This is a genomic window from Pseudomonas marginalis (assembly GCF_900105325.1).
Classification (GTDB): Bacteria; Pseudomonadota; Gammaproteobacteria; order Pseudomonadales; family Pseudomonadaceae; genus Aquipseudomonas; species Aquipseudomonas marginalis.
The window spans coordinates 2,507,776-2,564,164 of the sequence record NZ_FNSU01000003.1 but is presented as its reverse complement, the minus strand read 5'-3'; the positions used below and the strand labels follow the sequence as shown (position 1 = coordinate 2,564,164).

58 protein-coding genes (2 of these 58 running past the window's edge) are annotated in these 56,389 nt (G+C 61.6%); 50 read left to right on the top strand and 8 right to left on the bottom strand.

Annotated elements, in window-relative coordinates; genetic code table 11:
* From flgJ to yegS, 48 genes are all read left to right on the top strand, one after another.
* On the top strand, positions 1-1,095 hold the 3' portion of the coding sequence (gene flgJ, locus BLW22_RS21010; protein WP_065924948.1) for a flagellar assembly peptidoglycan hydrolase FlgJ. Its footprint begins 174 nt before the window's first position; the window shows 1,095 of its 1,269 coding nt (coding positions 175-1,269); its start codon lies off the left edge, out of view; the stop codon is at positions 1,093-1,095.
* 10 nt (positions 1,096-1,105) lie between these two features.
* A complete protein-coding gene (gene flgK, locus BLW22_RS21005) occupies positions 1,106-3,154 on the top strand; it encodes a flagellar hook-associated protein FlgK (RefSeq protein WP_074847411.1) in 2,049 nt (682 codons plus the stop codon).
* Positions 3,155-3,168: 14 nt separating this feature from the next.
* Entirely contained in the window at positions 3,169-4,770 is a 1,602-nt protein-coding gene (locus BLW22_RS21000; protein ID WP_065924950.1) for a flagellar hook-associated protein 3, read from the top strand.
* A 274-nt stretch (positions 4,771-5,044) separates the two neighbouring features.
* Positions 5,045-5,974 (top strand): ketoacyl-ACP synthase III, encoded by a 930-nt coding sequence (locus tag BLW22_RS20995; protein ID WP_074847410.1) that lies wholly within the window; start codon positions 5,045-5,047, stop codon positions 5,972-5,974.
* 274 nt (positions 5,975-6,248) lie between these two features.
* Entirely contained in the window at positions 6,249-7,673 is a 1,425-nt protein-coding gene (locus BLW22_RS20990; protein ID WP_074848224.1) for a flagellin N-terminal helical domain-containing protein, read from the top strand.
* Positions 7,674-7,747: 74 nt separating this feature from the next.
* Positions 7,748-8,098: a flagellar protein FlaG gene (locus tag BLW22_RS20985; RefSeq protein WP_065924952.1), complete on the top strand. Its 351-nt coding sequence runs from the start codon at positions 7,748-7,750 to the stop codon at positions 8,096-8,098.
* Positions 8,099-8,178: 80 nt separating this feature from the next.
* Complete coding sequence (gene fliD, locus BLW22_RS20980) at positions 8,179-9,570, top strand: flagellar filament capping protein FliD (protein ID WP_065924953.1); 1,392 nt, start codon at positions 8,179-8,181, stop codon at positions 9,568-9,570.
* Between the two features lie 141 nt (positions 9,571-9,711).
* Positions 9,712-10,116 carry a flagellar export chaperone FliS gene (gene fliS, locus BLW22_RS20975; protein WP_065924954.1) on the top strand — a complete coding sequence of 135 codons (405 nt, stop codon included), beginning with the start codon at positions 9,712-9,714 and terminating at the stop codon, positions 10,114-10,116.
* 41 nt (positions 10,117-10,157) lie between these two features.
* Positions 10,158-10,454, top strand: coding sequence for a flagellar protein FliT (gene fliT / locus BLW22_RS20970; protein ID WP_027603846.1), 297 nt, complete (start codon positions 10,158-10,160; stop codon positions 10,452-10,454).
* Between the two features lie 168 nt (positions 10,455-10,622).
* Positions 10,623-12,098 carry a sigma-54 dependent transcriptional regulator gene (locus BLW22_RS20965; RefSeq protein ID WP_074847409.1) on the top strand — a complete coding sequence of 492 codons (1,476 nt, stop codon included), beginning with the start codon at positions 10,623-10,625 and terminating at the stop codon, positions 12,096-12,098.
* A gap of 110 nt (positions 12,099-12,208) precedes the next feature.
* Complete coding sequence (locus BLW22_RS20960; protein WP_065924955.1) at positions 12,209-13,420, top strand: sensor histidine kinase; 1,212 nt, start codon at positions 12,209-12,211, stop codon at positions 13,418-13,420.
* A 4-nt stretch (positions 13,421-13,424) separates the two neighbouring features.
* Positions 13,425-14,801 (top strand): sigma-54-dependent transcriptional regulator, encoded by a 1,377-nt coding sequence (locus BLW22_RS20955; protein ID WP_065946828.1) that lies wholly within the window; start codon positions 13,425-13,427, stop codon positions 14,799-14,801.
* A 128-nt stretch (positions 14,802-14,929) separates the two neighbouring features.
* Positions 14,930-15,259, top strand: a complete 330-nt coding sequence (gene fliE, locus BLW22_RS20950; protein WP_005790083.1) for a flagellar hook-basal body complex protein FliE — start codon at positions 14,930-14,932, stop codon at positions 15,257-15,259.
* Positions 15,260-15,275: 16 nt separating this feature from the next.
* Positions 15,276-17,054, top strand: coding sequence for a flagellar basal-body MS-ring/collar protein FliF (fliF, locus tag BLW22_RS20945; protein WP_065924957.1), 1,779 nt, complete (start codon positions 15,276-15,278; stop codon positions 17,052-17,054).
* Positions 17,047-18,063, top strand: a complete 1,017-nt coding sequence (fliG, locus tag BLW22_RS20940; protein ID WP_017527617.1) for a flagellar motor switch protein FliG — start codon at positions 17,047-17,049, stop codon at positions 18,061-18,063. Before fliF ends, fliG begins: the two co-directional genes overlap by 8 nt.
* 10 nt (positions 18,064-18,073) lie before the next feature.
* Positions 18,074-18,838, top strand: coding sequence for a flagellar assembly protein FliH (gene fliH, locus BLW22_RS20935; protein WP_074847408.1), 765 nt, complete (start codon positions 18,074-18,076; stop codon positions 18,836-18,838).
* The gene (gene fliI / locus BLW22_RS20930) at positions 18,828-20,186 is read left to right on the top strand and encodes a flagellar protein export ATPase FliI (RefSeq protein WP_027603852.1); all 1,359 of its coding nucleotides are present in this window, start codon (positions 18,828-18,830) and stop codon (positions 20,184-20,186) included. The genes fliH and fliI overlap by 11 nt, the downstream gene beginning before the upstream one ends.
* Before the next feature lie 3 nt (positions 20,187-20,189).
* Positions 20,190-20,639 (top strand): flagellar export protein FliJ, encoded by a 450-nt coding sequence (fliJ, locus tag BLW22_RS20925; protein ID WP_027603853.1) that lies wholly within the window; start codon positions 20,190-20,192, stop codon positions 20,637-20,639.
* Between the two features lie 95 nt (positions 20,640-20,734).
* On the top strand, positions 20,735-21,040 hold the full coding sequence (locus BLW22_RS20920) for an STAS domain-containing protein (protein WP_027603854.1): 306 nt from the start codon (positions 20,735-20,737) through the stop codon (positions 21,038-21,040).
* Complete coding sequence (locus BLW22_RS20915; RefSeq protein WP_065946826.1) at positions 21,037-22,755, top strand: ATP-binding SpoIIE family protein phosphatase; 1,719 nt, start codon at positions 21,037-21,039, stop codon at positions 22,753-22,755. The genes BLW22_RS20920 and BLW22_RS20915 overlap by 4 nt, the downstream gene beginning before the upstream one ends.
* Positions 22,756-22,785: 30 nt before the next feature.
* On the top strand, positions 22,786-23,130 hold the full coding sequence (locus tag BLW22_RS20910; RefSeq protein ID WP_065924960.1) for an Hpt domain-containing protein: 345 nt from the start codon (positions 22,786-22,788) through the stop codon (positions 23,128-23,130).
* An 86-nt stretch (positions 23,131-23,216) separates the two neighbouring features.
* Entirely contained in the window at positions 23,217-24,557 is a 1,341-nt protein-coding gene (locus BLW22_RS20905; protein WP_074847407.1) for a flagellar hook-length control protein FliK, read from the top strand.
* Between the two features lie 274 nt (positions 24,558-24,831).
* Positions 24,832-25,338: a flagellar basal body-associated protein FliL gene (fliL, locus tag BLW22_RS20900; RefSeq protein WP_065924962.1), complete on the top strand. Its 507-nt coding sequence runs from the start codon at positions 24,832-24,834 to the stop codon at positions 25,336-25,338.
* A gap of 9 nt (positions 25,339-25,347) precedes the next feature.
* Positions 25,348-26,316, top strand: coding sequence for a flagellar motor switch protein FliM (fliM, locus tag BLW22_RS20895; protein WP_065924963.1), 969 nt, complete (start codon positions 25,348-25,350; stop codon positions 26,314-26,316).
* 38 nt (positions 26,317-26,354) lie between these two features.
* On the top strand, positions 26,355-26,822 hold the full coding sequence (fliN, locus tag BLW22_RS20890) for a flagellar motor switch protein FliN (RefSeq protein ID WP_027603860.1): 468 nt from the start codon (positions 26,355-26,357) through the stop codon (positions 26,820-26,822).
* Between the two features lies 1 nt (position 26,823).
* The gene (fliO, locus tag BLW22_RS20885) at positions 26,824-27,258 is read left to right on the top strand and encodes a flagellar biosynthetic protein FliO (protein ID WP_065924964.1); all 435 of its coding nucleotides are present in this window, start codon (positions 26,824-26,826) and stop codon (positions 27,256-27,258) included.
* Positions 27,258-28,001, top strand: coding sequence for a flagellar type III secretion system pore protein FliP (gene fliP, locus BLW22_RS20880; protein ID WP_074847406.1), 744 nt, complete (start codon positions 27,258-27,260; stop codon positions 27,999-28,001). Before fliO ends, fliP begins: the two co-directional genes overlap by 1 nt.
* An 18-nt stretch (positions 28,002-28,019) precedes the next feature.
* The gene (gene fliQ / locus BLW22_RS20875) at positions 28,020-28,289 is read left to right on the top strand and encodes a flagellar biosynthesis protein FliQ (protein ID WP_027603863.1); all 270 of its coding nucleotides are present in this window, start codon (positions 28,020-28,022) and stop codon (positions 28,287-28,289) included.
* Positions 28,290-28,293: 4 nt separating this feature from the next.
* Positions 28,294-29,079, top strand: a complete 786-nt coding sequence (gene fliR, locus BLW22_RS20870) for a flagellar biosynthetic protein FliR (protein WP_027603864.1) — start codon at positions 28,294-28,296, stop codon at positions 29,077-29,079.
* A 3-nt stretch (positions 29,080-29,082) separates the two neighbouring features.
* A complete protein-coding gene (gene flhB, locus BLW22_RS20865; RefSeq protein WP_065946824.1) occupies positions 29,083-30,219 on the top strand; it encodes a flagellar biosynthesis protein FlhB in 1,137 nt (378 codons plus the stop codon).
* 116 nt (positions 30,220-30,335) lie between these two features.
* Positions 30,336-30,542: a cold-shock protein gene (locus tag BLW22_RS20860; protein ID WP_027603866.1), complete on the top strand. Its 207-nt coding sequence runs from the start codon at positions 30,336-30,338 to the stop codon at positions 30,540-30,542.
* A 236-nt stretch (positions 30,543-30,778) separates the two neighbouring features.
* Positions 30,779-32,893 (top strand): flagellar biosynthesis protein FlhA, encoded by a 2,115-nt coding sequence (gene flhA / locus BLW22_RS20855; RefSeq protein ID WP_370737638.1) that lies wholly within the window; start codon positions 30,779-30,781, stop codon positions 32,891-32,893.
* A gap of 12 nt (positions 32,894-32,905) precedes the next feature.
* A complete protein-coding gene (gene flhF, locus BLW22_RS20850; RefSeq protein ID WP_065924971.1) occupies positions 32,906-34,222 on the top strand; it encodes a flagellar biosynthesis GTPase FlhF in 1,317 nt (438 codons plus the stop codon).
* 105 nt (positions 34,223-34,327) lie between these two features.
* Complete coding sequence (fleN, locus tag BLW22_RS20845) at positions 34,328-35,161, top strand: flagellar synthesis regulator FleN (RefSeq protein WP_003192912.1); 834 nt, start codon at positions 34,328-34,330, stop codon at positions 35,159-35,161.
* Positions 35,158-35,898, top strand: coding sequence for an RNA polymerase sigma factor FliA (gene fliA, locus BLW22_RS20840; RefSeq protein WP_065924972.1), 741 nt, complete (start codon positions 35,158-35,160; stop codon positions 35,896-35,898). Before fleN ends, fliA begins: the two co-directional genes overlap by 4 nt.
* Before the next feature lie 169 nt (positions 35,899-36,067).
* Positions 36,068-36,442 carry a chemotaxis response regulator CheY gene (locus BLW22_RS20835; protein WP_160385018.1) on the top strand — a complete coding sequence of 125 codons (375 nt, stop codon included), beginning with the start codon at positions 36,068-36,070 and terminating at the stop codon, positions 36,440-36,442.
* Positions 36,443-36,460: 18 nt separating this feature from the next.
* Entirely contained in the window at positions 36,461-37,249 is a 789-nt protein-coding gene (locus tag BLW22_RS20830; protein WP_065924973.1) for a protein phosphatase CheZ, read from the top strand.
* 11 nt (positions 37,250-37,260) lie between these two features.
* Positions 37,261-39,486, top strand: coding sequence for a chemotaxis protein CheA (locus tag BLW22_RS20825; protein WP_074847405.1), 2,226 nt, complete (start codon positions 37,261-37,263; stop codon positions 39,484-39,486).
* A gap of 49 nt (positions 39,487-39,535) precedes the next feature.
* Positions 39,536-40,669, top strand: a complete 1,134-nt coding sequence (locus BLW22_RS20820) for a protein-glutamate methylesterase/protein-glutamine glutaminase (protein ID WP_074847404.1) — start codon at positions 39,536-39,538, stop codon at positions 40,667-40,669.
* A complete protein-coding gene (locus tag BLW22_RS20815; protein ID WP_027603872.1) occupies positions 40,669-41,409 on the top strand; it encodes a flagellar motor protein in 741 nt (246 codons plus the stop codon). Before BLW22_RS20820 ends, BLW22_RS20815 begins: the two co-directional genes overlap by 1 nt.
* A 142-nt stretch (positions 41,410-41,551) precedes the next feature.
* Entirely contained in the window at positions 41,552-42,439 is an 888-nt protein-coding gene (motD, locus tag BLW22_RS20810; protein WP_065924143.1) for a flagellar motor protein MotD, read from the top strand.
* Between the two features lie 51 nt (positions 42,440-42,490).
* Positions 42,491-43,279: a ParA family protein gene (locus BLW22_RS20805; protein ID WP_065924144.1), complete on the top strand. Its 789-nt coding sequence runs from the start codon at positions 42,491-42,493 to the stop codon at positions 43,277-43,279.
* Positions 43,280-43,281: 2 nt separating this feature from the next.
* Positions 43,282-44,076 carry a CheW domain-containing protein gene (locus BLW22_RS20800; RefSeq protein WP_065924145.1) on the top strand — a complete coding sequence of 265 codons (795 nt, stop codon included), beginning with the start codon at positions 43,282-43,284 and terminating at the stop codon, positions 44,074-44,076.
* Between the two features lie 81 nt (positions 44,077-44,157).
* Positions 44,158-44,640 (top strand): chemotaxis protein CheW, encoded by a 483-nt coding sequence (locus BLW22_RS20795; protein WP_005790025.1) that lies wholly within the window; start codon positions 44,158-44,160, stop codon positions 44,638-44,640.
* Entirely contained in the window at positions 44,641-45,033 is a 393-nt protein-coding gene (locus BLW22_RS20790) for a DUF2802 domain-containing protein (RefSeq protein ID WP_065924146.1), read from the top strand. It begins immediately after the preceding gene.
* A 451-nt stretch (positions 45,034-45,484) separates the two neighbouring features.
* Entirely contained in the window at positions 45,485-45,811 is a 327-nt protein-coding gene (locus BLW22_RS20785; protein ID WP_074847403.1) for a hypothetical protein, read from the top strand.
* A gap of 47 nt (positions 45,812-45,858) precedes the next feature.
* The gene (locus BLW22_RS34880) at positions 45,859-46,008 is read left to right on the top strand and encodes a hypothetical protein (RefSeq protein ID WP_159440255.1); all 150 of its coding nucleotides are present in this window, start codon (positions 45,859-45,861) and stop codon (positions 46,006-46,008) included.
* Positions 46,009-46,089: 81 nt separating this feature from the next.
* Positions 46,090-47,010: a lipid kinase YegS gene (gene yegS / locus BLW22_RS20780; protein ID WP_065924148.1), complete on the top strand. Its 921-nt coding sequence runs from the start codon at positions 46,090-46,092 to the stop codon at positions 47,008-47,010.
* Here the strand turns inward: yegS and BLW22_RS20775 are convergent.
* From BLW22_RS20775 to BLW22_RS20765, 3 genes are all read right to left on the bottom strand, one after another.
* The gene (locus BLW22_RS20775) at positions 46,969-47,628 is read right to left on the bottom strand and encodes a response regulator transcription factor (protein WP_065924149.1); all 660 of its coding nucleotides are present in this window, start codon (positions 47,626-47,628) and stop codon (positions 46,969-46,971) included. The genes yegS and BLW22_RS20775 overlap by 42 nt on opposite strands.
* Positions 47,625-48,518: a sensor histidine kinase gene (locus BLW22_RS20770; protein ID WP_065924150.1), complete on the bottom strand. Its 894-nt coding sequence runs from the start codon at positions 48,516-48,518 to the stop codon at positions 47,625-47,627. The genes BLW22_RS20775 and BLW22_RS20770 overlap by 4 nt, the downstream gene beginning before the upstream one ends.
* A gap of 355 nt (positions 48,519-48,873) precedes the next feature.
* A complete protein-coding gene (locus tag BLW22_RS20765; protein ID WP_174562740.1) occupies positions 48,874-49,323 on the bottom strand; it encodes a hypothetical protein in 450 nt (149 codons plus the stop codon).
* Positions 49,324-49,873: 550 nt separating this feature from the next.
* Between BLW22_RS20765 and BLW22_RS20760 the strand changes: the two genes are divergently transcribed.
* Positions 49,874-50,809, top strand: a complete 936-nt coding sequence (locus BLW22_RS20760; protein WP_027603884.1) for a chemotaxis protein CheV — start codon at positions 49,874-49,876, stop codon at positions 50,807-50,809.
* Positions 50,810-50,848: 39 nt separating this feature from the next.
* Entirely contained in the window at positions 50,849-51,655 is an 807-nt protein-coding gene (locus BLW22_RS20755; protein ID WP_065924151.1) for an MOSC domain-containing protein, read from the top strand.
* Positions 51,656-51,717: 62 nt separating this feature from the next.
* On the opposite strand, the gene ppnP is transcribed toward BLW22_RS20755, so the two are convergent.
* The 5 genes from ppnP to atuD all read right to left on the bottom strand — a co-directional run.
* Positions 51,718-52,002 carry a pyrimidine/purine nucleoside phosphorylase gene (gene ppnP / locus BLW22_RS20750; protein WP_027603886.1) on the bottom strand — a complete coding sequence of 95 codons (285 nt, stop codon included), beginning with the start codon at positions 52,000-52,002 and terminating at the stop codon, positions 51,718-51,720.
* A 193-nt stretch (positions 52,003-52,195) separates the two neighbouring features.
* On the bottom strand, positions 52,196-52,738 hold the full coding sequence (locus BLW22_RS20745) for a 3'-5' exonuclease (RefSeq protein WP_065924152.1): 543 nt from the start codon (positions 52,736-52,738) through the stop codon (positions 52,196-52,198).
* Between the two features lie 74 nt (positions 52,739-52,812).
* Positions 52,813-54,696, bottom strand: coding sequence for an acetyl-CoA carboxylase biotin carboxylase subunit (locus tag BLW22_RS20740; RefSeq protein WP_074847402.1), 1,884 nt, complete (start codon positions 54,694-54,696; stop codon positions 52,813-52,815).
* An 824-nt stretch (positions 54,697-55,520) separates the two neighbouring features.
* On the bottom strand, positions 55,521-56,282 hold the full coding sequence (locus BLW22_RS20725; protein ID WP_074847401.1) for an enoyl-CoA hydratase/isomerase family protein: 762 nt from the start codon (positions 56,280-56,282) through the stop codon (positions 55,521-55,523).
* On the bottom strand, positions 56,279-56,389 hold the 3' portion of the coding sequence (gene atuD / locus BLW22_RS20720) for a citronellyl-CoA dehydrogenase (RefSeq protein WP_074847400.1). The gene runs 1,047 nt beyond the window's last position; only the last 111 of its 1,158 coding nucleotides appear in the window; the start codon falls outside the window, past its right edge; it ends in the stop codon at positions 56,279-56,281. Before atuD ends, BLW22_RS20725 begins: the two co-directional genes overlap by 4 nt.

Below are 56,389 nucleotides of genomic sequence, written 5' to 3'. Positions count from 1 at the left end.
CGCTCGGCCACCGAGGCCCTGGGCAAGGACAACCCGATGAACACCCCGGCCGCCAAGCAGTACCAGGAAATGTACGACCAGCAACTGGCGGTGTCGATGTCCCGCGAAGGCGGCGGTATCGGCCTGGCCGATGTGCTGATGCGCCAGATGCAGAAGAACAAGCCGGTGGACGCCCAGGCGGCCACCTTGCAGGGCCCGGCGGCGGCCGAGGCGGTCAAGAAAGTCGATGTGCCGACGCAAATTGCCGCCGGTACCCAGGCCGAGGGCCCGCTGGGGCGTTCCAATGGCCAGCGTCCACTGTGGGCCTATCGCGTGGCGGAGCCCCAGGCGGGCGCTGCAGCGGCCCATAGCAATGACATCGCACTGATGAACCAGCGCCGTATCGCCTTGCCGAGCAAGCTCACCGATCGCCTGCTCGCCGGTATCGTGCCGAGCACCGACACCACCACCGTTGCCCAGGCGGCGCCGTTGCGTAACAGCGCGGCCGCCGACAATGTGGTCAACAGCACGGCGCGCACGTTTGCCGTGCCGAGCGGGCGCATGCAGGTCTACGGCCGCGCCGTGGCCCAGCCGCCATTGGCACCGGTGAAGAAGGCGTTCAGCTCCCAGGATGAGTTTGTCGCGACCATGTTGCCGATGGCCAAGGCGGCGGCCGCGCGTATCGGTGTCGATCCGAAGTACCTGGTGGCCCAGGCCGCCCTGGAAACCGGTTGGGGCAAGTCGGTGATGCGCGCCGAAGATGGCAGCAGCAGCCACAACCTGTTCGGCATCAAGGCCGGCCAGAGCTGGCAGGGCGGCCAGGCCCGTGCAATCACCAGCGAGTTTCGTGATGGGGCGATGGTCAAGGAAACGGCGCAGTTCCGGTCCTACGATTCTTACCAGGACAGCTTCCATGACCTCGTGACATTGCTGCAAAGCAATGATCGCTATAAAGATGTTGTGAAATCGGCCGACAACCCGGAACAGTTTGTACGCGAGTTGCAAAAAGCCGGGTACGCCACGGACCCGGCCTACGCCAGCAAGATTTCGCAGATCGCAAAAACCATGAACAGTTACCAGAATTACGCTGCCGCGGGCGCGACCACTCATTTATAAGGTCTGAACCATGAGTTTGCTCAATATCGGGATGTCGGGGCTTAACGCCGCTCAAGGATCGTTGTCGGTCTTGAGTAACAACATCGCCAACGCCAATACCGCGGGTTATTCGCGTCAGCAGACCACCCAGAGCGCAAATGCGTCGAACCAGTATGGCGGCGTGTTCATCGGCAGCGGCACCACCCTGGCCGACGTGCGCCGGGTGTACAACGAATACCTGGACACCGCCTACCAGAACAGCACCTCGCTCAACAGCGATGCCAAGGCTTACCTTGATCAGGTCAGTGCCGTCGACAAGACCCTGTCGGACAAGACCACCGGCATGTCCGCCGTACTCAGTTCATTCTTCGCTGCTGTGCAGACCGCCTCGGCGAACCCCAACGATACCTCGGCCCGCCAGATCCTGCTCACGAACGCCCAGACGCTGAGCAACCGGTTCAACTCCATTTCCAGCCAGTTGAGCCAGCAGAAAGAGACCATTAACAGCCAGTTGTCCTCGATGAGCGATCAGGTCAACCAACTGACTTCGTCGATTGCCTCTCTCAACAAGCAGATCGCCCAGGTGCAGGGTTCGTCGAACACCACCCCGGCCAACCTGCTGGACGCCCGCGCCGAAGCCGTGCGTTCGCTCAATGAGCTGATCGGCGTGACCGCCACTGAGAAGAACGGCGTGTTCAGTGTCAGCACCGGTAGCGGCCAGTCCCTGGTGCTGGGTGATAAGTCCAATACCATTTCCGCCGTACCGAGCAAGAGCGACACCAGCCAGTACACGATCCAGCTCAATGCGGCCGGCGGTACGACGATGGACCTGGGCAACGTAATCAGCGGCGGTAGCATCGGCGGCCTGTTGCGCTATCGCAGCGACGCGTTGATTCCTGCGATCAATGATCTGGGGCGCATCGCGATTGCCACCGCCGATACGGTCAACAGCCAGTTGGGCCAGGGCCTGGACCTCAATGGCGAGTTCGGCGCCTCGATGTTCACCGACATCAACAACGCAGCCTCGGTTGCCCTGCGTAGCCTGGCTGCCCAAGGCAACCTGGGCGACGGTGCCCTGGGCGTGACGATCAAGGACAGCACTCAGCTGACCAACTTCGATTACAAGGTCAGCTTCAACGACGGCACCGACCTCAACAAGGTCACGGTACTGCGTTCCGACGGCAAGGCCATGGGCACCTATGACCTCAGTGCCACGCCGCCTCCGGTCATCGATGGCTTCACCCTGGCGGTCAAGAGCGGTACGGTGCAGGCCGGTGACAGCTTCAAGGTCAGCCCCACCGCCAACGGCGCCAAGGAAATCGGCACGGTCCTCAGCGACCCCAGCAAGATTGCCTTTGCCGCGCCGTTGCAGGGCGAGGCCAGCAAGACCAACCAGGGCACCGGCACCTTCACGCCGCCGACGCTCACCGTGCCCCTGGACATACAGGGTGGTGCCGATACGGCACAACTGCGTACCGGCATCGAATACTCGATGCCGGTGAAGATGGTTTTCGGTAAACCGGCGGCCGATGGCACCCAGCCTTATACGCTGAGTAACGCCCAGGGTGATCCCATCGGTTCCGGCACCATCATTCCGGGACAGGCCAATAAGATCAGCATCAGCGTGCCGATGCGTGATGCCAGCGGTGCCTTGGTGTCGCCAGCCAAGAACTTCAGTTTCGACACCACGGTGGGCGGTTCGCCGGCCAACGGCGACGGCACCTCGTTCTCGTTCAATGCCACCGGCAAGTCCGACAATCGCAACGCCCAGGCACTGCTCGACCTGCAGACCAAGGCAACCGTGGGCCTGGCGGCCGATGGCAGCGGCGGTACCAGCCTGGTGGGCGCCAACAGCAAGCTGGTCTCCACCGTGGGCGCCAAGGCCGCTTCGGCCGGCACTGACAACACCGCTACCGGTGCGCTGCTGGCCGCCAACAAGAACGCGCGCAACTCCGTATCCCAGGTGAACCTGGATGAAGAGGCGGGCGACATGATCAAGTTCCAGCAGTACTACACGGCGTCGTCGCAGATCATCAAGGCTGCGCAAGAAACCTTCAGCACGCTGATCAATAGTCTTTAAGGGAGTCTGGGACGATGCGCATTTCTACACAGCAGTATTACGACACCAGTGCCGTCAAGTATCAGAACAACTATTCCAGCGTTGTGAAGGCCCAGGAACAGGCGAGCTCCGGCGTGCGTGTACAGACCGCTTCGGATGATCCGGTTGCCGCCCAGCGCTTGCTGATGCTGCAACAGCAAAAAGACATGCTGGCCCAGTACAGCGGCAACATCACCAGCATTCAAAATACGCTGACGAACGAAGAAAGCGTGCTGGAGGCGATCAATACCACGATCCAGGCCGGCAGCCAGTTGGCGCTGCGTGCGGGTGGCGTGACCAGCGATGCTGACCGCAAGTCCATTGCGGTCGAGGTGGGCGCGCTTGAAAATCAGCTGTTGGGTTTGCTTAACAGCAAGGATGCGGCGGGCAACTATCTGTTCTCCGGTTCCAAGACCGACACGCCGCCGTATTCGCGCAACAATGATGGTACTTATAGCTATCAAGGCGACGAAAACGAGCTGAGCCTGCAGGTTTCCGAGACGCTTAAGGTGCGCACCAGCGATACGGGCAAGACCATCCTGGAAGGCGCGGTCAACACCAGCCGCACCCAAGCCACCTACACGACGCCTGCAACGGTGGATGACCACAAGGTCGCGATCTCGGCAGGCCTGGTAACGTCGGGCATCGATTACACCAAGCAGTTTGCCGACGGCCAGCCCTATAAGGTGACCTTTACCAGTAGCACGCAGTACGTTGTGACCGACAAGGACAACAACGACATTACTTCGCAGCTTCCAGGTAATGGTACGTTCGACTCCACCAAGGAAGGCAGCGCCAGTATCAATGTACGCGGGGTCAAATTCGATATCACCGCAGACCTCACCGGCGTGGCCACCGGGCCGGATGCCGATGCGTTGGTTGCAGGGCGTGAGTTCACCCTGGCCGCCAAGCCGGACGCGTTCAATGTCTCTCGCACCGCAAGCAACACTTCGGCGGCGCAACTGACCAATGCCCGCGTCAGCAGTGCAGCCGACTACTCCAGTACGTTTCCCAACAGCGGCGTACTGATCAAGTTCGACGATGTCGACCCGACTGCTTATAAGGTGTATGCCCAGCCGTATACCCCCGACAGCAAGCCGATTGTCGATAATGGCGTGATCGTCAGCGGTACGCCGCCAGCCAAGGACACGATCACCGCCGCGGGTGTCACCTTCGAGTTGAGCGGTACGCCGAACACCGGCGATCAGTTTTCGGTCGGCAACACCACCCAGAAAACCCAGAATGCCCTCGACACCCTGAGCGAGCTGCGCCAGGCCCTGGAACAGCCGGCGGATGGTATTCCCGGTGCGCGGGTCAAGCTTCAGGACGCCCTGAACGCCGCGGTCAGTAACCTGACCAACTCGGCCGACCAGGTGGACAACGTGCGTGGCTCCATCGGTGCGCGACAGAATGCACTCACGGTGCAGTCCAGTGAAAACACCAGTGTCGGCCTGGCCAACAAGACCACGATGAGTGACCTGGCCAACATTGACATGGGCGAGGCAGCGATCAACCTGACCCTGCAGCAAACCATGCTGGAGGCCTCGCAGCTGGCTTTCGTGAAAGTCTCGCAGTTGAGCTTGTTCAACAAGATGTAAGTGGCGTCAAGTCAAGCGGCCCGCTCTGGAAACAGGGCGGGCCGTTGCCGTTTCTGGGACTTAATTGTTTGAAGGTTTTGCACAAAGCACACACAATTGAGTGACCTTTGAGTCATAAAGCGCATCTTCACTGTATCGTGTGAAAAGGATAAGTCGTCACAGGGTCCTTGCGGGGCGGCTTTCAGCGAGATTTTTATGGGGTTATCCCCTTTATTGTCAGCACTCCAGGCCACGTCTGGGGTGTTCTCCAGCTATTTAGTATTGGGAAGCCACAATGATTGGCATAAAAAGCATCGCCAGTTACGTGCCGGCAGACGGGATCGATAACTACGCCCAGGGTGCCAAGTTCGCCAAGGATGAAGAATTCATCATCGGCAAGATCGGTTCGGCGTTCCTGCCGCGCAAGGAAGCCGCGCAGGAAACCTCCGATCTGTGTGTCGAGGCGGTCAACGCTTTGTTTGCCAACAATCCGGATTTGAAGCGCGAGTCCATCGATGCGCTGATCGTCGTCACCCAGAACGGCGATGAAGAGGGTTTGCCCCATACGGCCGCGATCGTCCAGGACAAACTCGGCCTGCCCACCCACGTGGCGGCGTTTGATATTTCCCTGGGCTGCTCCGGCTACGTCTACGGCATCTACGCGATGAAGGGCTTCATGGAAGCCACCGGCCTGAAAAACGGCCTGTTGGTCACCGCCGACCCGTATTCGAAGATCGTCGACCCGGAAGACCGCAACACCACCATGCTGTTCGGCGATGCCGCCACCGCCACCTGGATGGGCGAAGACGCGCCGTGGTTGCTGGGCAAGTCCAAGTTCGGCACGGACGGTTCCGGCGCACCGCATCTCAAGGTCAGCGATGGCGTGTTCTTCATGAACGGTCGCCAGGTGTTCAACTTCGCCTTGCTCAAGGTGCCCGCGCATTTGCACGAGCTGCTCGACGAGTCGGACCTTGTGGCCGATGACATCGATGCGTTCTGCATTCACCAGGGCAGTGCGGCGATTGTCGACGCCGTGGCCCGGCGTTTCGAAGACGCGCCGGTGGAGAAGTTCATCAAGGACATGGTCGAGACCGGCAACACCGTGTCGTCGAGCATTCCGTTGCTGCTGGAAAAGCATGTGATGGACGCCACCTGGAAGCGCGTGGCAATCAGCGGTTTTGGCGTGGGCCTGTCGTGGGGATCGGCGATTCTCTATCGTCCGTGACGCTTCGATAGACTGCTTTCTGCGTAAAAGCAAACGCCGATGCTCGAAAGAGCATCGGCGTTTTTTATTTGGCGCCAGAAAACCCAATGAAATATGGGTTTTTAGCCGGCGTAAGCCCTTGAATTACAAGGGGTGGCACGGCGCCATTAAAAAAATCAAAAAAAATCCTCAAGCAACCGGCTACCACGACGATAACTATTACGTAGGTTCTCAGGCCACACCCGGCGGTTGCCAGGGCCGGAAGCCGCAGTATCCATCCAACGAGGATTTCGTCATGGCTTTAACAGTAAACACCAACATTGCTTCGATCACTACTCAGGGCAACCTGAACAAAGCCGGCGGCGCCCTGGCCACCTCCATGCAGCGCCTGTCTTCCGGCCTGCGTATCAACAGCGCTAAAGACGACGCAGCCGGCCTGCAGATCGCTAACCGCCTGACCAGCCAAATCAACGGCCTGGGCCAAGCTGTAAAAAACGTGAACGACGGTATCTCCATCGCTCAGACCGCTGAAGGCGCGATGCAGGCTTCGACCGACATCCTGCAAAAAATGCGTACCCTGGCTCTGTCTTCCGCGACTGGTTCCCTCAGCCCTGACGACCGTAAGTCGAACAACGACGAATACCAGGCTCTGACTTCGGAACTGACCCGTATCTCCAACACCACCACTTTCGGTGGCCAGAAGCTGCTGGACGGTTCGTACGGTACCAAGGCCATTCAGGTTGGCGCCAACGCTAACGAAACCATCAACCTGAGCCTGGAAAACGTTGCAGCCAACAACATTGGTTCGCAGCAGATCAAAACCAAGGCCATCGCGCCTAGCGCAACTGGCCTGGCTGGCGGCAGCATCACAGTAACCGGCAACGGCCAAAGCAAAGCCGTTACTTATGCAGCAGGCGCGTCGGCTAAAGACATTGCTTCCGGCCTGAACGGTTCGATCGGTGGCCTGACCGCTACCGCCAGCACCGAAGTCAAGCTGGAAGTGGGTGCCGCAACCCCGTCGAACTTCACTCTGGCTGTTGGTAACAGCGGCGCTGTGAGCTTCGTAGGCGTTACCGATCTGGCTGGCCTGGCTGACCAACTGAAGTCCAACGCTGCCAAGCTGGGTATCAGTGTCAACTACGACGAAGTTAACAAGAGCCTGTCGGTTAAGTCGGATTCCGGTGAAAACCTGTCGTTCGCTGGCGCTGATGCCAACGCTCAGACGAACATCCTGGTTGGCGCGAAAGATGGCGCTGGCGCATTCGCTACCCCGGCTGCTCTGGGTGCTGCTGCAATCGTTGTTACCGGTCAAGTCTCCCTCGACTCGGCTAAAGGCTACTCCTTGAGCGACGCCGGTACCGGTGTTTCGGACTTGTTCTCGGCTGCTACCGTTTCGTCGACCAAAACCTCCATCGCCCAAACCGACGTGACCGACGCTACCAACGCTCAAAACGCCCTGGCTGTTATCGACAAGGCCATCGGCACCATCGACGGCGTTCGTTCGGGCCTGGGTGCTACCCAGAACCGTCTGACTACCACTGCAGACAACCTGCAGAACATTCAGAAGAACTCCACCGCTGCACGTTCCACCGTTCAGGACGTCGACTTCGCTTCCGAAACCGCCGAACTGACCAAGCAACAAACCCTGCAGTCGGCTTCTACCGCGATCCTGTCGCAGGCTAACCAGCTGCCATCCGCTGTACTGAAGCTGCTTCAGTAATCCCAGCGCTTGGTAACTAACGGAAGGGCGCGTCTACGTGCCCTTCCGTTTTTTCGGTTTAGAGGAGATTGGACATGGACATGAGTGTAAAGCTGAACCAGTCTTATCCGCCGGTTGCACCTCAAAGCGCACCTGCCAAGGTAGTGACTGACAACGGTGTCAAGAATGTCCAGGCAACGCCCGCGACCAGCCAAGAGCCCGCACGCGCCGACCTGGAAAAAGCAGTAACCGATATTCGTGATTTCGTTCAGGCTACCCAGCGTAGCCTGGACTTTTCCATTGATGACTCCACCCACCGCGTGGTGGTCAAGGTCATCAATACCGACAATGGTGAAGTGATTCGCCAGATTCCGTCGGAAACAGCCTTGAAGCTGGCACAGAACCTCAGCAGCGCAAGCAACTTGTTGTTTGACGACAAGGCCTGAGCTGGCATGAAACTTGTTGCTGTCTGGTCTTGAGGCGTAATAAGTCAAGATAACGGCAGCCACCGAACAGGAGATAGATGATGGCGGGTTCAACGGTAAGTGGTATCGGTTCGAACATCGATACGCAAGCGATCGTGACATCCTTGGTCAACGCCGAAAAGGTGCCCAAGCAAACGCAGATCAATACCGCGTCTGCGAAGGCGACCACCACGCTGTCTTCGATCGGCAAGGTTCAGGCCGCGCTGGATGCGTTTCGCAGTGCCTTGGACACCATGGCCAAGGACAGCAGTTTCACCGGCTTGACCGGTTCGTCCTCGGATGAAAAGACCGCGACCATGACGGCCAGCAACACGGCCTCGAACGGCAGCTTCCGGCTGGTCGTCGATCAGTTGGCCCAAGCGTCCAAGCTGTCGAGCAAGAACTTCAGCGGTGGCACCTCGACGGTAGTCAACGCGACGGACAAGCCGACGACGCTGACCATCAGTCAATCGGGCAAGTCATACGACCTCAATGTTCCCGCGGGTGCGACCCTGCAGCAGGTGCGTGACTCGATCAATACCCAGTTTGGTACTTCGGGGCTGAGCGCCAACATTCAAACCGACTCCAACGGTTCGCGATTGATCCTGACCTCTACCACCATGGGGACCGGCTCGGACCTTACACTCTCTGGCACTTCGGGCCTCGATGTGGGTGCCACGGTCGTCGATCCGCCCAAGGATGCGCTCTACAGCATCGATGGGGTTGCGTCTGTGTCCAAGTCCAACACCATCACAGGCGCTCTTAGCGGGGTGGATATCAAGCTGGTAGCTGCGTCGACTTACAAGACCAATTCCACCGTCGATAAAAACGTAACGCTCATCACCGTCAGCACCAACAACACCGCACTCAAGTCCGGGGTCAAGGGTTTCATTGATACCTACAACGCCCTGATCACTGCCATGAACGCCGAAACCAAGGTCACCACGAACCTGGACGGCAGCACTACAGCGGCAGCGTTGACCGGCGACTCGACCATGCGTTCGTTGCAGAGCGCTATCCGCAATGAGTTCAACGCGCTGTCGGGCACCGGTGCGTTCAAGTCCCTGGCGCAGTTCGGCGTGACCACCAGTTCGAGCACGGGTCTGCTGGCGATCGATGACAAGAAGTGGGACGCGGCGGTTAAAACCAACGGCGCCGACATCAACAGCATGTTCAGCGGTAAGGACGGCATGCTGGCACGGATGAAAAGCGCCACGGATGACTTTGCCAAATCCACTACCGGCATTCTGGCGACCCGCTCGACGTCCTTGTCCGACACGCTCAAGGACCTGACCAAGCAGCAGTCGACGCTGGACGAGCGCATGACCCTGCTCACCAGCAGCCTGTCGGCCAAGTACAACGCCATGGACACCCTGGTCGCCCAGTTGCGCCAGCAAAGCACCAGCGTGATGACCACGCTCAATGCCTTGAACAATCCAAAGACCAATACTTGATCCCCTGCCGAACAAAAAAAGGCCAGGCAATCTGCCTGGCCTTTTTTATCGCGGGACGACGGGGGCTAAAGCTTTTTGCAAACCCGTCGACATATTGGTTACTAGAATCCTTTTCGCTGTCGCCTGTCACGAGGTAGAAACATGAATCCCATGAGAGCCCTTCGCCAATACCAGAAGGTCAATTCCCATGCCCAGATCTCTGAAGCCAGCCCGCATCGCCTGGTGCAGATGCTGATGGAGGGCGGCCTGGACCGCATGGCCCAGGCCAAGGGTGCGCTGGCTCGTGGCGACATCGCCCAGAAGGGCCTGATGCTGGGCAAGGCCATCGATATCGTGATCGGCCTGCGCGACGGCCTGAATGCTGAAAAGAGTGACAACCCGGCTTACGTCCAGCAGTTGGAAAGTCTGTATGCGTACATGACTAACCGCCTGATGGAAGCGAACCTGCATAACGATGCCGACATGATCGACGAAGTCGCCCGTTTGCTGATTACCGTGAAAGAAGGCTGGGATGCCATCGCCGCGCCACAGGCTGCAACCGAGTAAGGCGCAGCAAAGAAGGGCCTGAGGGCCTTGAGGAATACGTCATGAGCCAAGCACTGCAACGCATTGATGAAACCCGTGAAGCGCTGATCGGCGCGCTGGCAGACCGTAACTGGGACGCCATTGGCGAGCTGGACATGGGCTGTCGCAACGTGATCGACGAGGTGCTCAGCGAAGCGCCGGTGGATGAGGATGCGTTGCGTGAAAAGCTTGAGAGCCTGTTGGCGGTATACCAGCAGTTGCTTGAGGTGACGACGGGCGAGCGCCAGGCGATTTTTGAAGAGATGTCGCAGATCAACCAAGCGAAGAACGCGTCAAAGGTTTACCATTTGTTCGGCTGAACAGACGCAGTTAATCCGAACGGCGCGTCATAAATTTGACCGTGCCAGCTTTTTTGACTTAACTAGTGCTGTTTTCAGATTTCAGACGTCTATAAAGTAAGAAGTCTTACGGCCGTCTCGATTGCCCTTACACTGGGCAGAGCGTTTTACTAGGGAAGTTGCTATTGCATGTGGCGTGAAACCAAAATTCTGCTGATCGATGACGATAGCGTCCGCCGCCGCGATTTAGCGGTGATTTTGAATTTTCTTGGCGAAGAAAATCTGCCCTGCGGCAGCCATGACTGGCAGCAGGTAGTCAGCTCATTGTCATCGAGCCGTGAAGTCATTTGTGTGCTGATCGGGACGGTAAACGCTCCTGGCGCTGTTTTGGGCTTGTTAAAGACACTGTCAACCTGGGATGAGTTCCTTCCGGTGTTGCTAATAGGCGATATTTCTTCTGTCGACCTGCCCGAAGACCAGCGCCGTCGTGTGCTTTCCACCCTGGAAATGCCGCCCAGCTACAGCAAATTGCTCGATTCCCTGCACCGTGCCCAGGTCTATCGCGAGATGTACGACCAGGCCCGCGAGCGCGGTCGCCACCGCGAGCCCAACCTGTTCCGCAGCCTCGTCGGCACCAGCCGCGCCATCCAGCACGTGCGCCAGATGATGCAGCAGGTGGCCGATACCGACGCCAGCGTGCTGATCCTCGGCGAGTCGGGCACCAGCAAGGAAGTGGTCGCGCGCAACCTGCACTATCACTCCAAGCGCCGCGACGGGCCTTTTGTGCCGGTCAACTGCGGAGCGATCCCGGCAGAGCTGCTTGAAAGCGAACTATTCGGTCACGAGAAGGGCGCCTTTACCGGGGCGATCACCAGCCGTGCCGGGCGTTTCGAGCTGGCCAACGGCGGCACCCTGTTCCTCGACGAAATCGGCGACATGCCGCTGCCGATGCAGGTCAAGCTGCTGCGCGTCTTGCAGGAGCGCACCTTCGAGCGCGTGGGCAGCAACAAGACCCAGAGCGTCGACGTGCGCATCATCGCCGCGACCCACAAGAACCTCGAAAGCATGATCGAGGTCGGCAGCTTCCGCGAAGACCTGTACTACCGCCTCAACGTATTCCCGATCGAGATGGCCCCGCTGCGTGAGCGCGTGGAGGACATCCCGTTGCTGATGAACGAACTGATCTCGCGCATGGAGCACGAAAAGCGCGGTTCGATCCGCTTCAACTCGGCCGCGATCATGTCCCTGTGCCGCCACGGCTGGCCGGGCAACGTCCGTGAACTGGCCAACCTGGTGGAGCGCATGGCGATCATGCATCCCTACGGTGTGATCGGCGTGGTCGAGTTGCCGAAGAAGTTCCGCTATGTCGACGACGAAGACGAGCAACTGGTCGACAGCCTGCGCAGCGACATGGAAGAACGGGTTGCCATCAACGGCCACACCCCGGACTTCGGCTCCACCGCCATGCTGCCGCCCGAAGGGCTGGACTTGAAAGACTACCTCGGTAACCTCGAGCAGGGGCTGATCCAGCAGGCCCTGGACGACGCCAACGGCATCGTCGCCCGTGCCGCCGAGCGCCTGCGCATCCGTCGAACCACCCTGGTGGAGAAGATGCGCAAGTACGGAATGAGCCGCAAAGAAGGTGATGAACAGGCAGATGATTGACGCCTGTTTTCCAAGTCGCTGATATTTCAGCGGTTTTTTTTCGGCACAACTATTGCTACAGCCCTCGCAACGTTCCGTTTAACTGACGGTCAGCCAAGCGAGAGAGCATCATGCCCCACGCCGCCCAACTATCTTCGGCCCCTGCCATCCAGGGGCTGGTTCCGCCTGTCGAGCCGCCGACCCGCCAGGGTCTTGAGCAGGCGTTCTCGCAGTTCAGCCAGATGTCGAGCCAGCTGACCGACTCCTACAGCCTGCTGGAAGCCCGGGTCTCCGAGCTGAAAGGCGAACTGGCGGTAGTCAGCGCCCAGCGCATGGAAGAGTTGGCCGAAAAAGAGCGCCTGGCCAACCGTTTGCAAAACCTGTTGTCGCTGTTGCCCGGTGGCGTGATCGTCATCGATGAAGAAGGCCGCGTGCGTGAAGCCAACCCGGCGGCCTGCGACATGCTCGGCCTGCCGCTGGAAGGCGAGCTGTGGCGCCATGTCATCACCCGCTGCTTTGCGCCGCGTGAGGACGATGGCCACGAAATCTCCCTGAAGGACGGGCGCCGCCTGTCCATCGCCACCCGTTCCCTGGATGCGGAGCCGGGCCAGTTGGTGCTGCTTAACGACCTGACTGAAACCCGTCATCTGCAAGACCAGTTGGCGCGCCATGAGCGTTTGTCCTCGTTGGGGCGGATGGTCGCTTCGTTGGCGCATCAGATCCGTACGCCGTTGTCGGCCGCGTTGATCTACGCCAGTCATTTGACTGATGAGCAATTGCCCGCCGCCACGCACCAGCGCTTTGCCGGGCGCCTGAAGGAGCGTCTGCATGAGTTGGAGCACCAGGTCCGCGACATGCTGGTGTTTGCCCGCGGCGAATTGCCGCTGACCGACCGCGTGACGCCGGCCCAGCTGATGCAGGCCCTGCAAGCGGCGGCCGCTGCCCATATCCAGGACGTGCACGTGCGTTGGCAGTGCGACAGTCACCTCGGCGAGCTGCTCTGCAACCGCGACACCCTGGTGGGCTCGCTGCTCAACCTGATCGAAAACGCCACCCAGGCCAGCGGCCCCGGCGCGCGGCTCAAGGTGCACCTGTACAACCGCGAGCAAACCCTGCGCCTGTGCATCAGCGACAGCGGCAGCGGTATCGACCCGGTGGTGCTCAAGCGCCTGGGTGAACCCTTTTTCACCACCAAGACCAACGGTACCGGCCTGGGCCTGACCGTGGTCAAGGCGGTGGCGCGTGCCCATCAGGGAGAATTGCAGCTGCATTCCCGCGTTGGGCGTGGCACCTGTGCATTGATGACCTTGCCGCTGTTTTCATGCGCGGCAAGCGCGGAGTAAGGATATGGCTATCAAGGTTTTGTTGGTGGAAGACGATCGCGCCCTGCGTGAAGCATTGGCTGACACGCTGTTGTTGGCGGGCCATGACTATCGGGCGGTCGGTTCTGCCGAGGACGCCTTGGACGCGGTGGAGCAGGAAGCCTTCAGCCTGGTGGTCAGCGACGTGAACATGCCCGGCATGGACGGCCATCAGCTGCTCAGCCTGCTGCGTGCGCGTCAGCCGCAACTGCCGGTGCTGCTGATGACCGCCCATGGTGCGGTGGAGCGTGCCGTGGACGCGATGCGCCAGGGCGCCGCGGATTACCTGGTCAAGCCCTTCGAGCCTAAAGCCCTGATCGAACTGGTGGCGCGCCACGCCCTGGGGGTGATCCCGGCCAACGAAGGCGAGGGCCCGATCGCCTTCGAGCCGGCCAGTGCACAATTGCTTGAGTTGGCGGCCCGTGTGGCGCGCAGTGATTCCACCGTGCTGATCTCCGGCGAGTCCGGCACCGGTAAAGAGGTGCTGGCGCGTTATATCCACCAGCAGTCGACCCGCGCCCAGCAACCGTTTATCGCCATCAACTGCGCGGCGATCCCCGACAACATGCTTGAGGCCACCCTGTTCGGTCATGAGAAAGGTTCGTTCACCGGTGCCATCGCGGCCCAGGCGGGCAAGTTCGAACAGGCCGATGGCGGCACCATTTTGCTGGATGAAATCTCGGAAATGCCCCTGGGCCTGCAAGCCAAGTTGCTGCGGGTGCTGCAAGAGCGGGAAGTGGAGCGGGTTGGCGCGCGCAAGCCGATCCAGTTGGACATCCGTGTGGTCGCCACCACCAACCGGGACCTCGCCGGCGAGGTGGCGGCGGGGCGCTTCCGGGAAGACCTGTTCTATCGGCTTTCGGTGTTCCCCCTGGCCTGGCGCCCGCTGCGTGAACGCCCGGCAGATATCATTCCGCTGGCCGAGCGCCTGCTGAACAACCACGTCAAAAAAATGAAGCACGCCCAGGCGCGGCTGTCGGCGCAAGCCCAGGCCTGCCTGGTGAGTTATCCATGGCCCGGCAACGTGCGGGAATTAGATAACGCCATCCAGCGCGCCCTGATCCTGCAGCAAGGCGGCTTGATCCAGCCCCAGGATTTCTGCCTGGCCATGGGCAGTGGTGCGGCGCCATTGCCCTCGTTGGCGCCTGCGCCGGTGGTTGCAGAGGCTGAGTCTGCCGGTGCCCTGGGCGACGACCTGCGTCGCCGCGAATTCCAGATGATCATCGACACCCTGCGCGCCGAGCGCGGCCGACGCAAAGAGGCCGCGGAGCGCCTGGGCATCAGCCCGCGCACCCTGCGCTACAAGCTGGCGCAGATGCGTGACGCCGGAATGGATGTGGAAGCGTATCTATTCGCCACGTAACCGGTAAGAAGGTCGACAAGGTTTGTCGCCTTTTCTTACGAGTTGATGCGGATCTGGCACCCTTGTTGCTACCTCCCCTAGTAATCGCTGCGTAGTGTCAAAAAATTGCAGGTTGGAGAGAGAAGGTCATGAGCCAGGGTATTGAGTTCAATCGGTTGATGTTGGACATGCGCGCCATGCAGATGGATGCCATGGCTCAACCGAAATCCGTCGCGCCAGCGCCGGAATTGGGCCAAAGCAGCTTCGCCGACATGCTCGGCCAGGCCATCAACAAAGTCAGTGACACCCAGCAAGCTTCCAGCCAGTTGGCCACTGCGTTCGAAATCGGCAAAAGCGGCGTGGACCTCACCGATGTGATGGTCGCCTCGCAAAAGGCCAGCGTCTCCTTCCAGGCCCTGACCCAAGTGCGTAACAAGCTGGTTCAGGCCTATCAAGACATCATGCAGATGCCGGTTTAAGGGCGAGATTTAAGTCATGGCAGAAGCAGTCTCCGACAACGTACCCGCCAAGACAGACGGCAAGCCGCCGCTGTTTGGCCTGTCGTTCCTGGAAAACCTCTCGGAAATGACCATGCTGCGTCAGGTGGGCCTGATGGTCGGCCTGGCTGCCAGCGTGGCGATTGGTTTTGCCGTGGTGTTGTGGTCGCAGCAACCCGATTACCGGCCGTTGTACGGCAGCCTGGCGGGTATGGATTCCAAGCAGATCATGGAAACCCTTGCCGCCGCCGACATCGCCTACACCGTGGAGCCCAACTCCGGCGCGTTGCTGGTCAAGGCCGACGATGTGGCCCGTGCGCGCATGAAGCTGGCCGCCGCCGGCGTGACCCCGTCCGACAGCAATATCGGTTTCGAGATCCTCGACAAGGACCAGGGCCTGGGGACCAGCCAGTTCATGGAAGCCACCCGCTACCGTCGTGGCCTTGAAGGCGAGCTGGCGCGCACCATTTCCAGCCTGAACAACGTCAAGGGTGCCCGCGTGCACCTGGCGATCCCGAAAAGCTCGGTGTTTGTGCGCGACGAGCGCAAGCCAAGTGCTTCGGTACTGGTCGAACTGTTTTCCGGCCGCTCCCTGGAGCCTGGCCAAGTCCTGGCGATCATCAACCTGGTGGCCACCAGCGTTCCCGAACTGAGCAAGTCGCAGATCACCGTGGTCGACCAGAAGGGCAACCTGCTGTCCGACATGGCCGAAAACTCCGCGCTGACCCAGGCCGGCAAGCAGTTCGACTACAGCCGCCGCATGGAAAGCATGCTCACCCAGCGTGTGCACAACATCCTGCAACCGGTGCTCGGCAATGACCGCTACAAGGCGGAAGTGTCTGCCGACGTGGACTTCAGCGCCGTCGAGTCGACCTCCGAGCAATTCAACCCGGACCAGCCGGCCCTGCGCAGTGAGCAATCGACCAGCGAACAACGCACCGCCAGCAATGGCCCGCAAGGTGTGCCGGGTGCCCTGAGCAACCAGCCGCCGGCCCCGGCCTCGGCGCCGCAAACCACCGGTGGCGCCGCAGCCACCGCTGGCGCGATCCAGCCTGGCCAGCCACTGTTGGATGCCAACGGCCAGCAGATCATGGACCCGGCCACCGGCCAGCCGATGCTCGCGCCGTACCCGGCGGACAAGCGTAACCAGTCCACCAAGAACTTCGAACTCGACCGTTCCATCAGCCACACCAAGCAGCAGCAGGGTCGCGTCAATCGCCTGTCGGTGTCGGTGGTGGTGGATGACCAGGTCAAGGTCAACGCCGCTGACGGTGCCGTAACACGTGCACCGTGGAGCGCCGACGAATTGGCGCGCTTCACACGCCTGGTGCAGGACGCCGTTGGTTTTGACGCCAGTCGGGGTGACAGCGTCAGCGTGATCAACATGCCGTTCTCCGCCGAGCGTGGCGAAGTGATCGCCGAAGCGGCGTTCTACACCCAGCCGTGGTTCTGGGACATCGTCAAGCAAGTGCTGGGTGTGTTGTTCATCCTGGTGCTGGTGTTCGGTGTGCTGCGCCCGGTGCTCAACAACATCACCGGCAACGGCAAGAAACAACTGGCGGCCTTCGGTGGCAGCGATGTCGAATTGGGTGGCATGGGCGGCCTGGACGGCGAACTGGCCAACGACCGCGTCAGCCTCGGCGGCCCGCAAAGCATTCTGTTGCCGAGCCCGAGCGAAGGCTATGACGCTCAGTTGAACGCAATCAAAAGTCTGGTAGCAGAAGACCCGGGCCGTGTGGCCCAGGTCGTGAAAGAGTGGATTAACGCAGATGAGTGATCGAGCCGCTGTTGCCAAGCTCTCCCGGGTCGACAAAGCCGCAGTCCTGCTGCTGTCCCTGGGGGAAACCGACGCCGCCCAAGTGCTGCGCCACATGGGCCCCAAAGAGGTCCAGCGGGTGGGCGTGGCCATGGCGCAAATGCGCAATGTGCACCGCGAGCAAGTCGAGCAGGTGATGAGCGAGTTCGTCGAGATCGTCGGCGACCAGACCAGCCTGGGCGTCGGCTCCGACAGCTACATCCGCAAGATGCTCACCTCGGCCCTGGGCGAAGACAAGGCCAACGGCCTGATCGACCGCATCCTGCTGGGCGGCAACACCAGTGGCCTGGACAGCCTCAAGTGGATGGAACCGCGCGCGGTCGCCGACGTGATCCGCTACGAGCACCCGCAGATCCAGGCAATCGTGGTGGCCTACCTCGACCCGGACCAGGCCGGTGAAGTGCTTGGCCACTTCGACCATAAGGTGCGCCTGGACATCATCCTGCGCGTGTCGTCGCTGAACACCGTGCAGCCGGCGGCCCTGAAGGAACTCAACACGATTCTCGAGAAACAGTTCTCGGGCAACTCGAACGCCTCGCGGACCACCTTGGGTGGTATCAAGCGCGCGGCCGACATCATGAACTTCCTCGACAGCTCGGTCGAAGGCCAGTTGATGGACTCGATCCGCGAGATCGACGACACCCTGTCCGGCCAGATCGAAGACCTCATGTTCGTATTCAACAACCTCTCCGATGTCGACGACCGTGGCATCCAGGCGTTGCTGCGCGAAGTGTCCTCCGACGTGCTGGTACTGGCCCTCAAGGGCTCGGACGAAGGCGTCAAGGAGAAGATCTTCAAGAACATGTCCAAGCGTGCCTCCGAGCTGTTGCGCGACGACCTGGAAGCCAAGGGGCCGGTGCGCGTCAGCGACGTGGAAACCGCCCAGAAAGAAATCCTCACCATTGCCCGCCGTATGGCCGAAGCCGGAGAAATCGTTCTCGGTGGGAAGGGCGGCGAAGAAATGATCTAAGGCGCTCTCCATGTCGAACAAAGATGAGGCGCCCAGCGATCTGATTCGCGCACGGGACGTCGGTGGGTTCGACATCTGGTCGTTGCCCAGCTTCGATCCGCATGTGCCCGAGCCCGAGCCGGAACCGGTTGAAGAGCCGCCGGTGGAAATGGAAGAAGTGCCGCTGGAGGAAGTCCAGCCACTGACCCTGGAAGAGTTGGAAAGCATCCGTCAGGAGGCCTACAACGAAGGCTTTGCCGCTGGCGAGAAAGACGGTTTTCGCAGCACCACCCTCAAGGTGCGCCAGGAAGCCGAGGCGGCGCTGAGCGTCAAGCTGGCCAGCCTGGAGCGCCTGATGGGCAACCTGTTCGCGCCCATCGCCGAGCAGGATTCGCAAATCGAAAAAGCCATGGTCGGCCTGGTACAGCACATCACCCGCCAGGTGATTCAGCGCGAACTGGTGCTGGATTCCAGCCAGATCGAAAGCGTGATGCGCGAAGCCCTCAAGTTGCTGCCCCTGGGCGTCGGCAATGTGCGGCTGTACATCAACCCGCAGGACTTCGAACAGGTCAAAGCGATGCGCGAGCGCCATGAAGAAACCTGGCGCATCGTCGAAGATGCGGCGCTGCAGCCCGGCGGTTGCCGGGTCGAGACCGAGCACAGCCGCATCGATGCCACGGTGGAAACCCGCATCAGCCAGATCATGGCCAAGCTGCTTGATCAACAACACGAGCAGGCGCTGAACCCGGCCGAGCCGGACCTGAGCGTGGACCTGGACGCCCCCGATGCGCCTTGATCGCACCAGCTTCGCCAAGCGCCTGGGCGGCTATGCCGAGGCCACCGAATTGCCCGGCCAGCCAATCCTCGAAGGGCGTCTGTTGCGCATGGTCGGCCTGACCCTCGAAGCCGAGGGCCTGCGCGCCGCCATGGGCAGCCGTTGCATGGTGATCAACGACGACAGCTACCATCCGGTGCAGGTCGAAGCCGAAGTGATGGGTTTTTCCGGCAACAAGATTTTCCTCATGCCCGTCGGCAGCCTGGCCGGCATCGCCCCCGGCGCCCGCGTGGTGCCCCTGGCCGACACCGGCCGCCTGCCCATGGGCATGAGCATGCTCGGCCGGGTGCTGGACGGCGCCGGTCGCGCACTGGACGGCAAGGGCGGCATGAAAGCCGAAGACTGGGTGCCGATGGACGGCCCCACCATCAACCCGCTCAACCGCAACCCCATCAGCGTGCCGCTGGACGTGGGGATTCGCAGCATCAACGGTTTATTGACGGTCGGCCGTGGCCAGCGTCTGGGCCTGTTCGCGGGTACGGGTGTGGGTAAGTCGGTGTTGCTCGGCATGATGACGCGCTTTACCGAGGCCGACATCATCGTGGTGGGCCTGATCGGCGAGCGGGGCCGCGAGGTGAAGGAGTTCATCGAACACAGCCTCGGCGAAGAAGGCCTCAAGCGTTCGGTGGTGGTCGCATCCCCAGCGGACGATGCACCGTTGATGCGTCTGCGCGCGGCCATGTACTGCACGCGCATCGCCGAATATTTTCGCGACAAGGGCAAGAACGTCCTGTTGCTGATGGACTCGCTCACCCGTTTCGCCCAAGCCCAGCGGGAAATCGCCCTGGCCATCGGCGAGCCCCCGGCCACCAAGGGCTACCCGCCGTCGGTGTTCGCCAAGCTGCCCAAGCTGGTGGAGCGCGCCGGTAATGCCGAGGCCGGTGGCGGCTCGATCACCGCGTTCTACACCGTATTGTCCGAAGGCGATGACCAGCAGGATCCCATCGCCGACTCGGCGCGGGGCGTGCTCGACGGCCACATCGTGCTGTCGCGGCGTCTGGCCGAGGAGGGGCACTACCCGGCCATCGACATCGAAGCGTCCATCAGCCGGGTCATGCCGGCAGTGGTCACGCCGGAGCATATGGCCCGCGCGCAGCAGTTCAAGCAGCTGTGGTCGCGTTATCAACAGAGCCGCGACTTGATCAGCGTCGGCGCCTATGTGGCCGGCGGCGACCGCGACACCGACCTGGCGATCGCCCTGCAACCGCAGTTGGTGACTTACTTGCGCCAGGGCCTCAACGACAAGATCAGCATGGGTGAAAGCGAAGCGCACCTGGGTTCGATCTTCGCCCCTGCGCCGGGCGGCTAAGCCATGGCCAACAGCCGCGCTGCGCGCCTGGCCCCGGTGGTCGACATGGCCGAAAAAGCCGAGAAAACCGCGGTCCAGCGCCTGGGGTATTTCCAGGGCCAGGTGCGTTTGGCGGAAAGCAAGCTGGGCGACCTGGAGCGCTTTCGTGGCGAGTACCAGCAGCAATGGATCGAACGCGGCACGCAAGGTGTGTCGGGGCAATGGCTGATGGGTTACCAGGGCTTTCTCAATCAGCTCGAGACGGCCGTCGGCCAGCAGCGCCAAAGCCTGGCCTGGCACCAGAACAACCTCGACAAGGCCCGCGAGAGCTGGCAGCAAGCCTTCGCCCGCGTCGAGGGCCTGCGCAAACTGGTGCAGCGCTACATCGACGAAGCGCGGGCATTGGAAGACAAGCGCGAGCAGAAATTGCTCGACGAATTGTCCCAGCGCCTGCCGCGCCAATCACAATACTGACGGTTGCCCGCCTGCCACATTTGGTCTGTCGTGTTGCTGGTATCCCATTCGCCTGCTACACCTTGTGTCTATGCCTATGACAAGGAAGCAGTCGCATGTCAATCGAGTCAGAAGTATCCCTGGACGGGAAGAAGTTGACGATCGCAATCAAGGGTCGGTTCGATTTCAGCAGCCACCAGGCGTTTCGTGAGGCTTACGAGCGTTTCTACAAGGTGCCTGAGTCGTATGTGGTCGATCTGAAGGAAACCACTTATATGGACAGTTCGGCCCTGGGCATGCTCCTGCTGTTGAGGGACCATGCCGGCGGCGAGGAGTCGGAGGTCCAGGTGATCAACACCAACTCCGATGTGCGCAAGATCCTCGCCATCTCCAACTTCGACAAATTGTTCGACATCAATTGAGCGCCCTGGCCCCCGCGGTTGAGCCGCTGACGATCCTGATCGCCGAAGACAGTGCCGCCGACCTGCTGTTGCTGTCGACCATTGTGCGACGCCAGGGGCACCAGGTGCTCACTGCAACCAATGGCGAGGAGGCCGTTGAACTGTTCGCGCGCGAGCGTCCGCAACTGGTGTTGATGGACGCGATCATGCCCGTGATGGATGGCCTGGCCGCCGCGCGGTGGATCAAGCAGTTGGCGGGGGAGGAGCTGGTGCCGATCATCTTCCTCACGTCCCTGCGCGAAAGTGCCGCCCTGGCCGAGTGCCTGGATGCCGGCGGCGATGATTTCCTGCCCAAGCCCTACAACCAGCTGATCCTGGCGGCCAAGATCAACGCCATGGACCGCCTGCGCCGGCTGCAGGCGACGATGCTGCAGCAGCGTGACCAGATCGCCAGGCACCATGAGTACCTGTTGCGTGAGCAGCGGGTGGCCAAGGCGGTGTTCGATAAAGTCGCCCATTCCGGCTGCATCAACGCGGCGCCGAATATCCGCTACCTGCAATCGCCTTATGCGCTGTTCAACGGCGACCTGCTGCTGGCGGCATATACGCCGTCGGGCGACATGCACGTGCTGCTCGGCGATTTCACCGGCCATGGCCTGCCGGCGGCGGTGGGCGCCATGCCCCTGGCGGAGGTGTTCTACGGCATGACTGCCAAGGGCTACGGCCTGGCGCAGATCCTGCGGGAGATGAATGCCAAGCTCAAGCGCATCCTGCCGGTGGATATGTTCTGCTGCGCCACCCTGCTGTGCCTGAGCACGCAGCGACGGGTGGTGGAGGTGTGGAACGGCGGCATGCCCGAAGGCTATGTGCATGAAGTCGCCAGCGGCAAGCGCGCGCCGCTGCAGTCGCGGCATTTGCCGTTGGGGGTGCTGTCGGCTGAGGCATTTGATGATCGCACCGAGGTCTGGCCCATGGCGCTGGGTGACCGCGTGTTCCTGCTCTCCGATGGTGTGCTGGACACCGCCGACGCCAACGACCAGCTGTTTGGCGTCGAGCGCTTGCAGCAGGTCTTTGCCGCCAACCGTGAGCCCGACCGGCTCTTCGACGACATCGAGCAGGCCCTGGCGGCCTTTCGCGGTGTGACGCGGGATGATGTGAGCATGGTGGAAATCACACTGCGTCCCGGGCAGCCGCTGCGGGCCACCGGGCCGTTGTATGCCGACAGCGGCCAGTCGTGCCCGCTGGATTGGTCGGTGAGTTTCGAATTTCGTGCCGAAACCCTCAAGCGTTACAACCCCTTGCCCTACCTACTGCAACTGCTGCTGGAGATCCAGGGGCTGCGCGAGCAGAGCGGGGCGCTCTACAGCGTCATGGCCGAGTTGTATTCCAATGCGCTGGAACATGGCGTGCTGGGCCTGGACTCGCGGCTCAAGCGCGATGCCCGGGGCTTTGCCGAGTATTATCGCCAGCGCAATGACCGCCTGGCGCAGCTGAACAGTGGTTATGTGCGCGTGCATGTGCAGGTGGTGCCCACCGAGGCGGGCGGCAAGATGACCCTGCGCGTTGAAGACAGTGGGCCAGGGTTCGACGTGGAGCAGGTGCTGGCCCGGCCGCTGGACATTGATTGCCTGTCCGGTCGGGGCCTGAGCCTGGTGCGTCAACTCAGCAGCGAGGTGCGCTGGTCCGACGGCGGGCGCAGTGTCTGCGTAGAGTTTTGCTGGGGGGCTCTGGCATAATCCGCCGATTCTTGATCAAGGAGCGAGCAAGTGGCTGAGATTCATATGGACCCGGACGTGTTGTCGGGTTTGCAGGAGGTCATGGAAGGCGAGTACCCCAAGCTGCTCGATACCTTCCTCGATGATTCCCAAAAACGCGTCGAAGCGTTGCGCAAGGCACGGGACGACGCCAAGGCACTGGGGCGTATCGCCCATAGCTTCAAGGGCAGCAGTGGCAACCTCGGCGCAGTGCGGTTGGCGTACCTGTGCCAGCGCTTGGAGGCGGAGTCGGTCGAGGCCGCGGCGGACCTGGGGGCGCTGGTGGATCAGATCGATCATGAGTTTGCCTTGGTGAAGCCGATGTATGAGTCGGAGCGGCAGCGGTTCCAGATTTGATTCCATCAGTTTGAAAACCTGGCCCGACTCTTGCTCTACCTCCTGATACTGCATCCCCGATCCCCATGCAGTGGAGACCTTTACCTATGCCAGTCGCCCCGAATTCGCTTCTCCAGGCTGCCCCTGCGGCCAAGCCTCAAGCGCCTGCCGTCAATCCACCGGCAGTGGCTGCGGACCCACGGGACAAGGGCCCTGGCTTCGCTCAGGTGTTCGCCAGCCAGGGTTCCAAACCCACGGTCAAGGCTGATGACAACTCGGCCAAGCCCACGCGGGACAAGCCTGTCGATGCCAGCGCCAAGCCTGCGGCGGGCAACGACAAACCTGCCGCCGCCACGCCAGCGGTTGCCGATAGCGGCAATACCTTGCCTGCCAAGCCTGCGGCATCGTCCGACGACACTGCCAGCAAGGATGACGCTGTACCTGTGGATCCGGCCCTGGCGCAGCAGCCTGCGGTGGACCCGGTGGTCGACCCGGCATTGATTGCCACGGTCACCCCGGTGGTGGTGGTGCCAGTACCGGTGGAAACCCCGGCACCCGTTGCCGCTGCCAAGGATGATAAGGCCGCACCCGTGGTTGCGGCGCCAATCGCAGCGACCGAGGACGCCACGCCGGCCTTCGACCCTGAGGCCGATCCCCTGGACGCCATGCCGGCCGTACGCCTGGCAATGGAGCAGGGCGGGCATGTGTCGGCCAGCAGCCAGGCACCGGCCAAAACTGCCCCGACGACCACCCAGGACCAGCCAACCGCCGCCCAGAACTTTGCCGCTGGCCTGGCCACCATGGTCGACCAGCAAGCCACCAAGGACAGTACGGACCAGGGTGGCGACAAGGCCTTCAGCGGCTTGATCGAAGGCGGCCTCAAGGACTTGAAGGAGGCCAGCAGCGACACCCGCGTCGATGACTTCGCCAACCGCCTGGCCGCATTGACCCAGGCGGCCACGCCGAAAACCGCGAATGCCTTGCCGCCGGTGACGAATGCGCCGCTGGCCATGCATCAGAGCGGCTGGACCGACGAGATCGTCAACCGTGTGATGTACCTCTCCAGCGCCAACCTCAAGTCGGCGGAGATCCAGTTGCAACCGGCCGAACTCGGGCGCCTGGACATCAAGGTCAACATGACCGCCGACCAGCAGGCCCAGGTCAACTTCATGAGCGCCCACCCGGTGGTGCGTGAAGCCCTGGAAAGCCAGTCCGGTCGCTTGCGCGAGATGTTCGCCCAGCAGGGCATGGGGCAGGTGGATGTGAACGTGTCCGACCAGTCCCGTGGCCAGGAGCAGCAGCAACAGCAGGCGCAGACGGGGGGCGTTAGTCGCAGCGGGCGGGGTGGCGACAGCGGCGACAGCGGCAGCCACATTGAAGTGGCCGAAGCCGTGGCGCCCGTGACTTCGACGGTGATCGGCTCCAGCGCCGTCGACTACTACGCCTGATGTAAGTCTGGCATAGGACAAAATGTGGGTGCTGGCTTGCTGTGGTGGGTGGGCTTGCTGTGGTGGGTGGGCTTGCTGTGGTGAGCGGGCTTGCCCCGCGCTGGACTGCGCAGCAGTCCCATTGTCGGTGAACAAGCCCACCCACCACAGCCCCCCCTTCCACATTTTTTTTGCGGCATTCCCTTGTCTGTGTCCAGCCAGACAACTCTGGCATAACACTTGCTCTTGCCTTTCCGTAGATCTATGAATCCCCGAATAGTGACGGATTATTGGCATGGCGAAGAGCGACGACGCAGCAAAAGCACCCGCACCCGCAGGCAAAGGCAAGCTCAAGCTTATCCTGATGATTGTCGTGGGCCTGCTCCTGGCCATCGGCGCCTCGGTGGGCGGCACCTGGTACATCATGCACAGCAGTGCCAGCAAGCCGGCACCTGCCGCCGAAACCGCCACTAACGCCAAGCAACCGGCAATCTTCGAGCCGATGCTTCCGGCCTTTGTCGCCAACTTCAATCAGAACGGTCGTCAACGCTACCTGCAGGTGAGCATCACTTTGCTGGCGCGTAACCAGTCGGACCTGGATGCCCTCAAGGTGCATATGCCCGTGATCCGCAACAACCTGGTGATGCTGTTTTCCGGGCAGAGTTTCGACACCCTGGCCACCCCGGTGGGCCAGGAAATGCTGCGCCAGAAGGTCACTGCCAGCGTGCAGGAAGTGGCCCAGAAGGAGCTCGGCAAAGTCGTGATCGAGCAGGCGCTCTTCACTAATTTCGTATTGCAGTAGGATCACCCCATGGCCGTGCAGGACCTGCTGTCCCAGGATGAAATCGACGCGCTGTTGCATGGCGTCGACGACGGTCTGGTACAGACTGAAATGGCTGCCGAGCCCGGCAGCGTCAAAAGTTATGACCTGACCAGCCAGGATCGCATCGTCCGTGGACGCATGCCGACCCTTGAGATGATCAACGAACGTTTCGCCCGTTACACCCGGATCAGCATGTTCAACATGCTGCGCCGCTCGGCGGACGTGGCGGTGGGCGGCGTGCAGGTGATGAAGTTCGGCGAGTACGTGCACTCGCTGTACGTGCCCACCAGCCTCAACCTGGTCAAGATCAAGCCATTGCGCGGTACCGCGCTGTTCATCCTCGACGCCAAGCTGGTGTTCAAGCTGGTGGACAACTTCTTCGGCGGTGACGGCCGTCACGCCAAGATCGAGGGCCGTGAATTCACCCCTACCGAATTGCGCGTGGTGCGCATGGTGCTGGAACAGGCCTTCATTGACTTGAAGGAAGCCTGGCAGGCGATCATGGAAGTCAATTTCGAGTACATCAACTCGGAAGTGAACCCGGCCATGGCCAACATCGTCGGGCCGAGCGAGGCCATTGTGGTGTCCACGTTCCACATCGAGCTCGATGGCGGTGGCGGCGACCTGCACGTGACCATGCCGTACTCGATGATCGAGCCGGTGCGCGAAATGCTCGACGCCGGCTTCCAGTCCGACCTGGACGACCAGGACGAACGCTGGGTCAAGGCCCTGCGCGAAGACCTGCTGGATGTCGACGTGCCGCTGAGCGCCACCGTGGCCCGGCGCCAGTTGCGCCTGCGGGATATTTTGCACATGCAGCCGGGGGACATTATCCCGGTCGAATTGCCGAACGAAATGATCATGCGCGCCAACGGCGTGCCGTCGTTCAAGGTCAAGCTGGGGTCCCACAAGGGCAACCTCGCTTTGCAAGTGGTTGAGCCGATCAACCGTCGCTGATCCCTATTTATGAATGTTTGCTCCGCCGAGGACATGTAATGGCTACCGAACACGAAAACACTTCCGCCGAAGACCAGGCCCTGGCTGACGAGTGGGCTGCGGCCCTGGAAGAGACCGGCGATGTTGGCCAGGATGATATCGACGCACTGCTGGCCGCTGATGCCGCCACAGCACCAGCGGGTAATCGCCTGCCCATGGAAGAGTTCGGCAGCGTGCCGAAGAACAACGACCCGGTGACCCTCGATGGGCCGAACCTGGACGTGATCCTCGACATCCCGGTGTCGATCTCCATGGAAGTGGGCAGTACCGACATCAACATCCGCAACCTGCTGCAACTCAACCAGGGCTCGGTGATCGAGCTGGATCGCCTGGCCGGTGAGCCGCTGGACGTGCTGGTCAACGGCACCCTGATCGCCCACGGCGAAGTGGTGGTGGTCAACGAAAAGTTCGGCATCCGCCTGACCGACGTGATCAGCCCAAGCGAACGCATCAAGAAGTTGCGCTGATATGAAACGGCTGATGGTGGGACTGTTCGCCGCGCTGCCATTGGTGGCGTGGGCGGCGGAGCCGGCGGCCCAAGTTGCCGCTGCGCCCGTCGGCGGCAGCGTTGGCGGGCAACTGACGCAGCTGGTGCTGGGCCTGTTGCTGGTGGTCGGCTTGATCTTCGTGTTGGCCTGGCTGATGCGTCGTGTGCAGAGCATCGGCCCGGGCAATGCCCAGGTCATCGAAATGATCGGCTCGCGCGCCCTCGGCCCGCGTGACCGGCTGGTGCTGGTGCAAGTGGGCGAGGAACAGATCCTGCTGGGCATTACCCCCGGCCGAATCACGCCGCTGCATGTGCTCAAGACCCCGGTGCCAACCACCCAATCCCAGCCCGCCACGCCAGAATTCGCCCAGCGCCTGATGGAATTGCTGGGCAAGGATCAGAAGGATAAGAAGTAATGCGCGTTTTATTGACGCTCATGCTGTTGCTGGCCGCGCCATTGGCGCTGGCCGCCGACCCGTTGTCGATCCCGGCGATTACGCTGGGTACCAACGCGGCGGGGGCCCAGGAGTATTCGGTCAGCCTGCAGATCCTGCTGATCATGACTGCGCTGAGCTTTATCCCGGCGGTTGTCATGCTGATGACCAGCTTCACGCGGATCATCATCGTGTTCTCGATCCTGCGTCAGGCCCTGGGCCTGCAGCAGACGCCGTCGAACCAGATCCTCACCGGCATGGCATTGTTCTTGACGCTGTTCATCATGGCGCCGGTGTTCGACAAGGTGAACCAGCAAGCCCTGCAGCCGTACCTGGCCGAGACCATCACGGCCCAGGTTGCGATTGACCGGGCGCAAGGGCCGATCAAGGATTTCATGCTGTCGCAGACCCGCTCCAGCGACCTTGAGCTGTTCATGCGCCTGTCCAAGCGTACCGACATCGCGACCCCGGACCAGGCGCCGCTGACCATCCTGGTGCCGGCGTTCGTCACCTCGGAACTGAAGACCGCATTCCAGATCGGCTTCATGATCTTTATCCCGTTCCTGATCATCGACCTGGTGGTGGCGAGCGTGCTGATGGCCATGGGGATGATGATGCTGTCGCCGCTGATTATTTCATTGCCGTTCAAGATCATGCTGTTTGTGCTGGTGGACGGCTGGGCGCTGATTATCGGCACGTTGGCCGGCAGTTTCGGAGGGGTGTGATTTGTTAGGTGAAGCAGCATGACCCCAGAAGTCGCCGTCGACCTGTTCCGTGAAGCACTGTGGCTGACCACCGTGATGGTTGCCGTGCTGGTGGTGCCGAGCCTGTTGGTGGGCCTGCTGGTGGCGATGTTCCAGGCCGCGACCCAGATCAACGAACAGACCTTGAGTTTCCTGCCGCGCCTGCTGGTGATGCTGATCACCCTGATTGTCGCCGGCCCGTGGCTGGTGCAAACCTTCATGGAATACATCCTGCAGCTGTACGGCAGTATTCCGCAGTTGATCGGCTGACCCGATGCAGTCCTTGCTGGCATTGACCGACACCCAGATCAGCACGTGGGTGGCCTCGTTCATCCTGCCGTTGTTCCGGGTGACGGCGGTGCTGATGAGCATGCCGGTGTTCGGTACTACCCTGGTGCCGCGCCGCATCCGCCTGTATTTCGCCGTGGCGATCACCGTGGTGCTCGTGCCTGGCCTGCCGCCGATGCCCCCGGTCAACGCACTCGACCTCAGTGCCTTGATGCTGATTGCCGAGCAGATCCTGATCGGCTCGCTGCTGGGCTTTTCGCTGCAACTGTTCTTCCAGGCGTTCGTGATCGCCGGGCAGATCATCTCGATCCAGATGGGCATGGGCTTCGCGTCCATGGTCGACCCCACCAACGGCGTATCGGCGGCGGTGATCGGGCAGTTCCTGACCATGCTGGTGACCTTGTTGTTCCTGGCCATGAACGGCCACCTGGTGGTGTTCGAGGTGTTGACCGAAAGCTTCACCACCTTGCCGGTAGGCTCCGGGCTGGTGGTCAATCACTTCTGGGAGCTGGTGGGGCGTCTCAGTTGGGTGCTCGGTGCCTCGCTGTTGCTGGTACTGCCGGCGATCACGGCCTTGCTGGTGGTCAACATCGCGTTTGGCGTCATGACCCGCGCGGCGCCACAGCTGAACATTTTCTCCATTGGTTTCCCCTTGACCCTGGTGCTGGGCATGGGGATTTTCTGGGTCGGCCTGGCCGACATTCTCAATCAGTATCAACCGCTGGCGACCGACGCCTTGCAGTTCCTACGTGATCTGGCACGGGCGCGCTGAGCCATGGCCGAGAGCGAGAGTGGTCAGGACAAGACAGAAGACCCCACGGAGAAGCGTAAAAAGGACTCCAGGGAAAAGGGCGAGATTGCCCGTTCCAAGGAGCTCAACACCGTTGCGACCATGATGGCCGGATCCGGTGCCTTGCTGATCTATGGTGGCGGCCTGGCGCTGGACTTGATGGAGCTGATGAAGCACAACTTCACCTTGCCCCGCGATGTGCTGCTCAACCCTGGCTCCATGGGTCAATACCTGCTGCACTCGGGCAAGATCGCGATATTGGCGGTGCAGCCGATCCTGATCACCCTGCTGCTGGCCGCACTGATCGGCCCGGTCGCCCTCGGCGGCTGGCTGTTCGCCGCCGGCAGCATGGCACCCAAGTTCAGCCGCATGAACCCTGCGGCCGGTCTCAAGCGCATGTTCTCCGCCAAGGCCCTGGTGGAGCTGCTCAAGGCCCTGGCCAAGTTCATCCTGATTCTGTTCGTGGCACTGATGGTGTTGTCGTCCGACATCGACGACCTGCTGCGCATCGCCCATGAACCCCTGGAGTCGGCGATCATCCACAGTGTGCAGGTGGTGGGCTGGAGTGCGCTGTGGATGGCCGCCGGGCTGATCATCATCGCGGCGGTGGATGCGCCGATCCAGTTGTGGGAAAGCCACAAGAAACTGCTGATGACCAAGCAGGAAGTGCGCGACGAGCACAAGGATCAGGAAGGCCGCCCCGAGGTCAAGCAACGCATCCGCCAGCTGCAGCGGGAAATGTCCCAACGCAAGATGATGGCCTCGGTGCCCGACGCCGACGTGGTCATCACCAACCCGACCCACTACGCCGTGGCCCTCAAGTACGACCCGGAGAAGGGCGGCGCGCCGATGCTGCTGGCCAAGGGCAGCGACTTTACCGCACTGAAAATCCGTGAAATCGCCGTGGCCCACGACATCCTGCTGCTGGAATCGCCGGAGCTGGCGCGGTCGATCTTCTACTCCACCGACCTCGACCAGGAAATCCCGGCGGGGTTGTACCTGGCCGTGGCCCAGGTGTTGGCGTATGTCTATCAGATTCGCCAATACCGCGCGGGCAAGGGGAAACGCCCGGATCCGCTCAAGGACCTGCCGATTCCGCCGGAGTTGCGTCGCGATTCCTGACCTCCTACCACTCGTCACTAACTGCCGTCTACCTGTCAACTTTGACAGTAGTCAATCTTATTTCCAGCGCGTTTGATTAGGCTCAGGTCTTAAAACAAGCAGGGTGGAGAAGGTTAATGGCAACCGGCATCGTAAAGTGGTTCAACGCAGAAAAGGGGTTTGGTTTCATCAAGCCGGACGATGGTTCTGAAGATGTATTTGTGCATTACTCGGGGATCGTTTCCGGCGGTTTCAAAAGCCTGGATGAAAACCAAAAGGTCGAATACGTGCTTGCCAACGGCCCCAAGGGGCTGCAGGCAACTGAAGTTAAAACTGTGAGCTAGCCCGCGAGCGCTAGTTTCGCTGTCGGCAATGGATGTGCACAGAACCGACTGCGGGAGGGGGCTTGTCCCTCCCGCAGTTGGAGTGTTTACATCCGATAGAGCTCGGGCGCCTGTAGCGATCCACCTCCTCAAAAGCAAAGTTGGAAGGCTTCTTGCAATACCGCCTCCAGGACGCCTCCCGGCGTCAAAAGTTTGCTTCAAGGAAACGAGGAATACCGGTGGTGGATCGCTCTCAAATGTTCAGCACGGCCCGTGGCACCCTGACTGACCTCTCGCGGGGCAATCTGGGTGTGCCGTTGTTGTTGCTGGTCATGCTGGCAATGATGATGTTGCCGATGCCGCCGTTCCTGCTGGACGTGTTCTTCACCTTCAACATCGCCCTGTCCGTCGTCGTCCTGCTGGTGTGCGTCTACGCCTTGCGGCCGCTGGATTTCGCGGTGTTCCCGACGATCCTGCTGGTGGCAACCCTGTTGCGCCTGGCGCTGAACGTGGCGTCCACCCGTGTGGTCATGCTCCACGGCCAGGATGGCCACGCCGCTGCCGGTAAGGTGATCCAGGCCTTCGGTGAGGTGGTGATTGGCGGTAACTACGTGGTCGGTATCGTGGTGTTCGCGATCCTCATGATCATCAACTTCGTGGTGGTGACCAAGGGCGCCGGGCGGATTTCCGAGGTGAGCGCACGCTTTACCCTCGACGCCATGCCCGGCAAGCAGATGGCTATCGACGCCGACCTCAACGCCGGCCTGATCGACCAGAACCAGGCCAAGACCCGCCGCTTGGAAGTCGCCCAGGAAGCCGAGTTCTACGGTTCCATGGACGGTGCCAGTAAATTCGTGCGCGGTGACGCCATCGCCGGCCTGCTGATCCTGTTCATCAACCTGATCGGCGGCATGGCGGTCGGGATCTTCCAGCACGGCATGACCTTCGGCGATGCGGGCAAGGTGTACGCCCTGCTGACCATCGGTGACGGTTTAGTGGCGCAATTGCCATCACTGTTGTTATCTACAGCTGCCGCCATCATGGTGACCCGTGCTTCGGGCTCCGAAGACATGGGCAAGCAGATCAGCCGCCAGATGTTTGCCTCGCCCAAGGCCCTGGCCGTGGCGGCCGGCATCATGGCGATCATGGGGATCGTGCCGGGCATGCCCCATGTGTCGTTCCTGAGCATGGCGGCCCTGGCCGGCGGCGCTGCCTACCTGTTCTGGAAAAAGCAGAATGCGGTCAAGGTCCAGGCCCTGCAAGAAGTTGCGCGCCAGCAGGAACTGCTGCCATCCCCGGCCCGCGCCCAGGAAACCAAGGAGTTGGGCTGGGACGACGTGACCCCGATCGACATGATTGGCCTGGAAGTCGGCTACCGCCTGATTCCGCTGGTGGACCGCAACCAGGGCGGCCAGTTGCTCGCGCGGATCAAGGGCGTGCGCAAGAAGCTGTCCCAGGACCTGGGCTTCCTGATGCCCACCGTGCATATCCGCGACAACCTCGACCTGGCACCCAGTGCCTACCGCCTGACCCTGATGGGCGTGATCCTGGCCGAAGCCGAGATCTACCCGGACCGCGAGCTGGCAATCAACCCCGGCCAGGTATTCGGCAGCCTCAACGGCATTACCGCCAAAGATCCGGCTTTTGGCCTGGAGGCGGTGTGGATCGAAATCAGCCAGCGCAGCCAGGCGCAGTCCCTGGGCTACACCGTGGTGGACGCCAGCACCGTGGTCGCCACCCACCTCAACCAGATCCTGTACAAGCACTCCCACGAGCTGATCGGCCACGAAGAAGTCCAGCAATTGATGGGCTTGCTGGGCAAGGCCTCGCCAAAACTGGCAGAAGAGCTGGTGCCGGGCGTGCTGTCGTTGTCGCAACTGCTCAAGGTGCTGCAGGCGCTGCTGGCCGAACAGGTGCCGGTACGCGACATTCGCAGCATTGCCGAGGCTATCGCCAACAATGCCGCCAAGAGTCAAGATACCGCCGCGCTGGTGGCGGCGGTGCGTGTCGGATTGTCCCGCGCAATCGTGCAAAGCATTGTAGGGCTTGACTCCGAGCTGCCTGTGATCACCTTGGAGCCAAGGTTGGAACAGATATTGCTCAATAGTATTCAGAAGGCAGGACAAGGCCAGGAAGAGGGCGTTCTGCTGGAGCCAAGCATGGCTGAGAAACTGCAGCGTTCGTTGATCGACGCCGCACAGCGCCAGGAAATGCAGGGCCAACCGGTGATTCTGCTGGTGGCGGGTCCGGTCCGGGCGATGTTGTCGCGGTTTGGACGTCTGGCAGTACCGAATTTGCACGTTTTGGCTTATCAGGAAATTCCTGACAACAAGCAAGTGACTATCGTCGCGACAGTAGGGCCCAACGGCTGAGGGTAGTGGGTTATGCAAGTTAAGCGTTTTTTCGCCGCCGATATGCGTCAGGCCATGAAACTGGTCCGCGATGAGCTGGGCGCCGATGCCGCGATTATCGGTAATCGTCGTATTGCCGGCGGTGTCGAGCTGACGGCTGCCCTGGACTACACCCCCTCGGCATTGGCGCCGCGTGTGCCGAACATGGAGCTCGAAGACGAACTGCGCAAGACTGCTTCGCGCATCGTCTCGGCCCAGGCTGAGCTGAGCATGCGTGGCGACAGCGATGCCACCACCAATCGCCAGTTGTTCGCCGGCCTGCCGCTGACCGCCGCCGAGCCGCTGGTTGAGCCAACGTTCATCGAACCGCCACGTCCTGCCGCGCCAGCCCCGGCCGCCGCAGTCGACCAGCGCGTCTTCGACTCAATGCGTTTTGAACTCAACGGCCTGCGCGAATTGCTGGAAGTGCAACTGGGTTCACTGGCCTGGACCCAACTGCAAGGCAGCAAACCGCACCAGGCCAACCTGTGGCGCCGCCTGCAACGCATCGGCCTGTCCGGCCCGTTGTCCCGCGACCTGTTGGCCCTGACCACCGAAATCGAAGAGCCTCGCCAGGCCTGGCGCATGTTGCTGGCCCACCTGGCGCGGATGATCGCCACCCCGGAAATCGAACCCCTGGAAGAGGGCGGTGTGATCGCCATGGTCGGCCCTGCCGGCATGGGCAAGACCACCACCCTGGCCAAGCTGGCGGCGCGCTATGTGCTCAAGTACGGCGCGAACAGCATCGCGCTGGTGAGCATGGACAGCTACCGCATCGGCGCCCAGGAACAGCTCAAGACCCTGGGCCGTATCCTCAATGTGCCGGTCACCCACGTCGACCCGGGCCAATCCCTGGCCAACGCGCTCGATCCGTTGCTGCGCAAGCGCGTGGTGCTGATCGACACCGCCGGCCTGCAGGCCAGCGATCCGGCGTTGCGCCTGCAACTGGAAAGCCTGGCCGGGCGTGGTATCAAGTCGAAAAATTACCTGGTGCTTGCAACCACCAGCCAGAAACAGGTTCTTACCGCTGCGTACCATAGCTACAAGCGTTGCGGTCTGGCCGGCTGCATCCTGACTAAACTGGATGAAACCGCCAGCCTGGGCGAAGTGTTGAGCCTGGCTATCAGCCATGAACTACCGGTTGCCTACCTGACCGACGGCCCGCGGATCCCGGATGATTTGCATCTGCCGCGCCGTCATCAACTGGTCAGCCGCGCTGTCAGCGTGCAAATGCAAGAAGAGCCTAGCGAGGAAGCGATGGCCGATATGTTCGCCGACCTTTACCACAACCCGGCAAAGCGGGTGGGTTGAGGCGCGATGAACACCGTGAAATGTACCTACATCGATGGTCTGCAAGCGATTCACGCGGCCAAGCCATGTAGCCTGCGTCTAAGCAAGACAAGGTAAAGAAATAAAATGGGCAGCATGCATCCCGTACAGGTGATCGCGGTGACCGGCGGCAAAGGTGGCGTCGGAAAAACTAACGTGTCAGTGAATTTGTCCCTGGCCCTGGCAGAGCTTGGCCGTCGCGTCATGCTGCTGGATGCTGACCTGGGGCTGGCGAACGTCGACGTTCTGCTGGGACTGACGCCCAAACACACCCTGGCCGATGTGATCGAGGGGCGCTGTGAGCTGCGCGACGTGCTGCTCCAGGGCCCAGGCGGGATCCGCATCGTGCCGGCCGCCTCCGGTACCCAGAGCATGGTGCACCTGAGCCCGGCGCAGCATGCCGGCCTGATCCAGGCATTCAGTGACATCGGCGACAACCTTGACGTGCTGGTGATCGACACCGCCGCCGGGATCGGCGAGTCCGTGGTCAGCTTCGTGCGCGCGGCGCAGGAAGTCTTGCTGGTGGTCTGCGATGAACCCACCTCGATCACCGACGCCTACGCCCTGATCAAACTGCTTAACCGTGACTACGGCATGAACCGCTTCCGCGTCCTGGCCAACATGGCCCAGAGCCCGCAGGAAGGTCGCAACCTGTTCGCCAAGTTGACCAAGGTCACGGATCGCTTTCTCGATGTCGCCTTACAATACGTCGGTGCAGTTCCCTACGACGAGTGTGTGCGCAAGGCTGTGCAAAAGCAGCGTGCAGTCTACGAAGCGTTCCCTCGTTCCAAGTGCGCATTGGCGTTCAAGGCTATTGCCCAGAAGGTCGATACCTGGCCGTTGCCTGCCAACCCTCGGGGGCATCTGGAGTTTTTCGTCGAGCGATTGGTGCATCAGACGAGTGCAGGACCGGTGCTATGACAGCGAACGGCTATAACGCTTACAAGAAGTCTGCCCGTGACAGCCAGGGCGAGTTGATCGAGCGCTATGCGCCACTGGTCAAGCGCATCGCCTATCACCTGCTGGCACGCCTGCCCGCCAGCGTCCAGGTCGAAGACCTGATCCAGGCGGGCATGATCGGCCTGCTCGAAGTGTCGACCAAGTACGACGCGAGCAAGGGCGCGAGCTTCGAGACGTATGCGGGCATCCGCATCCGTGGCGCGATGCTCGACGAAGTGCGCAAAGGCGATTGGGCGCCGCGTTCGGTGCACCGCAATACACGCATGGTCAGTGACGCAATTCGTGCAATTGAAGCAAAAACCGGTCGCGACGCTAAAGATCACGAAGTTGCGGCCGAACTCCAATTGAGTCTCGACGATTATTACGGGATTTTGAACGATACCTTGGGCAGCCGCCTGTTCAGTTTCGACGACCTGTTACAGGACGGCGAACACGAAGGGCTGCATGAGGACGGCGCGAGCACGCATATGGAGCCGTCGCGTGACCTGGAAGATGAGCGTTTCCAGGGAGCGTTGGCGGACGCCATTGCCAACTTGCCGGAGCGCGAGCGGTTGGTGTTGGCGCTGTACTACGACGAAGAGCTGAACCTCAAGGAAATCGGTGAGGTCCTGGGGGTCAGCGAATCCCGTGTCAGCCAGTTGCACAGCCAGTGCGCGGCCCGCTTGCGGGGGCGTCTGGGAGAGTGGCGAGCGCGCTGACAGGCAGTGTGGGGAGCATTGCAAAGCGATACCGCGAAGGTGATAGCCTTCGCGGGCTCGGGCCGTGGTGCCCTCGGCAGTCCTTTTTGTGTAATGCCTGTTGATTGAAATGGCGCGTCCAGGTGCTGGGCGCGTTTAAGACTGCTTGGAGGTCGAATTGGACAAGAACATGAAAATCCTCATCGTTGATGACTTCTCAACGATGCGGCGGATCATAAAAAACCTGTTGCGTGACCTTGGGTTCACAAACACGGTCGAGGCGGATGACGGCCTTACGGCGATTCCGATCCTCAACAGCGGGAGCATCGACTTTCTGGTAACGGACTGGAACATGCCGGGGATGACCGGTATCGACTTGTTGCGCCACGTGCGTGCCGACGAAAAATTGCGCAGCCTTCCCGTGTTGATGGTGACCGCCGAAGCCAAGCGTGAACAGATCATCGAAGCCGCCCAGGCCGGGGTCAACGGTTACGTGGTCAAACCATTCACTGCACAGGCCTTGAAAGAGAAGATCGAAAAGATCTTCGAACGCATCCACGGCTGATGCCATCGCGGGGGAGCTATGGAGCATAAAGAAACGTCACAGGGAGACTTTGAGTCGACCCTGAAAAAGCATGCTCACCAGTTGGTCGACAGCCTTGAAAAAGGCCAGTTCGGCGATGCGGTGCAGTTGATCCATGAGCTCAACCAGACCCGTGACCGAGGCCTGTACCAGGAAGTGGGCAAGCTCACACGCGAGCTGCACAGCGCGATCGTCAATTTCCAGATTGACCCGCACATGCCCCAGGCCGAAGAGATTTCGCAGATCACCGACGCCACCGAACGCCTGTCCTATGTGGTCAGGCTGACCGAGGCGGCGGCCAACCGCACCATGGACCTGGTGGAAAACGCCACGCCCCTGGTCAACGGCATGGCCACGGAAGCCCACGCCCTGAGCGTTGACTGGGGCCGCTTCATGCGCCGTGAAGTCGGTGCGGAAGAGTTTCGTGAGCTGGCACGTCGGGTCGAAGGGTTTTTGTCGCGCAGCGAGCAGGAAAACCGCACGGTTTCCAGCAACCTCAATGACATTCTGCTCGCCCAGGATTACCAGGACCTGACCGGTCAGGTGATCAAGCGTGTGACCCAGTTGGTCACCGAAGTGGAAAGCAACCTGCTCAAATTGGTACTCATGGCCGGCCAGGTCGACCGTTTTGCCGGCATCGAACATGACCGCGAAGCGATCCTCTCTGAAAAAGATCCACAAAAACATCTCGCCAAGGGTGAAGGTCCGCAGATTCATGCCGATAAACGTGAAGACGTTGTGTCAGGTCAGGATGACGTAGATGACCTGTTATCCAGTTTAGGCTTCTAAGGAGCACCCACATGAGCTTCGGCGCCGATGAAGAGATCCTTCAGGATTTCCTTGTAGAGGCCGGCGAAATTTTAGAGCAACTGTCCGAACAACTGGTCGAGCTGGAAAGCCGCCCGGATGATGCGAACCTGCTCAATGCAATTTTTCGCGGTTTTCATACTGTAAAAGGGGGCGCCGGCTTCCTCCAGCTCCATGAGCTGGTGGAGTGCTGCCACATCGCCGAGAACGTGTTCGACATCCTGCGCAAGGGTGAGCGTCACGTTGATTCGGAGTTGATGGACGTGATTCTCGAAGCACTGGATGCGGTCAACGGCATGTTCAGCGAAGTGCGCGAGCGTGCCCCGATCACCGCAGCCACTCCGGAACTGCTGGCCGCCCTGGCGCGCTATGCAGAGCCGGCCGACACCTCGGCAGCGCCGGTGGTCGAAGCCGTACCGGAACCGGTGGCGGAGCCTGAAGCGGATGTGACGGACAGCGAGTTCGAGCAACTGCTCAGCTCCCTCAGTGCCGTCAAGGCCGAAGCCGAAGCGCCGGCTGCGGTTGCCCCGGCTGCCCCGGCTGCCGCGCCGACCAGCGAGGACATTACCGACGCTGAGTTCGAGTCCCTGCTCGATCAATTGCACGGCAAGGGCCAGTTCGCCGCCGACGCCGTGGCGCCTGCCGGTGCCGCCGCCGGTGCTGCGCAGGCGCCTGCCGCTTCTGCCAGCACCGACATCACTGACGATGAATTCGAAGCGTTGCTCGACCAGTTGCATGGCAAGGGCACCTTCGCGGCCGATGCCTTGCCGGCAGTCGCCGCTACGGCCGCGGCCCCGGCAGCACCCGCTGCCGGCGCCAAGCCTGCGGACGATGGGTTGATCTCCGATCACGAATTCGAAGCACTGCTGGACGATCTGCACGGCAAGGGCAAGTTCACCGAAGTCGCCCCGGCCGCTGCTGCAGCCACGGCGGCACCGGTTGCCGCCAAAGCCGCCGCGCCCGCCGCCAAGCCTGCGCCTGCGCCGGCTGCTGCCCCGGCTCCAGCGCGTGCCGCTACGGCGCCGGTCGCGGAAAAACCGGCCAGTGAAGCCGAAACCACCGTACGGGTCGATACCGCGCGGCTGGACGACATCATGAACATGGTCGGCGAGCTGGTACTGGTGCGTAACCGCCTGGTGCGCCTGGGCCTGAGCAGTGGCGATGAAGCCATGCAGAAGGCCGTGTCGAACCTCGACGTGGTCACCGCCGACCTGCAGACCGCGGTGATGAAAACGCGCATGCAGCCGATCAAGAAAGTCTTCGGCCGCTTCCCGCGCCTGGTTCGCGACCTCGCGCGCCAGCTGAAGAAAGAGATCAACCTGGAACTGGTGGGTGAAGAAACCGACCTCGACAAGAACCTTGTCGAGGCCCTGGCCGACCCGCTGGTCCACTTGGTGCGCAACGCTGTCGACCACGGTGTCGAAACCCCGGAAGAACGCGAAGCCTCAGGCAAGTCCCGTGGCGGCAAGGTGATCCTGGCGGCGGAGCAGGAAGGCGACCACATCCTGCTGTCGATCACCGATGACGGCAAGGGCATGGACCCGAATATCCTGCGCAGTATCGCCGTCAAGCGTGGCGTGATGGACAAGGACGCCGCCGACCGCCTGACCGACACCGAGTGCTACAACCTGATCTTCGCCCCCGGCTTCTCGACCAAGACCGAGATTTCCGACGTGTCGGGCCGTGGCGTGGGCATGGACGTGGTGAAGACCAAGATCAGCCAGCTCAACGGCTCGATCAACATCTACTCGACCAAGGGCCAGGGCTCCAAGATCGTCATCAAGGTGCCGTTGACCCTGGCGATCATGCCGACCCTGATGGTGATGCTGGGCAACCAGGCGTTCGCCTTCCCGCTGGTCAACGTCAACGAGATCTTCCACCTCGACCTGTCGCGCACCAACGTGGTCGACGGCCAGGAAGTGGTGATCGTGCGGGACAAGGCGTTGCCCCTGTTCTACCTCAAGCGCTGGCTGGTTGCATCGGCCGCCCATGAAGAGCAGCGCGAAGGCCATGTGGTGATTCTCTCCGTGGGCACCCAGCGTATCGGCTTTGTCGTCGATCAACTGGTTGGCCAGGAAGAAGTGGTCATCAAGCCTTTGGGCAAAATGCTGCAGGGAACCCCGGGCATGTCGGGTGCGACCATCACCGGTGACGGTCGGATCGCGCTGATTCTCGATGTTCCGAGCATGCTCAAGCGTTACGCCGCTCGGCGTATTTGATTCTGGTGGGGCATAGGCGGTATTGCCCGCCCCACCTAACGGAGTGTTTATGGCAGTCAAGGTCCTGGTGGTGGACGATTCGGGTTTCTTCCGCCGCCGCGTCTCGGAAATTCTTTCCGCCGATCCAAGCATCCAGGTGGTCGGCACGGCCACCAACGGCAAAGAGGCGATTGATCAAGCCATTGCGTTGAAGCCGGACGTGATCACCATGGACTACGAGATGCCGATGATGGATGGCATCACGGCAGTCCGGCACATCATGCAACGCTGCCCGACCCCGGTATTGATGTTCTCCTCGCTGACCCACGAAGGCGCCCGAGTGACCCTCGACGCGCTGGATGCGGGGGCGGTGGACTTCCTGCCGAAGAATTTCGAAGACATCTCGCGCAACCCCGAGAAGGTCAAGCAACTGCTGTGCGAGAAAGTCCACAGTATTTCCCGCAGCAACCGCCGCAGCCTGTTCAGCGCGCCAGCCCCTGCGCCGGCACCGGTTGCTGCGCCGGCGGCGCCTGCCGGTTCCACGTTTGGCCGCCCGGCGCCTGCGCCGGTTGCACGGCCTGCCGCGCCGCCGGTGCGGACGTCCGCACCGGCGGCTGCCCATTCGCCTGCGCCCAAGCGCAAGGCTTATAAACTGGTCGCCATCGGCACCTCCACCGGCGGCCCGGTCGCCTTGCAGCGCGTGTTGACCCAATTGCCGGCCAACTTCCCGGCGCCGATCGTGTTGATCCAGCACATGCCCGCCGCGTTCACCAAGGCCTTTGCCGAGCGCCTGGACAAGCTGTGCCGCATCAGCGTCAAGGAAGCCGAGGATGGCGACATCCTGCGTCCTGGCCTGGCGTTGCTGGCTCCGGGCGGCAAGCAGATGATGGTCGACGGCCGTGGCGCGATCAAAATCCTGCCGGGTGATGAGCGCCTCAACTACAAGCCGTGCGTGGACATCACCTTCGGTTCGGCGGCCAAGTCCTACGGCGACAAAGTTCTGGCGGTGGTGCTCACCGGCATGGGCGCCGACGGTCGTGAAGGCGCGCGCCTGCTCAAGCAGGGCGGCAGTGCGATCTGGGCCCAGGACGAGGCCAGCTGCGTGATCTATGGCATGCCCATGGCCATCGTCAAGGCTGACCTGGCCGACGCCGTCTACAGCCTGGACGATATCGGCAGGCATCTGGTGGAGGCCTGCCTCTGATGGATGTATTGAGCCTGATCGGCATCATCCTGGCGTTTGTCGCCATTATTGGCGGCAACTACCTCGAAGGCGGTCACCTGGGCGCCCTGGCCAACGGCCCGGCGGCGCTGATCGTGATTGGCGGCACGGTGGGCGCCGCGTTGCTGCAGTCACCGATGAGTTCGTTCAAGCGCGCGATGCAAATCCTCATCTGGATCATTTTTCCGCCGCGTGTCGACCTGGCCGGTGGCATCGATCGCGTCGTCAACTGGAGCCTCACCGCGCGCAAGGAAGGCCTGCTGGGCCTCGAAGGCGTGGCCGATGCCGAACCCGACAGCTATTCGCGCAAAGGCCTGCAATTGCTGGTGGACGGCGCCGAGCCGGAAGCGATCCGCAGCATCCTCGAGGTGGATTTCTACACCCAGGAAAGCCGCGACATCAACGCCGCCAAAGTGTTTGAAAGCATGGGCGGCTACGCGCCGACCATCGGCATCATCGGCGCGGTGATGGGCCTGATCCACGTGATGGGCAACCTGGCCGATCCGTCGCAACTGGGCAGCGGCATTGCCGTGGCGTTCGTTGCCACCATCTACGGGGTGGCCAGTGCCAACCTGGTGCTGTTGCCGGTGGCCAGCAAGCTCAAGTCGATTGCCATGCGCCAGTCGCGCTATCGCGAGATGCTGCTCGAAGGCATCCTGTCGATTGCCGAGGGCGAGAACCCGCGCTCCATCGAATTGAAGCTCCAGGGCTTCATGGATTGATGGTCATGAACCCTGTAGGAGCGAGCTTGCTCGCGAAAATCGTCAACGATAACGCGGGCATCCTGGATGAACGCGTTGCTCTCGGGTTTTTCGCGAGCAAGCTCGCTCCTACAGTTGATTTGTTTTGCGGAGGTAATCGCCTGTGAGCCGTCGCCGTCGCGAGCCTGAAGAACACGTCAACCACGAGCGGTGGCTGGTGTCCTATGCGGACTTCATCACCTTGCTGTTCGCCTTTTTCGTGGTGATGTACTCCATCTCGTCGATCAACGAAGGCAAGTACAAAGTCATTTCCCAGGCGTTGATCGGCGTGTTCAACGACGCCGACCGTTCGCTCAAGCCGATCCCGATTGGCGAAGAGCGGCCCAAGACCGTGACCCCGGCCAAGCCGCTGGTCAATGACAGCGACGAAACCGCTGCCGGTGTGGGCGGCACCAGTGATCCGCTGAAAAGCATCGCCGATGACATCAGTGCCGCGTTTGGCGACCTGATCAGCTCCAACCAGATGACCGTGCGCGGCAATGAGTTGTGGGTGGAGATCGAGCTCAATTCCAGCCTGCTGTTCGCCAGTGCCGATGCATTGCCCAGCGACCAGGCGTTCACCATCATCGACAAGGTGGCGGCGATCCTCAAACCGTTTGAAAACCCGATCCACGTTGAAGGCTTTACCGACAATGTGCCGATCAGTACTGCGCAGTACCCGACCAACTGGGAGCTGTCATCGGCCCGTGCCGCGAGCATCGTGCGCATGCTCGCGATGCAGGGCGTGAACCCTGGACGCCTGGCGTCGGTGGGGTATGGCGAGTTCCAGCCGGTGGCCAATAACGCCACGCTCGAAGGCCGCGCACGCAACCGTCGGGTGGTGCTGGTGGTGTCCCGAAACCTGGAGGTGCGCCGTAGCCTGACCGGCACCGGTACCGCCAATGCAACACCGGATGCGGCCTTGAAGCGCGCTGGCACACAAACTGCACCGGCCCCTGCAAAGCCGCCGGTTCAGCAGAGTGCCGTCAATTCTCCGTCGCCGGCTCAATAACCTTATGCAATGTCTCGGTCGCGCGTGTGCCCACCGGGAGGAACCATCCGAATGAGAGTCTGGGCAGTTGCCAATCAAAAAGGTGGAGTCGGCAAGACCACCACCTCCATCGCTTTAGCCGGCTTGCTGGCCGAGGCGGGCAAGCGTGTGGTCGTGGTCGACCTCGACCCCCACGGCTCGATGACCAGCTATTTCGGCTACGACCCGGATGCGCTGGAGCACAGCAACTACGACCTGTTCCTGCACAAAGGCAACGTACCGGCCGACCTGCCCGGGCAATTGCTGCTGCCCACCAGTAACGAAAGCATTTCCCTGCTGCCGTCGAGTACCGCGCTGGCCACCCTGGAGCGCCAGTCGCCGGGGCAGAGCGGCCTGGGCCTGGTGATCGCCAAGACCCTGGCGCAACTGTGGCAGGACTTCGACTACGCGATCATCGACAGCCCGCCATTGCTCGGCGTGCTGATGGTCAACGCTTTGGCGGCCAGCCAGCAACTGGTGATCCCGGTGCAGACCGAGCACCTGGCGGTCAAGGGCCTGGAGCGCATGGTCAGTACCCTGGCGATGATCAACCGTTCGCGCAAACAGGCGTTGCCCTACAGCATCGTGCCCACCCTGTTCGACCGCCGCACCCAGGCGTCCCTGGGCACCTTGCGCGTCCTGCGCGATGCCTACCCGGAGACCATCTGGAACGGCTACATCCCGGTGGACACCCGCCTGCGTGATGCCAGCCGTGCCGGGCTCACGCCGTCGCAGTTCGACGGCAAAAGCCGCGGTGTGCTGGCCTACCGGGCGTTGCTCAAGCACCTGCTGTCCCAGCAGCTTGTGGCGCAGGTGGCCTGATGATGAACCGTCCCGTCGAACTCAAGGTCAAGACCCGGCCGCAACTGGCACTGGAATCCTACCTGGATGCCTTGCTGCAGGACGCGACCGCGGAAGAATTACAGGAGCCTATCCTGGTGCTGGAGCCGGCGGTCGAAGTGCCGTCGTCGAGCAGCCTGGATGAGTTCCAGTTGGCTGTATTGGAAGAGCAGGCCCGCGATGCACTCGTCGTCCCGGTCAGCGTCCCGGTGGTCGCGCCCGTCGTGCCTGTGGTGGTCGAGCCGGTCGTGGAAGTGCACCTGCCACCGAGCATCACGCCACCGCCGGTGAGCGGCGATGATCGTCCGGCCTGGGCGGCCGAGCCATTTGAATGTCTGCTGTTCGACGTCGCCGGGTTGACCCTGGCGGTGCCGTTGGTGTGCCTGGGCTCGATCTACTCGTTGGAGGGCCAGGAACTGACGCCATTGTTCGGGCAGCCGGAGTGGTTCCTGGGCATCCTGCCGAGCCAGGCCGGTAACCTCAAGGTGCTGGACACCGCGCGCTGGGTGATGCCCGACCGCTACCGCGATGACTTCCGCCAAGGCTTGCAATACGTGATCTCGGTGCAGGGCTACGAATGGGGGCTGGCGGTGCATCAAGTCAGCCGCTCGCTGCGCCTGGACCCGAATGAAATCAAATGGCGCAGCCACCGGGGCCAGCGGCCCTGGCTGGCAGGCACCGTGATCGAACACATGTGCGCGTTGCTGGACGTTGCCGAACTGGCCGAGTTGATCGCCAGCGGTGCCGTTAAGGCGATGCCGGTGAACAAACGCAGTTGATTGGACAATAAGGGCCGCGCGAGCGTGCGGCCAAAAGAAGTACACACGCCGCCTACATCGGCATTTGAAGGGGTCAGAGATATGAACAAGTCAGCGTCCGCACAAGGTTTGGATGATCCGATCCTGCAATGGGTTACCTTCAAACTGGACAACGAAACCTACGGTATTAACGTGATGCGCGTGCAGGAAGTGCTGCGCTACACCGAGATCGCTCCGGTTCCCGGTGCGCCAAGCTATGTGCTGGGCATCATCAACCTGCGCGGCAACGTGGTGACGGTGATCGACACCCGCCAGCGTTTTGGCCTGGACACGGTCGAAGTCAGCGACAACACGCGTATCGTCATCATCGAGGCCGACAAGCAAGTGGTCGGGATCATGGTCGACAGCGTCGCGGAAGTGGTCTACCTGCGCCAATCGGAAGTGGAAACCGCGCCGAACGTGGGCAACGAGGAATCGGCCAAGTTCATCCAGGGCGTGTGCAACAAGAACAACGAACTGTTGATTCTGGTTGAGCTGGACAAAATGATGAGCGAAGAAGAATGGTCGGAACTGGAGAGCATCTGATTGTTCCTTGAGGTCGCGGTGATTGTCCTGGCCCTGTTGTGGGCCGGGACCTTGGGTTTTCTGCTGCGCTATATACGCCAGCAGCGCGAATTGGCGATGCAGCAGGCCGAGCGCGATGCGGTGCGTGATCGACGGGTGCTGGAGTTGGTCAAGCGGGTCGATCACTTCCAGCAGAGTGCGGTGAAGGTCGGGGACGAGGTGCATGAACTGCGCGCCATCCTCGCGCCGTTGCCGGACAAACTGGCGCAGATCGAGCAGCGTGATCCTTCCAGCCTGTCATTTGCCCAGGCGGCGAAGCTGGTGGGCATGGGCGCTACCGTGGATGAACTGACCCAGTCGTGTGGCTTGACCCAGGCTGAGGCGCAGTTGATGAGTAAGTTACACAAGAGCTGATTGCGCCGTGTGAACCGTGCGCCTCTCTCTATGCCTTGAATGCCGGCTGCGGCTGATTGTGTCGGATGTGTCACAGTGCCATGGTTCTCCGTGGCACTTTTACTTCTTTGTGATGACCCATCTACGCATGTAGGAAACTTCACTCGCAAGGATGCGAAATGTCTGTTGATCCCCCTCTCGAGCAAAACCCTCTGTTTGGCTGCCGTCTTGGGTGGCCACTTCCGCGCTTAGCGCGCAATCAAACGCCGTGCTTCAAGATCGACCGCGTAGTGCTCAGTGGCGATCAGGCTGAAGATGTCCAGTAAACCCTGTCGATGATCCGTTGCAAGGACGTTGCATCGGTGCCAGCGGCATTGACCTCACGTTGAGCCACGGGCCATGCCAGGGACGCGTTGGCGAATCTCCAGTGTGCGATGGCCGCCGCTGATCCATCATTGAAGGGAAGCAGCGAATGAACGATCTACGCAATGGACTGTACGGCGTCGCGCTGGTATTGGCGGCGGCAGGGTTGGGCGGTTGCGCCTCGTCGATGACGGTCACCGGCGAGCCGGGGGTGAAGATGGGCCAGGGTTATGCCCAGGTGCTCGCGGTGGTCAGCCGCAACAACACTGTGACCAAGCAGGTCGACGGCCAAGGCTTCCGGGCTGAGGGTTATTCGCCGATGTTCAAGGACTGCCGGATCAAGTACTTCATCTTCCAGGGCGCTGATGGCTTGCAGCAGGTGAAGTACGAGCCGGCGCCAGAGCTGTCGGTCAAGCAGAATTGCCGTCAGCCGTAAGCGGCCCTTTATTCCTCTGCGAGTTGACTGCTGATGACATTTTACGTGTGGTTCCCGTGGCGCTGCTGGTGCGCGCGGTGCCGGGGCGTGATTGCCTGGACTGGAACGTGCCGGGCGCCGGGGTGATGGCGTCGACGAAAGCGGGCTTCCCCGATCACAACGGCGAAAGCCTGGGCATGCCTGGGTCGCTGGATTAATTTTTCAACGCCCATGGCTTTTTTTCGGTCGCCCAGGGTCCACATCCTTCAAGCACCTTTGAATCCAGGAGTAAGCCACCCATGACCACCCCCAAGGCATTGTTGATCCTCCACGGCAAGCAAGCCCTCAACGAGGACGTGCGCAGCGCCGTGCTGGCCCGGCGCAGGCAGGGTGGGGAGCTGGCGGTACGGGTGACCTGGGAGGGCGGTGACGCAAAGCGCCTGGTCAAGGAAGCCTTGGAGGGCGGCTATACCCACATCGTTGCCGGCGGCGGCGACGGCACCTTACGCGACGTGGCCGAGGCCATGGCCGAGGCCAAGGGTGAAGCCAGCCTGGTGCTGATGCCCCTGGGGACCGCCAATGACTTCGCCAAGGCTGCCGGCGTGCCATTGGAGCCCGCCCAGGCCCTGGCGTTGCTGGATGTGCCGCCCCGTGCGATCGACCTCGGCCAGGTCGGCGGGCAAATCTTCCTGAATATGGCCACCGGCGGCTTCGGCAGCCAGGTCACCGCCAATACCTCCGAAGACCTGAAGAAAGTCCTCGGTGGCGCCGCCTACCTGTTCACCGGCCTGACGCGCTTCAGCGAGTTGAAGGCCGCCTATGCCGAGCTGGACGGGCCGGATTTCCACTGGAAGGGCGAGCTGCTCGCGCTGGGCATCGGCAACGGTCGCCAGGCGGGCGGTGGGCATGTGCTGTGCCCTGGGGCATTGGCCGACGATGGCTTGCTGGACGTCAGTATCCTGCCGGCGCCCCAGGAAGTGGTCGGCACCTTGCGCGAGCTGATGGGGAACGGCTGGGAGCTGGACGCGATGTTCGTGCGGGCACGCCTGCCGTGGGTCAACATCAAGGTCGCGCAGGGCTTGTACATCAACCTCGATGGCGAGCCGCTGGAAGGTGACGACCTGCACTTCGAGGCCTTGCCCAAGGCCCTGCGCGTGCATTTGCCGGTGGGTTCGCCCCTAGTCGTCCAGGCTGATGATCTGCTCGCGCACGGCAAATAATACCAGGCCCGCCACGTCGAATATCTGCAGGCGCTTCATGATTTGCGAGCGGTGGGCTTCTACGGTCTTGATGCTCAGGCCCAGGCCGTGGGCGATCTCGCGGGTGGATTTGCCGCGCACGATCAGGCGCAGGATTTCCAGTTGGCGGGCCGTGAGGTTATGGCTGTGGCTGGCGGGCGTGGTCGGCCCCTGGCTGCGCACCAGCGCCTGGTTGATCACGGTATGGGCGATCGCCGGGCTCAGGTAGCGCTCGTTGTTGCGCAAGGCCAGCAACGCGTGTTCCAGCTCGTTGGCAGTGGTGTCCTTGAGCAGGTAGCCGTGGGCGCCTGCCTCCAGCGCGCACATGATCAGCTCCGGGTCGGTGTGCATCGACAGGATCAGCACCTTGCTCCTGGGGTGCGCATGCTTGAGTTGCTGTAGCGCCTCGAGGCCGCTGGTGTGCTTCATGGACAGGTCCAACAGCACGATATCCGGCAGCAAGGTATTGAACTGCTCCAGCAATTGCGCGCCATCGCTGGCTTCGCCGGTCACCGTGTAGCCGGGAATATCCTGGATCAGCGCACGTACGCCGGCCCTGATCAGTGCATGGTCATCCACCAGGAGTAATGTGCAGGTCACTCGATAACCTTAGGGGCGCTGGCCCGTTCGAGGGAGCGAGGCGCCCAGGGGAAAAGCGCGTCTATCCGTGTGCCGTGGCCTGGTTGGCTGCTGACGGATAATGAACCGCCAAGCTGGTCAATGCGCTCGGACATGCCAGCCATGCCCCGTTGGCCTTCCAGGCCGGGGTTGATGGCGGGCGAAAAGCCCTGGCCGTCATCGCAGATGGTCAGCGACAGGCCCTCGGGCAGGCGCTGCAGGCGCACCAGCAGGTTGCGCGCCTGGGCGTGGCGCAGCATGTTGGTCACGGCTTCCTGGGTAATGCGAAAGGCCGCCACGGCCATTTCCTCAGGGATGCCGCTCAGCCGTTGCTGGCATTCAAGGCTCCAGTGCACCGGGGTGTTTTCCAGGGTTTTGAGCAGGTGCGCGCGCAGGCTGGCTTCCAGGCCCAGGCTGGCGAGCTGCCGGGGGTTGAGGATGGCGGACACGTCGCGCACCTTGGCCAGGGTTTCGTTCAAGGTGTTGCACAACACAGTGCACTGGCTTTGCAATTCATCCGGCAGGCGGCGCTTGAGCCATTCGCTTTGCAGCTTGGCGGCGGTCAGCAACTGGCCGATATCGTCATGCAGTTCACGGCTGAGGCGATGACGTTCGTTTTCCTGCACTTGCAGCAGGCGATCGGCCAACTCCTGGGGCTGGAACTTGATGGATTTACGCGAGCGCCACTGTTGCAGGCCAACCACCACCAAGGTGGCCAGGTTGAGCAGCAGCACCAGCAGCGGCAACGGCGCGGAGCGGCTGTAGGCCCACAGGCTCAGCAGCAGCGAGCCGAGGCACAGGGCGAGGATCAAACGGCGTGCGTTACTGCGGGACGCGGACCTTGCGATGAATGTCTTGAGGCTGGCATGCATAGCGGATGGAGCCAATGAAGGTTCGCTGCGGGAAGACCGGTCGCGGCTGACCGGGCTCTGTTTGGAATACGTTCTTGAATCGTTCTCAAGCAGGCTGAAGTTGAGTCACTTCAAGCGGGTGCATAGTACCACCACTCTTACCGTTGGTCGCCAGGTGCCGTGCCTGGCGGGCCTATTTAAACGCGCAACAACTCGAGGAATGATAATCCCAGAGTTAATGAAGTGAGGTTGTATTATTTCAAAGGGTTTGTATCGTTAATGGCTAATTGATATTGAATCGCCATTTTTCTCCAGCGGATTAGTTGGAGTCGTCGTTTTTAGATAACCCCGTGCTTGAATGCGACCTGATAACGCTTCAAGACAAATGGTGCATACGTTGTTGCGGATTGTAACTGAAACCCTTTTGCGGAATGTGCAGGGTGACCGTGTCAATCAACTTGGTCTGTTCTTCTTTATCCAGGGTCAGCTGGCCTGTTTTTGCATCGATCAGTTCCAGCTGCCAGGCCAGCAATGTCAAGCAGTCATGCAGGGCTTCCAGGGCTTGATCATGTAACTGCAAAGGACTTTCGGCGTTGGCGATCACGTCCTGGATATGCCGCGAGAATTCGCTGATCGCTTGCAGGGCCAGGCAATCGGCCTTTTCGGCGAGCTTGATCAGGCTGATTTTCATGCAGTCGATGGCGTCACTGTCGTTGCGGATCAAATGCAGGTGGCTCAGGCATTCTTCCGACTTGGTCAGCAGCTTTTCAGCCTCGCGCAGGAACTCAGGAAGTGCAACTTGCCACTCGTTACCGTCGTTCATCATGCAAGTCTCCACAACATAAGGTCGGGTGATGAGAGGTCGCACCGGGTGAATGGCGTAAAACTACCGCTGAAAGATAACGGGAATCTGTAGGTTGCTTCTGAGTTTTCAGTAGGACGTTTATTTGAATGACGGCGACGGCTGTGCGTGGCCCCCGTGAGCGGGCTCGATTGCACACCTTCAGTTGCCGTCACGTGAACGTCTGGAAAACCCATAAGACGAGGGCTGGGGATGGCAAACAAAAGCCTGACTCCATTCATGCAATGAGAATGGCGTCACATTAATGGCTATTAGATATTGCGAACATCAGGTTGGGCCTGATTGTGCCTAGGGGAATCCCTTACATGACGGAACCTTGCGTCGATTTGAATGTCGCGCAACGTCGCTGCACCGCCATATGAACAGGCCTCAGCAGTAAAGCATGATGTCAGTGTGACATCAATGAGTTTACGTGGCATTTTACCGGGGTCAAGGTCCGGCGTTTGCCGCCGATAACAAGCTAACTGCACAAACACTTCGCGCATTACTTTCCAGCGCACACCAGGAGCTCTTAATGGCCGGCATTCTCGACACGGTAGACCAACGCACGCAACTGGTGGGTGAGAATCGCCTGGAGATCCTCATGTTCCGCCTGGCCGGGCGGCAGCTGTTCGCCATCAACGTGTTCAAGGTGCAGGAAGTCCTGCAACTGCCCAAGCTGACCCTGATGCCCCAGCGCCACCCCTTCGTGTGCGGCGTGGTCAACCTGCGGGGCCAGACCCTGCCAGTGATCGACTTGTCCCAGGCCATCGGCATGCGTCCGCTGGTGCCGGGCCCCAACAGCACCATTATCGTCACCGAGTACAACCGCTCGGTGCAGGCGTTCCTGGTGGGTGGCGTGGACCGCATCGTCAACATGAACTGGGAAGCCATCCTGCCGCCGCCGACGAGCGCCGGGCGCCAGCATTACCTCACCGCCATCAGCAAGGTCGACGACCAGTTGGTGGAGATCATCGACGTGGAAAAAGTCCTCGCCGAGATCGTGCCGTACAACGCCAAGGTCTCCCGCGAAAAACTCGACGACCCGGTGCTGGAACGCGCCCGTGGCCGCGAAGTGCTGCTGGTGGACGACTCCAACGTGGCCCTGTCGCAATTGCGCGACACCCTCGGCCAACTGGGCGTGAAGATGCACATCGCCAGCGACGGTCTCAAGGCGTTGAATATGCTCAAGGCCTGGGCCGACGCCGGCCATGTTATGACCGACAAGCTGCTGATGATCTTCACCGACGCCGAAATGCCCGAGATGGACGGCTACCGCCTCACCACCGAAATCCGCAACGACCCACGGCTGCGCAAGCTCTACGTGGTACTGCACACTTCGCTGTCAGGCAGCTTCAACGACTCGATGGTGAAGAAGGTCGGCTGCGACAACTTCCTGTCCAAGTTCCAGCCGGACAAGCTGGTGGATGTGGTACGTCAGCGCCTGATGCTGGACGAAGCGTCCGCTTGACCTTAGGGTGACGGCTTTGCCCCTCAGGAATGTTGGCCCATGCTTCGTCTCAGCGCGTTGTACCGTTACCCCTTGAAGTCCGGCAAGGCCGAAACTCTTCAACAGGTCGGCCTGGATAAACTGGGGTTGGACGGCGATCGACGCTGGATGCTGGTGGATGAGGCCAGCGGGCGTTTCCTCACCCAGCGCGCCGTGGCAAAGATGAGCCAACTGTCGGCGCTGTGGAACAGCAGCGGCGGCCTGACCCTGAGTTCGCCTGGCTACGCGCCGCTGGATGTGGCGCTGCCCGGCAGCGCGGCTGAGTTACGTGGCGTGACCATCTGGCGCGACACCTTGCGTGTGCCGGACGCCGGCGACGAAGCCGCCGCCTGGGTCAGCGCCTTTATCGGCAAGCCCACGCGGCTGGTGCAGATTCCTCTGGAACGGGCGCGCACTACCCAGGCAGGTTACGGCCGCGATGATGACCAGGTCGCGTTCGCCGACGGTTATCCGTTGCTGGTGATCGGGCAAGCGTCCCTCGACGACCTCTCGCAGAAAGTCGGCCGTCCCATGGACATGCTGCGCTTTCGCCCCAACCTGGTGATCGAAGGCAGCGACGCCTTCGCCGAAGACGGCTGGAAGCGCCTGCGCATCGGGGATGTGGAGTTTCGCGCAGTCAAGCCCTGCTCACGCTGCATTCTCACCACCATCGATCCGCACACCGGCGAGCGCAGCCCCGACCGTGAGCCTTTTGTGACGCTGGAGGCCTACCGCAAGACGGAGGACGGCGCGATTTTTGGCCAGAACCTGGTCAACGATGGCGTGGGCCGCCTGGAAGTGGGCATGCCGGTGATCATCCTCGAATAAGTCATGCGCCCATAAAAAATGCCCGTCTCGCAGGAGACGGGCATTTTTTTGCGGCGCAGCGATCAGCCGCGGTATTCGCACAGGTAAGCGGTGTCCACCGCGACCTTCAATTGGAACTTGCTGTTGGCCGGTACGTTGAACTGGCTGCCGGCGGCGAAGGTTTCCCAGTCGTTGGCGTCGGGCAGCTTGACGCTCAAGGCGCCGGATACCACGTGCATGATTTCACGCTGGGCGGTGCCGAATTCGTATTCACCCGGGGCCATCACGCCGATGGTCGCCGGACCTTCTGCGGTGCCGAAAGCGATCGACTTGACGGTGCCGTCGAAGTACTCGTTGACTTTGAACATGGGCGAATCCTCGGAAAAAGTTGATGCTTTACGCTCATCCTGTAGGAGCGAGCTTGCTCGCGAAAAACCTGAGAGCGCCGCTGGGTGCCAGGTTTACCGCGTTATCGTTAACGACCTTCGCGAGCAAGCTCGCTCCTACAGTTGAGCAGCAAGGAAAAGGGGGAGTCAGTATGCCCAAGGCTTCGGGCGCTGCCTAGACCGGCAAAATCAGCGGCAGCAGGCGCGCGGTGTTGCGTGCATCTTCCAGCGCTCGATGTTGCTGGCCCTGGAACTGCATCCCCGCCAATTGCAGGGCGCCATTGAGCCCCAGGGGCTTGTCCAGGCGCCGGGCCTTGGCGAAGCGTTGCTTGAGGTTGACATGGGGCGTGGGGGCCATGGCGCTGGTCAGGCCATGGCGCTGCCACTCGAGCTCCAGCTGTACGCGATCGTAGTCACCCCAACTGGCCCAGCCTTCCAGGCGCGCCTGATGCTGGCCCAGCCAGCGCTCGAACAGCGGCCACACCTCGATGAACGGTGCAGCGCCGTCGATATTTGCCTGGGTGATATGGGTCAGCTGGCGACAAAAGGGCGTGAGCAAGGGGCGGCGCAGCGGCCGCACAAAGCGCTGGAAGTGGTCCAGCTCGCGGCCCTGGCGGTTCACCAGGCTCGCGCCGATCTCGATGACTTCCATCTCCGTCACGGGCCAGCCGCCTTCATCCGTTGTGGCTTCAAGGTCAATAATCAGCCAATGAGGCATCGCGCAGGTTCCCGTACTCGTCCTTTCCTGTTGGGGATAGAGCGTAGACCGGCCTTGTAGTTCCGACTAGGGGGTTATTCGATCTCCAGCAGAACCTGGCGATTGCGTACCTGATCGCCTGTTGTGACCTGCACGGCCTTGACCACGCCGTCCCTGTCGGCCTTGAGTGGATGCTCCATTTTCATGGCTTCGAGCACCAGCAGCAGTTGGCCTTTAGTCACCTGTTCACCGGTGCTGACGCGGACGTCGACGATGGCACCGTCCATCGGTGCCTTGATCGTGCCGCTGCCGGCGTCGGCCTGGCGCCCGGCAACCTGCTGGGTGCGGTTGGTGACGGTAAGGCCAGGCAGCCACAGCCGGGAGCCCTCCAGGTGATAGGCGATGCGACGGCGAACGCCGTTGAGCACCAGGGTGGCGCGACGGCCATCGGTGCTGAGTGGCAGGGCGGCGGCGGTGACGGTGTGGGTTTCGCCGTCGGCCTCCAGGCGAAAGGTGCAGGGAACACGGGCGTTGTTGCGCCATCCCGCGAGGCCGTGGGGATGCTGGTCGGCGCTGTGTTGGTAAAACAGCGCGGCGGCCAGGGCGAGTTGATCACTTGTCGCGGCCGGGCGCGGTATTTCGCTGAAGTGCTCGGCGATAAACCCGGTGCTGAAATCACCGTCGATAAAGCCTGGGTGCTTGAGCAGTTCAGCCAACAAGCGCTGATTGGTCGTCACCCCCAGCAACAGCGTGTCTTCCACCGCCCGCAGCAGCTTGCGCCGGGCTTCTTCGCGGGTGGCGCCATGGGCGATGAGCTTGCCGAGCATCGGGTCATAGAACGGGCTGATGGTTTCGCCTTCGCACAGCCCATGGTCAACCCGTACGCCCACGGCCGGTTCCCAGCGCAGCACCTCACCGGTTTGCGGCAGGAAGCCCTGGGCCGGGTCTTCGGCATAGAGGCGCACTTCCATGGCGTGGCCGTTCAGGCTCACCTGCGCCTGCTCGAGCGGCAGCGGCTGGCCGGCGGCGATTTGCAGTTGCCAGGCCACCAGGTCGAGGCCGGTGATCAGCTCGGTGACCGGGTGCTCCACTTGCAGGCGGGTGTTCATTTCCAGGAAGTAGAACCGGCCGTTGCGGTCGAGCAGGAACTCCACGGTACCGGCGCCGAGGTAGTTTACCGCGCGTCCGGCCTTGAGCGCGGCTTCGCCCATGGCCTGGCGCAGTTCGGGCGTCATCACCGGGCAGGGCGCTTCCTCGATGACTTTTTGATGACGGCGCTGGATCGAGCAGTCCCGTTCGCCGAGGTAAATCAGGTTGCCGTGGCGGTCGCCGAACAGTTGGATCTCGACGTGGCGCGGCTCGATCAGCGCCTGTTCGAGGATCAGTTCGTCACTGCCGAACGCATGCCTGGCCTCCGAGCGGGCGCTGTGCAGGCTTTCCAGCAGCGCCTCCGGCTGGTGGACCAGGCGCATGCCACGGCCACCGCCGCCGGCGCTGGCCTTGATCATCAGCGGGTAGCCGATGCGCTCGGCTTCACGTTGCAGGCAGGTGTCGTCCTGGGCGCTGCCCTGGTAGCCGGCGATGCAAGGCACCCCGGCCTCGAGCATGGCGAGCTTGGAGCGGCGCTTGCTGCCCATCAGTTCGATGGCCTCGGCGCTGGGGCCGATGAACGTCAGGCCGGCGTCTTGGCATGCGCGGGCGAAGCCCGGGTTTTCCGAGAGGAAACCGTAGCCGGGGTGGATGGCATCGGCGCCGGTTTTTTCCGCGGCCTCGAGGATGGCCGGGATATTGAGGTAGGACTGTTGTACCGCCGCGGGGCCGATGCGCACGGCTTCGTCGGCCATCTGCACGTGCAGGGCCTCGGCGTCGGCGTCGCTGTAGACGGCGACGGTGCGGTAGCCCAAGGCCTGGGCCGTGCGTTGGATGCGGCAGGCGATTTCGCCGCGGTTGGCGATCAGGATTTTTGTGAACTGCGGCATTTTTTGCTCCGTGTGTATATCCGTTATTTAGGTCACGGCCACTTAGGGTTCCGCTCTTACAGCGGGTCACTTTTGGAAGGACCCAAAAGTAACCAAAAGGTCCTCGCCCCAACACTCGGCACCTCGCCTAGGCTCGGTGTGCCCTCACTCCGGCTTTGGAGCGTGGGCCGCCGCAATGGGCCATCCATGGCCCAGTGCGGCTAACCCGGCGTCCTGCCGGGTTACCCACGCTCCAAAGCCTGCGTTCGGCCAGCGTGTTTGACGGGGCGATCCCACATCAAAAACAAGACGAGGCGGCCTTAAAGCCGACCTGATCTTTGAAGCTTACGCGGTGTGGCTTCTACTTCCTTAACCGCTGACGAAGTCAGCAATCTTTTGATCTGGCTCTGGCTCTGGCTCTGGCTCTGGCTCTGGCTCTGGCTCTGGCTCTGGCTTTTGATCTTGATCTCAGGCGCCCCGTTAACCACGCTGGCCGAACGCAGGCTTGAATCCGTGGGTAACCCGGCAGGACGCCGGGTTAGCCGTCCTGGGCCATGGATGGCCCATGACGGCGGCCCACGGATTCAAGCCTGCGTTCGGGCATACCGAGCCTAGGCGAGGTACCGAGTGGTGGGGCGAGAGCCTTTTGGTTACTTTTGGGCTCTTCCAAAAGTGACCCGCCGTAAGGGCGGAACCAATAGCCGCCGTTACCGCAGCAACGGATATGCACTCGGTCAACTCCAACGACATGGTCGGCCCGAAGGCCGCCACGGGAGCAAGCTCCTTCGCCACAGACCACTGAAAATTGTGTAGATCCCCATGCTCAGCGGGGGCTCCCGATGGCGTCACTTGCACCACCCAGGCTTTCTCTTCTGAACAAACGCCTGCGTCCCCTCAATCCCTTCCGCACTGGTCACCGCCTCGGCAAACCACTGCGCCGCCTGGTCCAGCAGCGGCCCCAAGGGCTGCTCCACGCTGGCCAGCAACAGCGCCTTGGTACGCGCGTTGGCGCCCGGCGCGCAGCGCAGCACCTGCCCCAGCACCTCATCCAGACGCTCCGCCAACGCCTGCGGGTCGGTCTCGGTGAAGTGCACCAGCCCCAGCCGTTGAGCTTCCAACCCATTGAACCGCGCCGCCGTCAGCGCCAGTCGCCGCGCCTGGGTCAGGCCGATACGCTTGACCACAAACGGCGCAATCTGTGCCGGCAGCAACCCCAGGCTGGTCTCCGGCAAACCGAACTGCGCCTGGTGATCGGCAATCGCGATGTCACTCACGCAGGCCAGGCCAAACCCGCCGCCCAGCACCGCGCCTTGCAGCACCACGATGACCACTTGCGACACGGCTTCCACCGCTTGCAGCAACGTGCCGAAGGCCCGGTTCAGGGCCTGCAATTGATCGCCGGCGCTGACCAGGTCCTTCACATCGGCACCGGCGCAAAAATGCCCGCCTGCGCCGCTGATCACCACGGCGCGCACCTGGCTGTCCAACCCGGCCAGCACCGCGCGCAGTTCGTTGACCATTTCCAGGCTCATGGCATTGTGGCATTCGGGCCGGTTGAGGGTGATGTGCAACACGCCGTTGTGGGGTTCGAGCAGCAGGGTATTCATGGCTTTTTCCCCGGCAAAGTGCCCATCAACTTGCAGATGATGCCCAGCATGATTTCATCGGCACCGCCGCCAATCGACACCAGGCGCACATCGCGATAAGCGCGGGC

Excerpts from the sequence above, each read along its gene's own strand:
- BLW22_RS20740 (WP_074847402.1), bottom strand. The coding sequence starts at position 54,696 with ATGCCGCAGTTCACAAAAATCCTGATCGCCAACCGCGGCGAAATCGCC.
- BLW22_RS20760 (WP_027603884.1), top strand. The coding sequence starts at position 49,874 with ATGGCCGGCATTCTCGACACGGTAGACCAACGCACGCAACTGGTGGGT.
- BLW22_RS20960 (WP_065924955.1), top strand. The coding sequence starts at position 12,209 with ATGCCCCACGCCGCCCAACTATCTTCGGCCCCTGCCATCCAGGGGCTG.
- BLW22_RS20815 (WP_027603872.1), top strand. The coding sequence starts at position 40,669 with ATGGATGTATTGAGCCTGATCGGCATCATCCTGGCGTTTGTCGCCATT.
- fliA (WP_065924972.1), top strand. The coding sequence starts at position 35,158 with ATGACAGCGAACGGCTATAACGCTTACAAGAAGTCTGCCCGTGACAGC.
- BLW22_RS20995 (WP_074847410.1), top strand. The coding sequence starts at position 5,045 with ATGATTGGCATAAAAAGCATCGCCAGTTACGTGCCGGCAGACGGGATC.
- fliF (WP_065924957.1), top strand. The coding sequence starts at position 15,276 with ATGGCAGAAGCAGTCTCCGACAACGTACCCGCCAAGACAGACGGCAAG.
- flhB (WP_065946824.1), top strand. The coding sequence starts at position 29,083 with ATGGCCGAGAGCGAGAGTGGTCAGGACAAGACAGAAGACCCCACGGAG.
- fliJ (WP_027603853.1), top strand. The coding sequence starts at position 20,190 with ATGGCCAACAGCCGCGCTGCGCGCCTGGCCCCGGTGGTCGACATGGCC.
- fliM (WP_065924963.1), top strand. The coding sequence starts at position 25,348 with ATGGCCGTGCAGGACCTGCTGTCCCAGGATGAAATCGACGCGCTGTTG.
- BLW22_RS20800 (WP_065924145.1), top strand. The coding sequence starts at position 43,282 with ATGAACCGTCCCGTCGAACTCAAGGTCAAGACCCGGCCGCAACTGGCA.
- fliI (WP_027603852.1), top strand. The coding sequence starts at position 18,828 with ATGCGCCTTGATCGCACCAGCTTCGCCAAGCGCCTGGGCGGCTATGCC.
- ppnP (WP_027603886.1), bottom strand. The coding sequence starts at position 52,002 with ATGTTCAAAGTCAACGAGTACTTCGACGGCACCGTCAAGTCGATCGCT.
- fliH (WP_074847408.1), top strand. The coding sequence starts at position 18,074 with ATGTCGAACAAAGATGAGGCGCCCAGCGATCTGATTCGCGCACGGGAC.
- BLW22_RS20805 (WP_065924144.1), top strand. The coding sequence starts at position 42,491 with ATGAGAGTCTGGGCAGTTGCCAATCAAAAAGGTGGAGTCGGCAAGACC.
- BLW22_RS20830 (WP_065924973.1), top strand. The coding sequence starts at position 36,461 with ATGGAGCATAAAGAAACGTCACAGGGAGACTTTGAGTCGACCCTGAAA.
- flgK (WP_074847411.1), top strand. The coding sequence starts at position 1,106 with ATGAGTTTGCTCAATATCGGGATGTCGGGGCTTAACGCCGCTCAAGGA.
- fliL (WP_065924962.1), top strand. The coding sequence starts at position 24,832 with ATGGCGAAGAGCGACGACGCAGCAAAAGCACCCGCACCCGCAGGCAAA.
- BLW22_RS20795 (WP_005790025.1), top strand. The coding sequence starts at position 44,158 with ATGAACAAGTCAGCGTCCGCACAAGGTTTGGATGATCCGATCCTGCAA.
- BLW22_RS20820 (WP_074847404.1), top strand. The coding sequence starts at position 39,536 with ATGGCAGTCAAGGTCCTGGTGGTGGACGATTCGGGTTTCTTCCGCCGC.
- BLW22_RS20745 (WP_065924152.1), bottom strand. The coding sequence starts at position 52,738 with ATGCCTCATTGGCTGATTATTGACCTTGAAGCCACAACGGATGAAGGC.
- fliT (WP_027603846.1), top strand. The coding sequence starts at position 10,158 with ATGAGCCAAGCACTGCAACGCATTGATGAAACCCGTGAAGCGCTGATC.
- BLW22_RS20835 (WP_160385018.1), top strand. The coding sequence starts at position 36,068 with ATGAAAATCCTCATCGTTGATGACTTCTCAACGATGCGGCGGATCATA.
- yegS (WP_065924148.1), top strand. The coding sequence starts at position 46,090 with ATGACCACCCCCAAGGCATTGTTGATCCTCCACGGCAAGCAAGCCCTC.
- BLW22_RS20920 (WP_027603854.1), top strand. The coding sequence starts at position 20,735 with ATGTCAATCGAGTCAGAAGTATCCCTGGACGGGAAGAAGTTGACGATC.
- fliN (WP_027603860.1), top strand. The coding sequence starts at position 26,355 with ATGGCTACCGAACACGAAAACACTTCCGCCGAAGACCAGGCCCTGGCT.
- flhF (WP_065924971.1), top strand. The coding sequence starts at position 32,906 with ATGCAAGTTAAGCGTTTTTTCGCCGCCGATATGCGTCAGGCCATGAAA.
- BLW22_RS20770 (WP_065924150.1), bottom strand. The coding sequence starts at position 48,518 with ATGCATGCCAGCCTCAAGACATTCATCGCAAGGTCCGCGTCCCGCAGT.
- BLW22_RS21000 (WP_065924950.1), top strand. The coding sequence starts at position 3,169 with ATGCGCATTTCTACACAGCAGTATTACGACACCAGTGCCGTCAAGTAT.
- BLW22_RS20765 (WP_174562740.1), bottom strand. The coding sequence starts at position 49,323 with ATGATGAACGACGGTAACGAGTGGCAAGTTGCACTTCCTGAGTTCCTG.
- fliD (WP_065924953.1), top strand. The coding sequence starts at position 8,179 with ATGGCGGGTTCAACGGTAAGTGGTATCGGTTCGAACATCGATACGCAA.
- fliP (WP_074847406.1), top strand. The coding sequence starts at position 27,258 with ATGCGCGTTTTATTGACGCTCATGCTGTTGCTGGCCGCGCCATTGGCG.
- fliS (WP_065924954.1), top strand. The coding sequence starts at position 9,712 with ATGAATCCCATGAGAGCCCTTCGCCAATACCAGAAGGTCAATTCCCAT.
- fleN (WP_003192912.1), top strand. The coding sequence starts at position 34,328 with ATGGGCAGCATGCATCCCGTACAGGTGATCGCGGTGACCGGCGGCAAA.
- fliE (WP_005790083.1), top strand. The coding sequence starts at position 14,930 with ATGAGCCAGGGTATTGAGTTCAATCGGTTGATGTTGGACATGCGCGCC.
- BLW22_RS20955 (WP_065946828.1), top strand. The coding sequence starts at position 13,425 with ATGGCTATCAAGGTTTTGTTGGTGGAAGACGATCGCGCCCTGCGTGAA.
- fliG (WP_017527617.1), top strand. The coding sequence starts at position 17,047 with ATGAGTGATCGAGCCGCTGTTGCCAAGCTCTCCCGGGTCGACAAAGCC.
- fliR (WP_027603864.1), top strand. The coding sequence starts at position 28,294 with ATGCAGTCCTTGCTGGCATTGACCGACACCCAGATCAGCACGTGGGTG.
- BLW22_RS20990 (WP_074848224.1), top strand. The coding sequence starts at position 6,249 with ATGGCTTTAACAGTAAACACCAACATTGCTTCGATCACTACTCAGGGC.
- BLW22_RS20755 (WP_065924151.1), top strand. The coding sequence starts at position 50,849 with ATGCTTCGTCTCAGCGCGTTGTACCGTTACCCCTTGAAGTCCGGCAAG.
- fliQ (WP_027603863.1), top strand. The coding sequence starts at position 28,020 with ATGACCCCAGAAGTCGCCGTCGACCTGTTCCGTGAAGCACTGTGGCTG.
- BLW22_RS20965 (WP_074847409.1), top strand. The coding sequence starts at position 10,623 with ATGTGGCGTGAAACCAAAATTCTGCTGATCGATGACGATAGCGTCCGC.
- fliO (WP_065924964.1), top strand. The coding sequence starts at position 26,824 with ATGAAACGGCTGATGGTGGGACTGTTCGCCGCGCTGCCATTGGTGGCG.
- BLW22_RS20785 (WP_074847403.1), top strand. The coding sequence starts at position 45,485 with ATGAACGATCTACGCAATGGACTGTACGGCGTCGCGCTGGTATTGGCG.
- BLW22_RS20905 (WP_074847407.1), top strand. The coding sequence starts at position 23,217 with ATGCCAGTCGCCCCGAATTCGCTTCTCCAGGCTGCCCCTGCGGCCAAG.
- BLW22_RS20985 (WP_065924952.1), top strand. The coding sequence starts at position 7,748 with ATGGACATGAGTGTAAAGCTGAACCAGTCTTATCCGCCGGTTGCACCT.
- BLW22_RS20725 (WP_074847401.1), bottom strand. The coding sequence starts at position 56,282 with ATGAATACCCTGCTGCTCGAACCCCACAACGGCGTGTTGCACATCACC.
- BLW22_RS20860 (WP_027603866.1), top strand. The coding sequence starts at position 30,336 with ATGGCAACCGGCATCGTAAAGTGGTTCAACGCAGAAAAGGGGTTTGGT.
- BLW22_RS20825 (WP_074847405.1), top strand. The coding sequence starts at position 37,261 with ATGAGCTTCGGCGCCGATGAAGAGATCCTTCAGGATTTCCTTGTAGAG.
- flhA (WP_370737638.1), top strand. The coding sequence starts at position 30,779 with ATGTTCAGCACGGCCCGTGGCACCCTGACTGACCTCTCGCGGGGCAAT.